The sequence below is a fragment of the Actinoalloteichus fjordicus genome (assembly GCF_001941625.1).
Classification (GTDB): Bacteria; Actinomycetota; Actinomycetes; order Mycobacteriales; family Pseudonocardiaceae; genus Actinoalloteichus_A; species Actinoalloteichus_A fjordicus.
In genome coordinates this window covers 4,033,136-4,090,806 of the sequence record NZ_CP016076.1, presented here as the reverse complement: position 1 = coordinate 4,090,806, position 57,671 = coordinate 4,033,136, and the positions used below count along the sequence as shown (strand labels likewise).

General features: G+C 70.6%; 33 protein-coding genes and 1 pseudogene (2 of these 34 running past the window's edge). 19 read left to right on the top strand and 15 right to left on the bottom strand.

Going from position 1 to position 57,671, the window contains the following annotated elements; all coding sequences use genetic code 11:
* The 4 genes from UA74_RS17540 to UA74_RS17525 all read left to right on the top strand — a co-directional run.
* A protein-coding gene (locus UA74_RS17540; protein ID WP_075741237.1) for a DNA alkylation repair protein crosses the window boundary here: on the top strand, positions 1-431 show its 3' portion. It extends 316 nt beyond the left edge of the window; only the last 431 of its 747 coding nucleotides appear in the window; its start codon lies off the left edge, out of view; the stop codon is at positions 429-431.
* A 1,224-nt stretch (positions 432-1,655) separates the two neighbouring features.
* Positions 1,656-2,429 carry a helix-turn-helix domain-containing protein gene (locus UA74_RS17535; protein ID WP_198042759.1) on the top strand — a complete coding sequence of 258 codons (774 nt, stop codon included), beginning with the start codon at positions 1,656-1,658 and terminating at the stop codon, positions 2,427-2,429.
* A 178-nt stretch (positions 2,430-2,607) separates the two neighbouring features.
* Positions 2,608-3,738: a cytochrome P450 gene (locus UA74_RS17530; RefSeq protein ID WP_198042758.1), complete on the top strand. Its 1,131-nt coding sequence runs from the start codon at positions 2,608-2,610 to the stop codon at positions 3,736-3,738.
* Positions 3,739-3,905: 167 nt separating this feature from the next.
* A complete protein-coding gene (locus UA74_RS17525) occupies positions 3,906-5,282 on the top strand; it encodes an aminotransferase family protein (RefSeq protein ID WP_318533257.1) in 1,377 nt (458 codons plus the stop codon).
* A gap of 336 nt (positions 5,283-5,618) precedes the next feature.
* On the opposite strand, the gene UA74_RS17520 is transcribed toward UA74_RS17525, so the two are convergent.
* Positions 5,619-6,971, bottom strand: coding sequence for a nucleotide sugar dehydrogenase (locus tag UA74_RS17520; protein WP_075741234.1), 1,353 nt, complete (start codon positions 6,969-6,971; stop codon positions 5,619-5,621).
* 383 nt (positions 6,972-7,354) lie between these two features.
* On the opposite strand from UA74_RS17520, the gene UA74_RS17515 reads away from it, so the two are divergent.
* Complete coding sequence (locus tag UA74_RS17515; RefSeq protein ID WP_075741233.1) at positions 7,355-8,518, top strand: DegT/DnrJ/EryC1/StrS aminotransferase family protein; 1,164 nt, start codon at positions 7,355-7,357, stop codon at positions 8,516-8,518.
* Between the two features lie 474 nt (positions 8,519-8,992).
* On the opposite strand, the gene UA74_RS17510 is transcribed toward UA74_RS17515, so the two are convergent.
* Both UA74_RS17510 and htpG read right to left on the bottom strand, forming a co-directional pair.
* Entirely contained in the window at positions 8,993-10,213 is a 1,221-nt protein-coding gene (locus UA74_RS17510; RefSeq protein WP_075741232.1) for a class I SAM-dependent methyltransferase, read from the bottom strand.
* 367 nt (positions 10,214-10,580) lie between these two features.
* Complete coding sequence (gene htpG, locus UA74_RS17505; protein ID WP_075764933.1) at positions 10,581-12,572, bottom strand: molecular chaperone HtpG; 1,992 nt, start codon at positions 12,570-12,572, stop codon at positions 10,581-10,583.
* Positions 12,573-13,035: 463 nt separating this feature from the next.
* Between htpG and UA74_RS17500 the strand changes: the two genes are divergently transcribed.
* A complete protein-coding gene (locus tag UA74_RS17500) occupies positions 13,036-14,265 on the top strand; it encodes a cytochrome P450 (RefSeq protein ID WP_198042757.1) in 1,230 nt (409 codons plus the stop codon).
* 210 nt (positions 14,266-14,475) lie between these two features.
* Here UA74_RS17500 and UA74_RS17490 read toward each other — a convergent pair whose 3' ends face one another.
* Positions 14,476-15,237 carry an SDR family NAD(P)-dependent oxidoreductase gene (locus UA74_RS17490; RefSeq protein ID WP_075741229.1) on the bottom strand — a complete coding sequence of 254 codons (762 nt, stop codon included), beginning with the start codon at positions 15,235-15,237 and terminating at the stop codon, positions 14,476-14,478.
* A gap of 137 nt (positions 15,238-15,374) precedes the next feature.
* On the opposite strand from UA74_RS17490, the gene UA74_RS17485 reads away from it, so the two are divergent.
* A complete protein-coding gene (locus UA74_RS17485; RefSeq protein WP_075741228.1) occupies positions 15,375-16,070 on the top strand; it encodes a TetR/AcrR family transcriptional regulator in 696 nt (231 codons plus the stop codon).
* Positions 16,071-16,404: 334 nt separating this feature from the next.
* On the opposite strand, the gene UA74_RS17480 is transcribed toward UA74_RS17485, so the two are convergent.
* From UA74_RS17480 to UA74_RS17465, 4 genes are all read right to left on the bottom strand, one after another.
* The gene (locus UA74_RS17480) at positions 16,405-17,364 is read right to left on the bottom strand and encodes a helix-turn-helix transcriptional regulator (protein WP_075741227.1); all 960 of its coding nucleotides are present in this window, start codon (positions 17,362-17,364) and stop codon (positions 16,405-16,407) included.
* A 143-nt stretch (positions 17,365-17,507) separates the two neighbouring features.
* Entirely contained in the window at positions 17,508-18,635 is a 1,128-nt protein-coding gene (locus UA74_RS17475; protein ID WP_075741226.1) for a serine hydrolase domain-containing protein, read from the bottom strand.
* A 46-nt stretch (positions 18,636-18,681) separates the two neighbouring features.
* Positions 18,682-18,939: a hypothetical protein gene (locus UA74_RS32055; protein WP_075741225.1), complete on the bottom strand. Its 258-nt coding sequence runs from the start codon at positions 18,937-18,939 to the stop codon at positions 18,682-18,684.
* A 621-nt stretch (positions 18,940-19,560) separates the two neighbouring features.
* Positions 19,561-20,490 (bottom strand): LysR family transcriptional regulator, encoded by a 930-nt coding sequence (locus tag UA74_RS17465; RefSeq protein WP_075741224.1) that lies wholly within the window; start codon positions 20,488-20,490, stop codon positions 19,561-19,563.
* Positions 20,491-20,594: 104 nt separating this feature from the next.
* On the opposite strand from UA74_RS17465, the gene UA74_RS17460 reads away from it, so the two are divergent.
* On the top strand, positions 20,595-21,449 hold the full coding sequence (locus UA74_RS17460) for an alpha/beta fold hydrolase (protein ID WP_075743930.1): 855 nt from the start codon (positions 20,595-20,597) through the stop codon (positions 21,447-21,449).
* A 332-nt stretch (positions 21,450-21,781) separates the two neighbouring features.
* Here the strand turns inward: UA74_RS17460 and UA74_RS17455 are convergent, their stop codons facing one another.
* The gene (locus tag UA74_RS17455; protein ID WP_075741223.1) at positions 21,782-23,254 is read right to left on the bottom strand and encodes an MFS transporter; all 1,473 of its coding nucleotides are present in this window, start codon (positions 23,252-23,254) and stop codon (positions 21,782-21,784) included.
* A 523-nt stretch (positions 23,255-23,777) separates the two neighbouring features.
* Here UA74_RS17455 and UA74_RS17450 point away from each other — a divergent pair.
* The 5 genes and pseudogenes from UA74_RS17450 to UA74_RS17430 all read left to right on the top strand — a co-directional run bounded on the left by UA74_RS17450 (position 23,778) and on the right by UA74_RS17430 (position 27,490).
* The gene (locus UA74_RS17450) at positions 23,778-23,972 is read left to right on the top strand and encodes a hypothetical protein (protein ID WP_075741222.1); all 195 of its coding nucleotides are present in this window, start codon (positions 23,778-23,780) and stop codon (positions 23,970-23,972) included.
* Positions 23,973-23,974: 2 nt separating this feature from the next.
* Entirely contained in the window at positions 23,975-24,628 is a 654-nt protein-coding gene (locus tag UA74_RS17445; protein ID WP_075741221.1) for a TetR/AcrR family transcriptional regulator, read from the top strand.
* Positions 24,629-24,700: 72 nt separating this feature from the next.
* Complete coding sequence (locus UA74_RS17440) at positions 24,701-24,901, top strand: ferredoxin (RefSeq protein WP_075741220.1); 201 nt, start codon at positions 24,701-24,703, stop codon at positions 24,899-24,901.
* Positions 24,898-26,157, top strand: coding sequence for an NAD(P)/FAD-dependent oxidoreductase (locus tag UA74_RS17435; protein WP_083683287.1), 1,260 nt, complete (start codon positions 24,898-24,900; stop codon positions 26,155-26,157). Before UA74_RS17440 ends, UA74_RS17435 begins: the two co-directional genes overlap by 4 nt.
* A gap of 122 nt (positions 26,158-26,279) precedes the next feature.
* A pseudogene (locus tag UA74_RS17430) lies at positions 26,280-27,490 on the top strand (cytochrome P450).
* Positions 27,491-27,613: 123 nt separating this feature from the next.
* Here the strand turns inward: UA74_RS17430 and UA74_RS17425 are convergent.
* A complete protein-coding gene (locus UA74_RS17425) occupies positions 27,614-28,648 on the bottom strand; it encodes a zinc-binding dehydrogenase (protein WP_075764927.1) in 1,035 nt (344 codons plus the stop codon).
* A 211-nt stretch (positions 28,649-28,859) separates the two neighbouring features.
* On the opposite strand from UA74_RS17425, the gene UA74_RS17420 reads away from it, so the two are divergent.
* The 3 genes from UA74_RS17420 to UA74_RS17410 all read left to right on the top strand — a co-directional run bounded on the left by UA74_RS17420 (position 28,860) and on the right by UA74_RS17410 (position 33,779).
* On the top strand, positions 28,860-29,750 hold the full coding sequence (locus UA74_RS17420) for a helix-turn-helix transcriptional regulator (RefSeq protein ID WP_232237853.1): 891 nt from the start codon (positions 28,860-28,862) through the stop codon (positions 29,748-29,750).
* Positions 29,751-30,186: 436 nt separating this feature from the next.
* A complete protein-coding gene (locus tag UA74_RS17415; protein WP_075766201.1) occupies positions 30,187-32,016 on the top strand; it encodes a flavin-containing monooxygenase in 1,830 nt (609 codons plus the stop codon).
* Positions 32,013-33,779: an SMP-30/gluconolactonase/LRE family protein gene (locus tag UA74_RS17410; protein WP_075764925.1), complete on the top strand. Its 1,767-nt coding sequence runs from the start codon at positions 32,013-32,015 to the stop codon at positions 33,777-33,779. Before UA74_RS17415 ends, UA74_RS17410 begins: the two co-directional genes overlap by 4 nt.
* A gap of 430 nt (positions 33,780-34,209) precedes the next feature.
* Here UA74_RS17410 and UA74_RS17405 read toward each other — a convergent pair whose 3' ends face one another.
* From UA74_RS17405 to UA74_RS17380, 5 genes are all read right to left on the bottom strand, one after another.
* On the bottom strand, positions 34,210-34,881 hold the full coding sequence (locus UA74_RS17405) for a TetR/AcrR family transcriptional regulator (protein WP_075741216.1): 672 nt from the start codon (positions 34,879-34,881) through the stop codon (positions 34,210-34,212).
* Positions 34,882-35,019: 138 nt separating this feature from the next.
* A complete protein-coding gene (locus tag UA74_RS17400; protein WP_075764923.1) occupies positions 35,020-35,925 on the bottom strand; it encodes an alpha/beta hydrolase in 906 nt (301 codons plus the stop codon).
* 731 nt (positions 35,926-36,656) lie between these two features.
* Positions 36,657-37,085, bottom strand: coding sequence for a nitroreductase family deazaflavin-dependent oxidoreductase (locus UA74_RS17390; protein ID WP_075764919.1), 429 nt, complete (start codon positions 37,083-37,085; stop codon positions 36,657-36,659).
* 432 nt (positions 37,086-37,517) lie between these two features.
* Positions 37,518-38,933 (bottom strand): amidohydrolase family protein, encoded by a 1,416-nt coding sequence (locus UA74_RS17385; protein ID WP_075741212.1) that lies wholly within the window; start codon positions 38,931-38,933, stop codon positions 37,518-37,520.
* A gap of 38 nt (positions 38,934-38,971) precedes the next feature.
* Complete coding sequence (locus tag UA74_RS17380) at positions 38,972-39,943, bottom strand: Atu4866 domain-containing protein (protein WP_318533256.1); 972 nt, start codon at positions 39,941-39,943, stop codon at positions 38,972-38,974.
* A gap of 138 nt (positions 39,944-40,081) precedes the next feature.
* On the opposite strand from UA74_RS17380, the gene UA74_RS17370 reads away from it, so the two are divergent.
* From UA74_RS17370 to UA74_RS33685, 3 genes are all read left to right on the top strand, one after another.
* Entirely contained in the window at positions 40,082-40,915 is an 834-nt protein-coding gene (locus UA74_RS17370; RefSeq protein WP_075764917.1) for a helix-turn-helix domain-containing protein, read from the top strand.
* 737 nt (positions 40,916-41,652) lie between these two features.
* Complete coding sequence (locus tag UA74_RS17365; RefSeq protein ID WP_083683286.1) at positions 41,653-43,212, top strand: DHA2 family efflux MFS transporter permease subunit; 1,560 nt, start codon at positions 41,653-41,655, stop codon at positions 43,210-43,212.
* A gap of 855 nt (positions 43,213-44,067) precedes the next feature.
* On the top strand, positions 44,068-57,671 hold the 5' portion of the coding sequence (locus UA74_RS33685; RefSeq protein ID WP_232237300.1) for a type I polyketide synthase. The gene runs 2,872 nt beyond the window's last position; 13,604 of the gene's 16,476 nt are visible here — the first part of the coding sequence; it begins with the start codon at positions 44,068-44,070; its stop codon lies beyond the right edge, outside the window.

Genomic DNA, 57,671 nt, shown 5'->3' with positions numbered 1-57,671 from the left:
ACCTGTCCCGGATCGACCGGATCAACAACTGGGATCTGGTCGACCTCGCCGCCCCGCATGTGATCGGCGGCTACCTGTTCGACAAGCCGCGCGACATCCTGTATCGGCTCGCTCGCTCGATGAACATCTGGGAGCGGCGTACCGCGATCGTCAGTACCTTCTACTTCATCAGGCATGACGAAGTGGACGACACGTTCGCGATCGCCGAGATCCTGCTCGGCGACGAGGAGGATCTGATCCACAAGGCGGCAGGCGGCTGGGTGCGCGAGGCGGGGCGCAAGGCGCCGGACCGGCTCATCGCGTTCCTGGACGAGTACGCCGAAGCGATGCCTCGCACCATGCTGCGGTACGCGATCGAACATCTCGATCCGGACCAGCGGGCCTACTATCGGGGACTCAAGAAGAAGGCGGCGGGGGATTCCCGTCGTTGAGCCGTCGGCCGCTCGGCGCTCGGCAGTCGGCCTGCTCGGCAGCCGTCGCCCGCTCCGGGCTACCTGCCGCGAAGCCTGCTCGCCGACGTCGAGGGGCCGATGCGCCGAGCACGCGCCGTCGACTTCGCCCGGCGACCGGTCTCCGCCGCCTGCCGACCGTGCTGTGCAGTGGCCGGACCGCCTGCACTGTCGAGGTCTCGGCTCGCCGAGCAGCGCCCGGTTCGCGGCGCCTCGGGCGCCCGGTACCAGCCGACCGGCGCGCCCGACGGTCATATCGCAGGACGTCCTGGACTCGGGAGTCCCGGTAGCCCGAGGAATGGTCATCGGACGACGGGAGTCGCTTCGGCGCGCCGTCGCGGCGAAAGCAGCGCTGCTGCGGCGTGGGAACTCGTCGCCGACGTCGTTCCGTGCCCGGCTCGCAGGCGGCTCGGTCATGGCTCCCCGTTCTCTCCGGAATCTGTCGGTCGCTCGGTGTGTCGTTTCGCCGTCGGGCCTGACCTGCCTTCCTGTCGGATGGATCATCTCTGGTCCGGAAGCGGCGGACATCTCTCCTCGTGCCTTATCCGACGCCGTGACTCGGGACTGCCGCGCGACTCGCCCCCCTTCTTCTCGGCGGTCCATCGCGTATTCCTGGTTGCCTTCTTCGGTTCCGTCGGCGGCCGTGATCGGTTGCGCCGTGGCTTATTTTCGATCTGTGGATCTAAGTTGTGGATGATTGCCCATAGGTGATCGTGTCTGGTTTCGCACCTTCTGGGTTGCTTTTCCTGCTTCCGAGGTCGTCGTCGGCCTGGTCGCCCTCGGCTTGGTTTGAATGAACCAGTGCATTAGGCTGACTGGCCTAGTGACGTCGCGGCCGCTTTGGCTTATCGGTTCCGTAAAGCGGCGTGCGGTTGATTTCTTCGCGCTTGCCTTACCAGCCGTGATTACGCGTAGTGCGGAACCTTGCGACCGGCTCTGATGTAGTCCAAAGCCATGTACGGACGCACTCTGGCATCGAATCCGGATTGTGTCGGGTGTTGCGTGCCTGAGGTGCGGTTGCTAGCTTGATGAAGGTCGGGGACGGCCGGGAAACACCATGGAATAGGACTGACTTCGGTCGGCGGCTGCACTATTGTTAGATTTTTCTTTGGGGGTGGTTTCTTTACTGTGTGCTGCTCGTCTTCCGTGGGCCGTTTGGCAGACGGGTTGATTTTCTTCTCTCTTGCTTCCTATTGGGGGACTGCTGTGGACGAAGTTGTCGAGGGCGCGGTCAAGCGGGTCATTGATCTGATGCGTGAGAACCTTAGCGAGCGTATCACCATTGACGACATGGCGCGGGCTGCCATGTTCAGTAAGTTCCATTTTTCGAGAGTGTTCCTGCGGGCGACCGGCGTGTCTCCGGGACGTTTCCTGTCGGCTATGCGACTAGAAGCCGCGAAACGACTGCTCCGGTCCACGCAATTAAGTGTCACCGACATCAGTCACCAAGTCGGCTACGCAAGTGTCGGTACCTTCAGTTCGCGTTTTCGGAGCTGCGTGGGAATGGCGCCGAGTGCGTATCGCAGGCTCGGCGGAGTCGTCTCCGCAGGCGTCGACGACATCGTCGACACGGCGGCCCTGCATCACACCGGCCTGGCGACCATCAGCGGACGGGTCTTCTCCTCCCCGAGCCACCTGCCCGAATTCGTCGTGATCGCACTCTTCCCCGGCCCGATCCCCCAAGGCCTGCCGGTCGCCTGCACGGCCATCGAGGGACACGGTCAGTATGAACTGACGGACGTCCCGGCTGGCACGTGGTATGTACTGGCCTGTTCGTTCTCACCTGCGGCTGACGACGTGATCCCGGCGCCGAGGTCTGCCGAAGATCGCGGCCCGTATGTCGGCACCTATGGTCCCGTCGAGATCGCGTCGTCCGCCGATTCGCCGCGCGCCGACATCACACTGCGGCCGATGACCGCGCTCGATCCGCCGATTCTCCTGGCTGTCAATGCCGCGCGGTCGCTCAGCATGAGCGCGTGAGCCGGGCGCATCACCTGCCTGCCCGGTCAGACGGAAGAGGTGGACATTGTCACAGCCGACGGAGACGTCTCCCCCCGGAGGGCCCGAGGAGCCGACGCACTACCCGCGCCCGCGGGCGTGCCCCTACCGGCCATCACCGGAACTGCGCGAACTCGCGAGATCCGGTCCCCTCACGAAGGTGCGGCTGTACGACGGTCGCACCGCGTGGTTGGTGACCGGATACGAGGAGGCCCGCGCCCTGCTGGCGGATGAACGAGTGTCCAGCAGGTCAGATCACCCGAACCATCCGGTGCTCGCCGAGAGTCACCTGCACATGCGGGCCACGCGAGAGATGGCTCAGGAACAGGAGGGCGGGTTCGCGGGCGTGCTCTTCGGTGTCGACCCGCCGGAGCACACTCGGCAGCGTCGAATACTGCTGCCGAGTTTCACCACCCGCCGCATCGGCACGCATCGAGACGAGATCCAGCAGATCGTCGACGAGCACATCGACCTCATGCTGCGGGAGGGACCGCCCGCCGACCTGGTCACCGCGTTCGCCCGCCCGGTGCCGATGATGGTGATCTGCGCATTCCTGGGCGTGCCCTATCAGGAGCGGGCCCGTTTCGAAGAGCACGCGCGGGAGCTGTTCGACCCGACGCGCGCCGAACGGGCCCAGCAGGAGCTGACGGACTATCTGACCGACCTGATCACCGACAAGCTGGCGCGCTCAGCGGAGAGCGGGACGACGGACGGCCTGCTCGGCAAGCTGATCCGCGACCACGTCCGGACCGGTGGGCTGGCCGTCGGCGAGCTGATCGAGTTTACCCTCGCGATCCTGGTCGCAGGCACCGTGACTAGTACGCAGACCATCGCCCTCGGGACACTGGCACTGTTGGAGGAGCCTGGACAGTTCGCCGCGTTGGCAGCCGAACCAGCCTTGATCCCCGGCGCCTTGGACGAGATCATGCGGTACCTCTCCCTCGTCGAGCAGCTCGCCAGGGTCGCCCTGACCGATATCGCGGTCGGCGACGAGGTGATCAGGGCGGGGGACGGCATCCTCATCGGCTTCGCTGCCGCGCACTTCGGTGGTGATCTCACGACCCATCCCGATGAGCTGGACGTCCGACGACCGCCGTCCGGCCATTTCGCTTTCAGCCACGGAATACATCACTGCCTGGGCCACAATCTGGCGCGACTGCAGTTGGAGATCGCGTTCCATGCCCTGGTGACCCGGCTGCCGGGATTGTGCTTGGCCGAGCCGGTCGACCGAATTCCCTGGTACGACGATCTGACCCTGCCGCGACTTCTCACCCTGCCCGTCAGCTGGTAGTCGACTGCGAAGCGAGCAATCCAGGAGGGGAACCGGACTGCCCGGGCCGGTTAGACTCGGAATGCGTGAATCGATGCTTTTCAGTGTCGATGACGAAAGCGGCCAGCGGTCGCCATCGTGCTATTCCTGACTGGTGGCTCGTTCGAACCGGCCCATCGTGGTCACTCGTGATTGGAATCATTGTGACGATCAGTTCATCGAACCAAAGAATGGATCTTTCGGCGACGGAACTGGCTGAGTTGGATCGTCGGCATCTCATTCACCCGATGCAGGCGGACTCGATCGGCGAGCGCGTTGTCATCGTGCGAGGCAGCGGCTCTACGGTGTGGGACGCGGCGGGCAGGGAACTGCTCGACGCCACCGGCGGTGGGCTGTGGCATTCCCATGTCGGCCACGGCCGTCGTGAGCTCGCCGATGCCGCCGCGCGACAGATCGCCGAGTTGGAGTACTTCACCACCTTCCAGGAGTTCAGCACCGATAAGACGATCGCCCTGGCGACCCGGCTCGCGGGGCTGGCACCGGACGACCTCAACAAGGTCTTCTTCACCAGCGGTGGCTCCGACAGCGTCGAGACCGCAGTCAAGGCAGCCCGCCTCTATCACCGCAGACGCGGGGAGCCGGACCGTACCTGGATCATCTCGCGAGACTTCGGCTTCCACGGTGCGGGCTACGGTGCCGGAACCCTGACCGGTTTCGAGCTGATGCAGGCGGGTGTCGGTCCGAACCTGCCGGACGTCGTCAAGGTCTCGCCGCCGTATGCCTACCGCGCGGCCGAGCTGTACGGCGAGCGCGAGCCCACCGATTTCCTGATCGCCGAGCTGGAGGAGACGATCGCTCGGATCGGACCCGGCAGGATCGCGGCGATGGTCGGTGAGCCGGTCATGGGCGGCGGCGGCGTGCTGACTCCCCCCGACGACTACTGGCCGCGCGTGCGCGAGGTGCTCTCTCGGCACGGGATCCTGCTCGTCGCCGACGAGGTCATCACGGCGTTCGGTCGCACCGGCTCCTGGTTCGAATCGGCCGCGCGTGGCATGAAACCCGACATCATCACCACTGCGAAGGGGCTCACCAGCGGTTACTTCTCGCTCGGTGCGGTGCTGATGCGCGATGAGATCGGTGAGGTCATCTGTCGGGAGACCGGCTTCTTCCATGGTTACACCTTCAGCGGCCACCCCGTCGGCAGCGCGGTGGCCTTGGCGAACCTGGACATCATCGAGCGCGAAGACCTGGTGGCAGGCGCGTTCCCGATGGGGGATCGATTCCGCGCAGGCCTCGCCGCACTGGCCGACGTCTCCACCGTCGGAGACGTCAGAGTGGTGGGCGCCGCCGCCGCCGTCGAGATGGTCCGAGACCGGCGGACGCGAGAGCCGATGCCCTTCCCGGAGGTGTTCGCGTTGACAGCCCGCATCCGTGACGAGCACGGGATCATCGTTCGACCTTACGCGCACAACATCATCATGGCCCCGCCCCTGGTCATGACAGGAGACGAGGTCGGCAGGACGACTGCCGCCGTGGTCGAGGTGCTCGCCGGGTCCGGCGCATGAGGTTCGGCCGCACTGGTCTCACCCGGTGCGGGCCGACGATGTTCTCCTAGCGACGACGACGGGACGGGCGCTGGACGGCGTCCGTCCCGTCGGGCATCGCCGACGGAATACCGGGACGTGACTGGGACCCGAAGGACTGCCTGCCGGGAAGTCGTCCCTCTTCGGCGGGCGATGCCGTGGTACACGCCCAGCGGCCCCGACGCCTTCAGCGCGGAGACGGGTACGGCGGTGGGAGGCGGAGCCCGACTCGTGGGGGAACCTGCCGGGCGTGCCTGCCTGCCTACGTCGATCGCGGTGCCGAGCGAAGTACGGGGCGGATCGCGGGCGCCCCGCTGGTCAACGCCCGATCCCCCGGTAGTGCAGCCCGAGGTCGTGGAGCCGACGGATCGTGTCGGCCGGGTAGTAGATCCGCCCGTCGAAGATCAGACACTGGTCGGCGACGACCGTACACAGCGCCGCGAAGTCGATCTCGCGAAACTGGCGGTGCCCGGCGAGGATCGCGACGCAGTGCGCGCCGTCGACCGCGGCCTCGAGCGTCGACTCGGGCCGGATGCCGAACATGTCGTGAACGGCATCGGGATCGGCCAAGGGGTCGAACAACGTCACCGTCGTCCCCGCAGCCAGCAGGGCGTCCACCACTCCCTTGACCGGTGTGTTGCGGAGATCGCCGGTGTCGTTCTTGAACGTCACGCCCAACACGGCGACCTTCGCCGCTGCGGGGCTGACGTTGAGCTTGAGGAGTTCATCGCTGATCACCTGGCGGCTGTGACCTGGCATAGCCTCATTGACCTGGCGGGCCACCGGTATGGTCCGCAGATCGACGCCCCGGTCACGTGCGGCTCGCCACACCATCCACGGGTCCTTGACGAGGCACGACCCGCCGACGCCGATGCTGGGCAGCAGGATGTTGACGTGCCGTTCGCCCTTGGGCAGCTGATTGGCAGCTCCGATCACGTCGAGTACATCGACGTCGAAGGCCGCCGAGAGTCGGGCCACCTCGTTGGCGATGGCGATGTTGGCATCGATCCACCAGTTGGTGGCCAGCTTGACGACCTCGGCTGTCTCCGGTGTCGGCACTGTCTGCGTCGGGACCTCCAGGGCCTGCGCCCAGAACTGCTCGGCGGCCGCGGCGCTGTCGGGTCCACACCCGCCTACCACGATCGGCAGCGTGCGCAGTTGCGCCAGTGCGGACCCCTCGGCAAGCCGCTCCGGAGTGAACGCCAGTCCGAAATCGTGCTCGACGCGGAGCCCGGAGCGCTCGAGCAGGGGTGCGACCAGCGTGCGGGTCGTCCCTGGTGAGACGGTGCTCTTGAGGATCACGAGCTGCTCCCGTCGTAGCCGGGCGGCGAGTTGCCCGCAGACCTGCTCTAGTGCGTCGGTCAGGAGGGTGCCGTGCTCATCCACCGGCGTGCCCACCGTGATGATCACGATGTCCGCGTCTCGTACGGCGTCGTGGTCGGTGGTGAACGTCAGCAGCTCTGAGCCGTGCAGCCTGGCCACCGCCTCGGAAAGACCAGGCTCCGGAATCGGGCACCGCCCCGCTCGGAGTTCGTCGATCAACACGCCGTCCTTGTCGATCGCGACGACGGGCCTGCCGAGTTCGGCCAGCGTGACCCCGAGACACGACCCGACATAACCGAAACCGACGACGGCGATACGGGGGTGACGAAACCGTGGAATGAATCGCATGACTGCTCTTCCCTAGCTGTCGGCAGAGTGCGGCCGATTCCCTGCGAATGGCGTCGGGCCGAGATGCGGCCGAATTCCGGTGACCACTCGGTCGCCTGCCACGTTAGCAGCGCGGTAGACTATGTGAGTTGTCGCAAGGTGCTCACCGTCGGTGCAGCGTGTTCCGCCGTCGTACGACAGTCGCCGATGCGTGCCCGCAAAGGTGGTGCGTCAACGGATTCCCCCGGGCCGCGCTTGCGGAATTCTGTTCCGACCGGTGTCGCATTGATGGATTGAATTTGTCGGATCGTGCGGACCTAGTCAGGGAGCTACCGAATCGCGGCGCCTGCTGGGACCATGATGACGGGATCGTTCGTCCCGGCCAACTCGAATCGGAGTGTGTGATGAGTGAGATGATCAATATATTTCAACCGTCGCTCGGAACGCGCGAGCTGGCCGCTGTGCAGGAGGTCTTCGAGAGCAACTGGATCGGGCGGGGGCCGCGTACTGCGGCATTCGAGGCGGAGTTCGCCCGGCATATCGGGGTCGATCCTGGTCACGTCACCTCGGTGAACTCCTGCACCGAGGCGACTTTTCTGGCGATGGAGCTGGCAGGCGTCGGTCCCGGCACCGAGGTGGTGATGCCGACGGTGAGCTTCGTCGGTGCTGCCAACGCCGTCGCGGCGCGGGGTGCCCGGCCGGTGTTCTGCGATGTGGATCCTCACGGACTCAACCCGACTGCCGATTCGATCCGGGCTGCGATGACGCCGAGGACGAAGGCAGTGCTCGTGCTGCACTACGGCGGGTATCCCGGCGACATCGCGGCCATCGCGCAACTGTGCCGAGAGCGCGGGGTGCTTCTGATCGAGGACGCCGCCATCGCCATCGACTCTCGGGTGGACGGTCGGGCGTGTGGGACGTTCGGCGACCTGGCCGTCTGGAGCTTCGACCACGGCAAGATCGTGGTCACCGTCGACGGCGGGATGCTCTACGTTCGTGATCCGGAACTGGCGGCCAGGGCACCCAGACTCGCCTACTTCGGTCTCGAGCAGGCCAGCGGCTACGACCAGGCACAGCGCAGCCGTACCCGATGGTGGGAGTTCGAGGTGTCGGCCTTCGCCCGGCGGTCGGTGACCAACGACGTGCTCACCGCCGTCGGCAGTGTCCAGCTCAGCAGGCTTCCCGAGTTCATGGCACGCAGGCGTGAGGTCGCGCGTCGTTACGACCAGGAGTTCGCGGGGCTCCAGGGGATGTCCTGTCCTCCTCAGCTGCCTGAGGGACACGAGACCTCCCACTACATGTACTGGGTCAGGTTCGACGGTGGCATCCGGGACGAGGTGGCTCGCGATCTCTACGAACGTGGCATCTACACCACCTTCCGGTACCCCCTCCTGCACAAAGTGGCGGCGTACGGTTCGGACGTCGTCCTCCCGGACGCCGAGGATGCCGCCGAACGGACGCTGTTGCTGCCCATGCACCAGTCGTTGAGCGACGACGACGTGGAACGCGTCGTCACCGCAGTGCGGTCCTCGGTCCGTGCGCGCCGTCGGGCCGACGAAGGTCGCTGACGAGGCTCCGGCGCCCGTCGCGTTCGGATTGGTTCGCCTGCGCGCACGAGGTGTCGACGCCGAGCCTGCGCGGTGATCGTGGATCGCGCTGCTCTGCGTCGACGACTGCCGTCGTGCGCCCGTCGCACGCTTCGATCGAGCGCCCGGCGGGCCGGGACGCGGTTCGCGGTGCGGCGAGAGCCGTTCCTGGTCGACCGGGCCGAGAGCCCGGCGTGGCTGGTCCGCGTACCTCCACACGGTGCGTCCGCCCGGTCTCCGCTGCGCCGCAGCAGGCGGCTGAGCCGAGGGCCGGAACTCGGGCGTGCGTCGCTTCGGAGGAGACGGCGCTGAGCCGCCATTCTGCTGAGGACCTGGGCCGGCTGGAGACACCCATGGTGACCGGGCGACGAACGCCGCACGGCGCGACTCACGTCGAGGCAGCCGCGCCATGGAAAGACGCCCGGATCGTGAGATTCGTGCCGACCCGGGGCACCCTCAGACGATGTGGACCTCCGGTACATAGCGGATCCACTGCCCGCCGCCGGCGCGGAAGTCCTGTTCTTTGGCCATGATCTCGTCCGCGTGATTCCACGCGAACAGCAGGGCGTAATCCGGGTATGGATCGCTGAACGCCGCAGGGGGCCGTACCGGTAGATGCGACCCCGGGACGAGTCGGCCCTGCTTGGCGGGGGTGGAGTCACAGACGAACGGCACGAGGTCGGGGCGGATGTCGCAGTAGTTGGTGACTGTGGCGCACTTGCCGGGTGCGCCGTAGCCGACCACCCGCTTTCCGGCGGCCCGTAATCTGGTGAGTAGCGTGACCAGGTCCTCCCGGATCCGCTCGACGGTACGGCCGAAGCGCTCGAACGTCGCAGGGTCCGTCAGCTTTCGCGTCAGTTCCTCGCCGATCATCCTCGGAACCGACGGCTGCACGGCTCGTGCTCCGACGCGCGCCAGCGTGTAGCGGATCTCCCCACCATGTAGGGGAGTGGGCTCGACGTCGACCAGTTCGAAGCCGAAGTGCGCGGCCATCGCCTGCACCGACGTCACGCTGAAGTACAGGACGTGTTCATCGTAGATCTGGTCGAAGGCGGTGCCCTCGATCACCGTTCCGAGGTAGGGCTCTTCGAACACGAAGACGCCGTGGGGCGCCAACAGCGCGTCGACTCCACGCAGGACGGAGTCGATGTGGGCGATGTGGCAGATCGTGTTCGCTCCGAACACGACGTCGGCCATGCCGTGTCCGGAGCGGATCGCCTCGGCGGTCCGCTCGTCGAAGAATGCCCGCAGCACCTGCACGCCCTTCGACTCCGCCACCTCGGCCACGGTCGCGGACGGCTCCACCCCCAGATGTCTGATCCCTGCCTGGGCTATCGAGGCGAGCAGGACGCCGTCGTTGCTGCCGATCTCCACGATGAACGGGTCTCGGCCGGTGAGTTCCGTAGCCAGGAGCCGACGTGCGTTCTCGGCGAAATGTCGTCGGTGGCCCGCTGATCCGGAGGCGTGATATCGATATTCCGCATGATATCGGAGTTCCTGTGGCATCTCGTCGATGAGCTGCACCATCGTGCACTGCACACAGGAACCGATGGCGAGGCGAAAGAGCGTCTCGCGGTCGGACTCGGCAGGCAGTGGAAAACCGTTCGCTGTCGGATGCCGACCCAGATCGAGGAATTCCTGTACCGGGCCACCGCAGATACGACATCTCCTGTCCATTATCGGATTCTAAAAGCGCGGGCGGTCCGGGTACTTCTTCGTGACTGCGGTGCTGAGTGCCTGCCGCGGGCCTGCGGCGACCGCCACGGTGGCGCCCGAACCCGGACTACGACCCGAGTCCGGACGCCCGTCGCCGTGTCCCCGGTACAGAGCACGCCGGGTGACAGTGCGTCCGAACCCAGGCCGTGGCCCGGTCCGCTGTCTGAGAGCCTGTCTTTGATCCCCACTGTCCTGTTGCGCGGGGCAGGCGCGGCGATCTGCGGCGTTGTCGTCAGTCGACATGACTCCGTCAGGTCTCCTTCCTCCGCCTGGCAGCTCGGCCACGCTGATCCCCGCTCACGACTCCAGGGGGATCAAAGACAGGCTCTTACAGCGACTTCTCCAGCCTGCCCGCCAGCAGCCGGGTGAACCGTGCCGTGTCGGCGAGTTCGCCGCCCTCGGCGAGCAGCGCCATCCCGTACAGCAGCTCGGCGGTCTCGGCGAGTGCGCCGTCACCGTCGCCGTCGGGCTGTTCATCGTGGGCGGCGCGCAGGCGCGTCACCAGCGGGTGCGTCGGGTTCAGCTCCAGGATGCGCTTGATCTGCGGGATGTCCTGGCCCATCGCGCGGTACATCTTCTCCAGAGTCGGGGTGACGTCGTGCGTGTCGCCCACGATGCAGGCGGGGGAGGTCGTCAGCCGGGCGGAGAGCCGGACCTCCTTCACCTCGTCGGCCAGGCTCGCGGACATGCGCGACAGCAGGGTCGCGAAGTCCTTCTCCCGCTGGGCGCGCTCGGACTCGGAGGTCTTCTTCTCCTCCTCGGTGTCGAGGTCGACCTGCCCCTTGGCCACCGACTGGAAGCGCGTCCCGTCGAAGCCGTCGACCGAGTCGATCCACATCTCGTCGATCTGGTCGGTCAGCGCCAGCACCTCGTAGCCCTTGGCCCGGAACGCCTCCAGGTGCGGCGAGTTCTCGATGCTCGCCCGGGAGTCGCCGGTCAGGTAGTAGATGTGCTCCTGACCCTCCTTCATTCGCTCGACGTACTCCCGCAGGCTCGTCGGCTTCTCCTCGTCGTGTGTGGAGGGGAAGGAGCAGATCTCCAGGATCGCCTCGCGGTTGTCGAAGTCCGAGAGCAGGCCCTCCTTGACGGCGCGGCCGAACTCGGACCAGAAGGTCGCGTAGGTCTCCGGGCTGTTCGCCATCATGTCCTTGATCGTCGACAACACCTTCTTGACCAGGCGTCGGCGGATCAACTGGATCTGACGGTCCTGCTGGAGGATCTCCCGCGACACGTTGAGCGAGAGGTCCTGGGCGTCGACGACGCCCTTGACGAAACGGAGGTACTCGGGGACGAGCTCCTCACAGTCGTCCATGATGAAGACGCGCTTGACGTAGAGCTGCACGCCGCGCCTGGTGTCCCGCATGAACAGGTCCAGCGGCGCGCGGGAGGGCAGGAACAGCAGCGCCTGGTACTCGAAGGTCCCCTCGGCTGCGAGCCGGATCGTCTCCAGCGGGTCGGTCCAGTCGTGGCTGACGTGCTTGTAGAACTCGGTGTACTCCGCCTGCGTGACCTCGTCCTTGGGACGGGCCCACAGGGCCTTCATGGAGTTGAGCGTCTCCAGCGCCGGCGTCGCGGCGTCGTCCTTCGCCTGCTCGGCGTCGGCCTGCTCCCCGTCGGCCTCCGGGGTCGCCGCTGCCGTCTCGGGAGCGGCTGGGGCCTCGACGGCCATCCGGATCGGCCAGGTGATGAAGTCGGAGTAGCGCTTGACGACCTCGCGCAGCTTCGCAGGCGAGGTGTAGTCGTAGAGCTGGTCGTCGGCGTCCGCAGGCTTGAGGTGCAGGATCACCGAGGTGCCCTGGGGGGCGTCCTCGGCGGGACCGATCGTGTAAGTGCCGTCGCCGTCGGACTCCCAGCGCACGCCTTCGACCTCGCCTGCCCGGCGGGTCACGAGCGTGACCTTGTCGGCGACCATGAAACTCGAATAGAAGCCGACCCCGAACTGGCCGATGAGGTCCTGGGCGACCGCCGAGTCCTGGGACTGGGAGGCCTTGAGCTTGGTGAGGAACTCTGCAGTGCCCGACTTGGCGATGGTGCCGATGAGGCTCACGACATCGTCACGGTTCATCCCGATTCCGTTGTCGCGCACCGTCAGCGTGCGCTGCTCCTTGTCGACCTCCAGGCGAACGTGCAGGTCGGAGGTGTCCGCCTCGAGGTCCTTGTCGCGGTAGGTCTCCAACCGCAGCTTGTCCAAGGCGTCCGAGGCGTTGGACACCAGCTCTCGCAGGAAGGTGTCCTTGTTCGAATAGATGGAGTGAATCATCAACTGCAGCAGTTGACGGGCCTCGGATTGGAATTCGAGTGTCTCGACCGGCGTGGTCACGGGCGTCCTTTCCGGTTTCTCCGCACGGACGGTCCCGGCTCGGGGCGAGTCCGAACCACCGTGGTGCGGTGTGCATCGACGAACCGCGATTCTATCGAAGCGGGGATGCCGAGTGGAGAAAAGTCCTGGTGATGGACGGCGACTCCGCCTTCGTCCGCGCCTCGGCCCGCCGAGGCCTGGTGCCGACCGGATGACCGGCCGCGCGGTGGCGGCGGGCAGACCTGTCCGAGACCGGCCGCGACGACGTCCAGGTGATCACGATAAGTGACATTTCGGCCCGGAAATCGTTACTGTGCGCACATGTGTCGTGGCGTGGGGCGGTGGCCTCGGGCCGGGTGGCTCGGCGAGCGACCGCCGTTCGCCTGCGGTGTCTGCGAAACAGCCGGACCTGACCCGCGTGCGTACGGGCGATTCGTGCAGCACGAGCCCTCGAGAAGCAGGAGCGATATGAGCCGATCTGACCGTGTCTTCCCCCGTCGCGTCCGCCGTGCCGCCGCTGCCGGTCGCCCCGCCGCCGGGCTGTCCGTTCGAGCTGCCTGCGGGTCTGGACGCGTTGCACGCGGAGGCGCCGCTGAGTCGGGTCTCCCTCGACGACGGGAGTGAGGCCTGGCTGGTCACCGGTCACGCCGAGGCCCGCGCGGTGCTCGGCGACCATCGACGGTTCAGCTCCGTGCCCGCCACACCCGGCTTCCCGACCAGCGGCATGGTCGGCGGCAGCACGACCGACACGAACATCGTCAGTCTCGGCTTCATCCGCATGGACCCGCCCGAGCACACTCGGTTGCGGCGCATGCTGACGGGGGAGTTCATGGTCCGGCGCGTCGAGGCCCTGCGCCCTCGGATCGAGGAGCTGGCCGAGGGACTCTGCGACGCGATGGAACGGGCCGGACGGCCGGTCGACCTGGTCTCGGCGATGGCGCTGCCGCTGCCGTCCTCGGTGATCGGCCTGCTCCTGGGCATCCCGGAGGAGGATCACCCTCGATTTCGGGACATCACCGCCAGGATGAACTCCCGCGAGTGCAGCCCTGCGGAGCTTGCCGGTGTCCTGAACGAACTGGCTGCCTACCTCGACGAGCTGGTGACCGCCAAGGAGCACGATCCCGGTGAGGACCTCCTCAGTCGCCTGGTGGTCGAGCAGGTGCGATCCGGCGAGCTGTCCCGCCACGAGCTGCTGGCCATCGCCGCGGTCCTGTTGATCGGTGGGTTCGAGACGACCGCCAACATGATCGGGTTGAGCGCCCTGACCCTGATGCGCGACCCCGAGACCGCCGAGCGTCTCCGTCAAGACCCGGCACTGATCCGAGGCGCCGTCGAGGAGCTGTTGCGCCTGCACAGCATCATCCGCAACGGACCGCGTCGTGCGGTCACCGAGGATGTCGAGATCGGCGGACGGCGGCTCAGGGCGGGCGAGGGGGTGATCATCGCGATTCCCGCGGTCAACCGCGATCCGCGAGAGTTCGGGAATCCCGATGTGCTGGACATCGGCCGTCCCAACGCTGCGCGCCATGTCGCCTTCGGCTTCGGCGTCCACCAGTGCGTCGGCCAGACCCTGGCCCGCGTCGAACTCCAGATCGCCGTCGCCACGCTGCTGCGTCGGTTCCCGACGATGCGGCCCGCCGTGCCGTTGGAGCAGCTCCCGTTTCGCGTGGACATGACGATCTACGGCCTGCACGCGCTGCCCGTCACCTGGTGATGCGGTCCGATCGGACTGTTCTCCGGTCCCGAGCCCGATCCGCCCGCCTGCCGAGCCGGGCCGCGGGCGGACAGGCCGGTGCCTGCCTCGGCCTGCCGCTCGACGTCGACCAGCTCAGGAGACCTCGTCGGCGACGCTCCGGGGGAGTCGACCGCGCCCGGCATCGGTCGGCGGTCGGGTCGGACTCGCCGCGCCGGAGCCGGTGCGTCCTCAGACCGCCGACCACCCGTTGTCGACGGGGACGACGACGCCGTTGATGTTGGAGGCCGCGGGGGAGGCGAGGAACACGATCGCCGCCGCCTGCTCGTCGGCCTCGGCCACCCGACCCAGGTTCACCATGTACGGCGCCAGGACGGCGGGACCGGTTCCCTCCCCAGGCTGTAGGGCGATGCTGGTCCTCGTCCCGCCCGGTGCGATGGCGTTGGTGCGGATGCCCGCGTCGCGGTACATCACCGCGAGGGACTTCGTCAGTCCGACGACGCCGTGCTTGGAGGCTGTGTAGGCGGCGCCTGCCGCACTGCCCCGCAGGCTCGCCTCCGAGGCGGTGTTGACGATCGCTCCGGAGCCCTTGGCGAGCATGTGCGGGAGGACGGCGCGGCTGAGGAGGAACGGTGCGGTCAAGTTGATCCGGATCACCCGTTCCCACTCCGCGTCCGTGACGTCCGCGAGCGCGGTCATCCCGTCCATGATCCCGGCGTTGTTGACCAGCACGTCCACCCCGCCGAAGGTGTCCACGGCCGTGGCGACGACCCGGTCGACCACGGGTTGTCCGCTCAGGTCGCCGACCGCCGCGACGGCGGTCCCGCCCGCCGCCGAGATCTCGGCGACGACCGCCGCCGCCCGGTCCGCGTCGAGGTCGGCCACCACCACGCGGGCGCCTTCGCCCGCGAACCGCAGGGCCGCCGCGCGGCCGATTCCCGCTCCTGCCCCGGTGACGATCACGCTGCTGCCGTCGAGTCCGCTACTGCTCATCTGGCGCTCCGCTGCTCTCGGTCCTGTCGGTGGCACGGCGTGCCGCCGTACCCCATTGATGGCACGGAGTGCCATCGTGTCCCATCGTGCCAGATAGTAGGGTGACGGCAGTAGTGCAGGAGTGAGGGCAGGGGAACATGCCGGTGCGAGGCGAAGGCGCGGGCGCGGCGGACGTCGACGTCCCGGCCGCCGCGACCAGGGCAGGGCGCCCGCCGCTCAGCGAACGCCGCAAGACCGAGATGCGTCTGGGGATCGCCCGCGAGGCCGTCCGGCTCTTCGCCGAGCGGGGCGTGGACGCCACCTCCGCCGAGGACATCGCCCTGGCCGCAGGCATCTCACTGCGGACCTTCTGGCGGTACGCGGCCACGAAGGAGGGCTGCGTCCGTCCCCTGCTCACCACCGGAGTCGACGTCGTCACCCGCGCGCTGTCCCGCTGGCACCCCGGCGCGGATCCGGCCGTCCTCGTCGACGAGGCGGCGGCTGCGGCGGGTCAGGCCATCACCGATGTGCCGACGGTGCTCGCCCTGATCCGACTCACCCGGACCGAGCCGGGCCTGCGTGCGGTCTGGCTGACGGTGCACGACGACGCCGAGTTGATCTTCGCCACCGCGCTCGGCCGGTCGACCGGATTCCGCCCCGACGGTCTGCGCGCCAGGGTGCGTGCCGCGATGGTCAACGGAGCCCTCCGCGCCGCCGTGGAGCACCACGCCTGGGGCTCGGACGACGCCGAGGAGACGTCGGCGGGCGACCGGGAGGGGCGAATCGAGGGTGCGGGCCTTGTCGAGGCGGTCCGCGAGGCGCTGCGGGTCGCGGTGCACGGCCTGTATCCCTGACTGTCGATCGCCGAGCCGTTCCGCGTCGAGCGTCGCGGAGTCACGGCTGCTTCCGTGAGCCACGCCGTTTCGAGCGCACCCCTCCACGTGATCCGGCAGGCCGTTCTGCGTGCCCGTCGCAGCCAGTGGTGTGTGGACGGGGCGCCGCCAGCCCGTCGTGGCAGGAGAACCTGCGGGCACACGAGAATCTGAAGAGATCAGGTTTTCGAGACACGGTGTGCTCATGGAAGAGCGGGACGCCGTTCGGTATCGGGTTCGCCCAGCCCAGGGGTCACCGCCCGCCGACGTGTCCACCGGGAACCGCAGATCCGGGCATCCGGCGAGCCCGCCTGCATCAGAGCCACCCGCGCCGGGCCGCCTGGACGCCCGCCTGGAACCGGGTGGTGGCGCCGAGGCGTTCGAGCAGCGCCGCGACCCGACGGACGACGGTGCGGCGAGACAGCGTCAGCCTGCGGGCGATGGCGTCGTCGGTGGCGCCGCTGGCCATCAGCGTGAGGATGCGGCGGTCCCGTTCGTCGTCGAGGGTGTCCACGCCGACGGCCGAGATGGGCATCGCGAGCCGCCACAGCGTCTCGAAGGTGTCGGACAGGGCGGTGAGCAGGCCGGATGGGCGGATGAACAACGACACCACCCCGGGGCCGCTCTCCGACTGCACCGTCACCATGGCGAGGTCGTCATCGGCGATGGCCAGTTTCATCGGGGGGTCCTGCAGGGTGCGGGCCTGCTCGCCCGCCGCGACCATCGCCGCCACGTCGGGGATCTGCGTGTCGGCGAAGGCCGACTCGTAATAGATCGTGCGGTAGCTCAGCCCGGCCGCCATCAGCTCGTGCTGAGTCTTCTCCTGTGCGGCGTAGTACGGCGGCTGCGCGAAGTACGGCGGTCGGTCGATCAGTCGCATCTCGCGCCGAGCGCCTGCCTGCATCCGCTGCAGGGTGGCGAGGATGCGGACGGGATCGTCGATCACCTCCAGCGGTCCGTAATGGCCGCTCTCCCGACGGGCGAACCGGAAGACCCGTTCCAGCTCGACGCCGGATCTGCGCAGCTCCGCACGCCGGGCGGCGTCCCGGTCCAGGGCGGACTCGGTGATCTGGGCGGGGGAGTGCGCCTCCCACCGGTCGTCGTCCAGCGGAATCACCACGTGCTCGGCGGCGAGCTGACGCAGCACGCCGTGCAGGACCGCGGGCGTGATGCCGGTCTCGGCGGCGAGTTCGGTGATCCCGGCGCGCGGCCTGCTGATCAGCGTGCGATACACCAGCCCGTGCGTCGTGTCGGGGTCGAGCGCGTCCAGAACCATCCACCCCCGAAGCGTGCCCGTCCCCCGGCACGACGATAGGAGGCACGTGCGGCGATGGTCAACAGAGTCGGTGCTCCCCTCGGACGAGTCGCGGCGGCCGCCGACCTCACGCGGCACGGCGGCCGCCTGCGACCTCTCGTCGGTCAGGGGCAGAGAACGGCGGAGGCGGCCTCGACACGCAGCTGCAGGCCCGCTGCGGAGAGCGGGGTGACGGCGGCCAGGACGACTGCCTGCTCACCACCGGGGACGGCGAGGGCGAGAGTGGTGTATCCGGGCATCAGGCCGTCGTGCCCGTAGACGGTCATCCCGCAGGTCAACTCGGTCTCGTAGAGGCCGAGGCCGTAGGACCCGCCGGGGAACGGCGTCATCATCTCGGTCAGCAGTGCAGGCGGCACCAGTTCGCCGTCGAGCAGCAGATCGAGGAATCGTGCCGTGTCGGCGGCGGTCGAGTACATCGCCGCCGATGTCCAGGCCATCGTCGGGTCCTGTGACCTGGCGTCGATCCGCACCGGAACCAGCGGCACCGCGACGAAGCCGGTCACGTACGGCTCGGGCATGAGCTGCTCGCCTGCGGACTGCAGGCCGGTGTTCGCCAGCCCGTGCGGGACGAGGATGCGGTCGGCGATCTCCTGAGCCGCGGTGTTGCCCGTGACCGCCTCGATCAGCAGGCCGAGGATGACGTAGTTGGTGTTGGAGTAGTGGTGCTCCTCGCCCGGCGCGGATAGCGGGGCCTGGGCCAGCCCGGTCCTGACGTGATCGGTCACGTCGTAGCTCTGCCACCAGTTGGTCGGCAGCGCGGCCAGGCCGGGAAGGTAGTCGGCGATGCCGCTGGTGCTCTGGAGCAGGTGGCGGACGGTGATCGCGGTGTCATCGTGGGCGGTGCCCGTCGTGAGTCCGGGGACATAGGTGCCGAAACCGGTGTCCAGCGAGATCGCGCCCTCGGCGACGAGCTGGAGGACGACCGTGGCGACGAAGGTCTTGGTGACGCTGCCGACCCGGTAGTGGTCCTGGTCGGTGATCGGGCGATCCTCCTGACTGGACACGGTTCCGGCGTGCACGCTCCAGTCGTCGGCACCGCCGACCCGAAACGCGGCGGCGCCCATCGCCCGCTCCTGGGACACGAAGGAGTCGACGGCGGCCTGCGCGGCCTCCCGACCCGAGTCGGCCTGCGCCGAGGCGGGGAGCACGGCGGTGGTCGTCGTGGCCGACACCGCCACGACGGCGGCGATCGCCCAGCGTCGAGAGCGGAATGACAGCGAGGACAGGGACATCAAACGGAATCCTTTCAGTAGGGAACTCCGATCGGTACGGAGTGGATCAATGCGCGTCGGACAGCGCGGTCGTCCCGGCCGCGTCGAGCGGCGTCACACCGCCGGAGAGTGAGAACGGATCGACGACGTCGACCGCGACGAACGCGGCGCGGTCGCCTGCGGTCGCCGCCGGGTTGGACCCGGAGCCGGGGCCGGTGGTCGGACGGCGGGTCCCCGGCGTCGGCCTACGCGAAGGGCGGCGCGCGGGACCGAGCCGTCTCGTCCCGCTGGTGACGCTCCACCTCGGGTCGTGGGCTGAGACCACGGCTGTCGCCCCGGCGCGGCGTGGTCGCTGCGGTGCTGAGCGACGACGGCCCGCGTCGCCTCGGCAGTCCGCTCCGCCGCGACGGCGGCAGGCGCGGCGTACCTGCTCGCCGTGCCGACCAGCACCGTGGCAGCGGCGAGTCGGTCCGGCTCGGCTCTGGCGGGCATGTCTGGTTCCCCCGTGGGTGTTCGGACGCGGTCCGGGACTCTCCCCCCGCGTCTCGATGGACGCAGTCCCGGACCCCGGTGATTCTGCTGGCCGGGCCGGGACCTGCGTAGGGAATCGTCTGTCCCAACTGGGCAACCGGCGCAAGTGAGCCAGCGCGGTGGAGGACCCTCCAGTGGCGACGGCCCGGCTCGATGGAGCCGAGATTCCAGGGCCTGCCTGCGAGCACCGCGCGGCCGCGACCGGTGCGCATCAAACCGGGCGGCCTCGCTGCTCGAACGACGGCCTCGGGGCCCGGTCACCCGCTGGTGTGCCCGCCGTCCGTCGGCGTCGCGGGCCCGGACTCGGCGCGCGGACCAGCACCGCAGTGCGGCGGGAGCGGCGATTCCAGCGCGGCGCCGACGTGCGGTGGGGCGGACCCGATCGACGGAGTGCGCCGCACCGGAGGGGAATCGCTCAGCGCGAACCGAGTCGACGGCCCAGTGCGTCGTCGATGTCCGCGCAGTGGGAGCGGATGGCATCGAGGAACGCCGCCAGCACGGGAGAGTCGTCGGCCGCTCGGAATGCCAGTGTGAGTTCGGGCAGCAGCGTGCGCGGCGCCACCGCACAGACCCAGAGATCGGTCCGGGTGATCAGCCGCATCCGGGACGGACCGAGGCCGACTCCGACGCCGCAGGCGGCCAGCCCCGCGATGGTGTGGACGTCTCGCGCGACGGTGGCACCCTCCAACGCCCTGGAGTCCGCGCCGAAGAGGGTGCGCAGCATGCCGATCACGCCGGGCTCGTCCTCGCCGGAGGAGATGATGAGGTGCTGCTGCCGGAGCTGGTCCAGTCCGATCGTCTGCTGCCCCGCATAGGGGTGTGACCGCGCCACCGCAGCCACCAGGTGGTCGTGGCCGAGCGTGACCTGGACGAGGCCCTCGGCGCCTGCTCCGCGCGGTGCGCCGAGCCCGATCGCGACGTCCAGCTCGCCGCTGACCAGCGCGGCGGTGCTTCGGCTCGTCGCCATCTCGTGCAGGCTCAGCCGCACATCCGGCCGTTCCCTGCCGAACCGGACGAGCACGACGGGCAGCGGTTCGAGCAGCGCCGAGGCGACGAAGCCGATCCGCAGTCGGCCGGTCTCGCCGCGCGCCGCGCGTCCGGAGTCGATCGCGGCGGCGGACATCTCGGCCAGGGCCCGGTGCGCGCGCACGAGGAACGCCTCGCCTGCCGCCGTCGGGAAGACCCCGTGCGACGTCCGGTCGAACAATCGGGCGCCGACCTCCTGTTCCAGGGCGGCGATCTGCTTCGACAACGGCGGCTGCGCGATCCCGATCGCCGCCGCGGCTCGGCCGAAGTGCTGGTGCTCGGCCAGCGCCACCGCGTAGCGCAGGTGACGTGCCTCCATGACGCGGGCCCTCTCGATCAGCGGCGATATCCGACAGGTATCGCGGGGCAGTGTGTCAGACATATCGGTCGATGACGATGCTCGTCGCCGATGAGATGAGGATCATGACCGTATCCCCGATCGACACGATGTTCGTCCTCGTCCACGGCGCCTGGCACAGCTCCCGGCAATGGGTCTCGACCCAGCGTGCCCTTGCCGGACGCGGCGTCGCGAGCATCGCGGTGGACCTGCCCGGCCACGGCTTCGACGCGCCCCTTCCCACCGGATACCTCACCGGTGATCAGAACACGATGAGCACCGAGAAGTCGGAACTGGCCGGACTGACCATGGACGACTGCGCCGACGCCGTGCTGGCCGCCCTGCGCGCCGTCCGCGGCCACGCTCGGGCGGTGGTCCTGGTCGCGCACAGCGCAGGAGGCGGACCCGCCTCGCTGGCCGCCGAGCGGGCCCCGGAACTCGTCGATCGGATCGTCTACCTGTCCTCCTTCGTCCCGGCGGGCCGGCCTCGCTTCCTCGACTACGCGAGCGCGCCGGAGAACACCGTCGATCGCGGCGCGGGCCTGACGATCGGCGATCCGGCGGCGATCGGTGCGATCCGGATCAATCCGATCTCGACGGAGCAGCGCTATGTCGACGAACTGCACCGGACCTATTACGGGGACGTGCCCGCCGATCGGTTGGACCGGTGGCGGTCGGCGCTGACCCCGGACCTGCCGCTGTCGATCCCGAGCAGTCCGGTCGCCCTGACCCCGCAGCGCTGGGGGAGCATCCCGCGCACCTTCCTGCGCTGTGCGGAGGACCAGGCGTTCCTGCCCGCCGCACAGGACCTGATGATCGCCGAGGCCGACGAGGCGATGCCCGGCGAGCCGTTCACGGTGCACACGCTCCCCGGCGACCACAGCCCGTTCGCCAGCCGGCCCGACGAACTGGCGGCCGTGTTGGCTTCGCTGCCTCGGTGACGGCGTCGGTGCCGGTCGACGCGCGGGGAGAAGATCCTCGTCGATGATCGGCACCGGGCGGCTCCCGGCCCTCGACAGCAGGCGTCCTGGCTCGGCGCCGCACCCGTGTTCGTGGTCGGGGCGGACGGCGGCGGCCCGGCCCGCTCACCTACTCGCCGCGCCCCCGACCGGTGTGCCGCCGGGTCCGGCCCGACGGATCGGCCGCGTCCGGAGGGCGCCCCAGGAGTGAGTCGGGGCGGTGACCACGCCGCCTGGACGACCGCCGGCGTCGGATCGGCCCAGGTGGATCGGTCTTGCCTGCGTCCAGGGCGGACCACTCCGCTACGCGGCCGTCAGCTCGCGAGCTCGGCGGGTGCGGCCTTCTCCGTCGCCACCGAGGACGGCACGCTCGGCCGCCGCCTGGGCAGGAAGGCGGCGATGACGGCGGCGGCCAGTGCCGCGCCCGCTCCGATGGCCATGACCACGCGGAAGCCGTTCTGGGACGGGACGGCGGTAGAGCCGAGCGTGATGGTCAACTGCGCGAGGACGACGCCTGCCACCGCGCTGGACAGCGAGGTGCCGATCGACCGCATCAGCGTGTTCAGGCTGTTGGCGGCGGCCGTCTCCGACACGGGCACGGCCGACATGACGAGTGCGGGCATCGCCCCGTAAGCGATGCCGATGCCTGCCCCGATGATGCTGGAGATCAACATCAGCTGCCAGATCGCCGACATCAGCACCATGCTCAGGCCGTAGCCTGCCGCGACCACGACGGCGCCCACCATCAGCGTCGTCCTCGGCCCGCTCAGTCGTGAGATGCGGGCCGACACCGGGGCCATCGCCATCATGACCAGCCCGGACGGCGCCATGACCAGCCCGACGGTCATCATCGGCTGGCCCAGCCCGTACCCGGTGGCGGTGGGCAGCTGCAGCAGCTGCGGCATCACCAGCGACATCGCGAACATCGAGAAGCCGAACACCGCCGAGGCGAGGTTGGTCAGCAGCACCTGGCGACGCATGGTGGTGCGGAGGTCCACCAGCGGCTGCCGGGTCCGCAGCTCCCACCAGCCCCAGGCCGCGAGCACCACGGCGGTGACGGCGAACATCGTGGTGGTGAGCCCGCTGGTCCATCCCCAGTCGGCGCCCTTGGAGACGCCCAGCAGCAGACAGATCAACGCGGTCGACAGCCCGATCGCGCCGACGAGGTCGAAGCGGCCTCCGGTGCGGATGCGGGATTCGGGCACCAGGGCGAACACCAGTCCGGCGGCGGTCGCCCCGAGGACGGCGGACGCCCAGAACAGCACGTGCCAGTCGGTGTACTCGGCCAGCAGCGCCGCGGTGGGCAGCCCGAGCGCGCCGCCCACGCCGAGTGACGCGCTCATCATCGCCGTCGCCGAGCCCAGCCGTTCGGCGGGCAGTTCGTCCCGCATGATGCTGATCCCCAGCGGGATCACGCCTGCGGCGAGGCCCTGCAGCACTCGCCCGACGATCATGGGCGCAAGCGAGTTGCTGAGCGCGCCGATGACCGAACCTGTCACCAGGAGCGCCAGGCTCACCAGCAGCATGCGTCTCTTGCCGTACATGTCGCCCAGTCGGCCGATCGTGGGGGTGGCGACGGCGGCGGACAGCAGCGTCGCGGTGATCACCCAGCTCGCGTCCGCCGTGGTCGCGTTCAGCAGCCGGGGAAGTTCGGGGATCAGCGGGATGACGAGGGTCTGCATCAGCGCCACGACGATGCCTGCCATCGCCAGCACCGAGACGACGACGTTCGTGCGTGGCGGGGCGACCGTCCCGACGTCGGTGGTTCGTGCCGAAGCACTCGACATGGTGAAGCCTTTCGTCCTGACCGGGTGAGGGGAGAAGGAGAGAATTAAATCAGTCGGTTGACTTAGATTAGCCGTAGGTCGGCGCGGGTGATCCGCCCGTCGGGCGGCGGCGGGTCCGTTCGGCGGTATTCGGGTGGTCGGGGTCGCTGTCTTCGACTCTGGCGCGTCCCGTCGTCTCGCGCAGCGTCTTCAGGGGTACGAACCTCGGGCCGTCCTCGGCGTGCTCCCGTGCAACGGCTCGGCGCGTCGGGCGGCCCCCTGCCGGGCGTGTCGGTCTGCGCGCCCGGTCGGCTGACTGCGGGTCCGCGCGGTCTTCCGAGGTGGCGAGCAGGACCGGTCGCAGGGCGGGTGGCGGCCATGCCCTGCCAGGCGGGGGAGCGGGCGGGAGCGACGCCGGCCTCGGGTCCGCCTGCGGCGTCGGGGACCATGTCCGGAGTCAACCGAACGTGTTAAGTCAGTCGCTTGACTCAAATCACGAAGCCCGCTTAGCTTGAGTCGATCGAGATCCACTGGAGGAGGCCTCATGACGCGCAGTGACGCGCAGCAGGCGCTGAACCGCCCGATCACCGCCCTGACGGCGCCTGCGGAGCCGTGCGGTCCGCAGGGGTCGGCGCTTGCGACGCTGCCCGGCGGCGACGAGGCGGCACCCGGTACCGGGCGGCGGCGTGTCCAGGGCCTCATCCCCGCCGGGCGGCGCGGCGGCTCGGTGCGGTGGTGACGATGCCGGGCAGAACGAGAAGAGCCGAGCAGGTCGAGGAGACTCGAGAGCTGATCCTGAGCGCGGCGGAGCGGCTGTTCGCCGAGCACGGGGTGTTCGCGGTGTCCAACCGCCAGGTCGGCGAGGCCGCCGGGCAGGGCAACAACTTCGCTGTCGGCTACCACTTCGGTACCAAGGCGGACCTGGTCCGTGCCATCGTGCGCCGACACGCCGAGCCGGTGGAGCTGATCCGCATTCGGATGCTCGCCGAGATCGGCGACAGCGACGAGGTGCGCGACTGGGTGGCCTGCCTGGTGCGCCCGTTCACCGAACACCTGGCGGAGCTGGGCGGACCCACCTGGTACGCCCGGTTCGGCGCCCAGGTCATGACCGACCCCGGCCTCCGACGGATCATCATCGACGAGGCGCTGAGCACCCAGCCCATCCAGCAGGTGCTCGACGGACTCAACCGCTGTCTGCCGATGCTGCCCTTGCCGGTGCATGTCGAGCGCAGCGCGATGGCCCGCTATCTGATGTCCCACACCTGCGCCGAGCGGGAGCGCGCCCTGGCCGAGGGAACGCTCACGGCCCGGGCCACCTGGGAGGACGCCGCTACCGGCCTGATCGACGCGATCACCGGGATGTGGCTCGCGCCGGTCACGGTGACCGACGTGTGATCGAAGACGGATCGACAGGCGGGCACCACCCTGGGCGAGGCCCGGCACCCGCCGTGATGAGGAGCGCAACCGATGAAGATCTCTGTGGACGAGGACAAATGCTGCGGCGCGGGCTCGTGCGTCCTGGCCGTGCCCGAGGTGTTCGACCAGCGTGACGAGGACGGCGTCGTGGTGCTGCTGGACGCCGAGCCCGCCGAGGAGTTCCACGACAGGGTCCGCGAGGCCGCCGACGTGTGCCCCGCCGCCGTGATCCAGCTCAGCGGGACGGCGTGAGCACACCCGCAGGGGTCCTGGTGGTCGGGGCGTCCGCCGCAGGGCTCGCCACTGCGGAGGCGTTACGCCGCAAGGGTTATGGCGGCGAGCTGACCCTGCTCGGCGACGAGGCTCATCCGCCCTACGACCGACCCCCGCTGTCCAAACAGGTCCTCGGCGGGACGTGGGAGCCCGCGCGCTCCCGGCTGCGGACTCCGGAGGCCCTCGACGCCCTGGACGCCCGGCTCGTCCTCGGCGATGCGGCCGCCGCGTTGGACGTGCCGACGCGGACCGTCCGCACCGCAGCCGGGCTCAGCCTGAGCGCGGACGCCGTCGTGCTGGCGACCGGCGCCCGCCCACGCCTGCTGCCCGACCAGGCAGGCATCCGCGGCGTCCACGTGCTGCGCACCCTGGACGACGCGCTCGCCTTGCGGGCCGACCTGCGGGACTCGGCTCGACTGGTCGTGGTCGGGGACGGGGTGCTCGGTGCGGAGGTCGCCGCCACCGCGCGCGGCATGGGCCTGGACGTCGTCCTGGCCGGGCCGCAGCAGGCCCCGCTGGCCGCCCAGCTCGGTCCGCTGGTGGCGGATGCGCTGGCGGAGCTGCACGCCGAACACGGCGTCCGACTTCGGCTCGGAACCGCCGTGACCGGCCTGACCGCCGCACCCGACGGCCGGGTGACCGGAGTCCGACTGGCCGACGGGGAGGTGCTCCCGGCGGACGTGGTCCTGGTGGCACTCGGCGCCGTGCCCGCGACGGACTGGCTGCGCGGCAGCGGGCTGCGCCTGGCCGACGGAGTGGTGTGCGACGCCCACTGCCGCGCCGAGGCGGGGATCTACGCGGTGGGCGACGTCGCCCGCTGGCACCACGAGCGGCTCGGCGCCTCGCTGCGACTGGAGAACCGCACCAATGCCGCCGAGCAGGCGGGCGTGGTCGCCGACAACCTGCTCGGCGGGCGCTGCTCGTACGTGCCGGTGCCCTATTTCTGGACCGACCAGTTCGGGGCGCGGCTCCAGATCCACGGCCTGCCCGGAGCCGACGCCGAGGTGACGATCGTGGAAGGCGAGGTCGCCGCGCGCCGCTTCGTCGCGCTCTATCGCCGAGGCGGCGAGGCCGTCGGCGTCCTGGGCTGGAACATGCCCAAGCAGGCCCGCGCCCATCGACGGCAGCTGGCCGAACCGAGACCGGAGCGCTCGCCCGCGAATGACGCGGCACCGCAGCAGGTGACACAGCACGTGACGGCGGCGCGAGCCCGCACCGCGACGGCGGATCGCTGAGCCTCGGGCCCCGCCGCCTGCCGCCCGGCCGTTCCGTCGCCGAACGCCCGTCGCCGTACCACCCCTCCCCGTACCGCCCTTCGCCGTCTGCGCGGGCGGGCACCCTCACCGGAAGGATCACGATGACGAGCACGACCGAACCCTCCGCAGAGACCCCCGAATACCCCATGCCCAGGGCGCAGGGCTGTCCCTTCGACCCGCCCCCGGAGCTGCGCACCCTCCAGGAGGAGGCACCGCTGACGCGGGTCCGGCTCTGGGACGGCAGCACGCCCTGGCTGGTCACCCGCTATGCCGAACAGCGCGCGGTGTTGGGTGACGCCAGGGTCAGCGCAGACATGACCCGCCCCGACTTTCGCGCCAGGCCCCCGGCAAGGCCGGGAGCCTCAGCTTCATCGGGATGGACGACCCCGAGCACGCCCGGCTGCGTCGGATGGTCAGCGCCGAGTTCACGGTGAAACGGGTGGCGGCCATGCGGCCTGCCGTGCAGAAGATCATCGACGATGCCATCGACGACATGCTGGCCGGGCCGACGCCGGTGGACCTCGTGGAGGCCTTCGCCCTCCCGGTGCCGTCGCTGGTGATCTGCGACCTGCTCGACGTCCCCTACGCCGATCACGAGTTCTTCCAGAGCAACAGCCGGACCCTCATCAACCGGAACTCGACGCCGGAGCAGCGGGCCGCCGCCATCGAACGGCTGGGTGGCTACCTCCACACCCTGGTGACCGCCAAGATCGACGATCCCGGCGACGACCTGCTGTCCCGGCTGGCCGCGCGGATCACCAAGGGCGAGCTGACCACGCCGGAGGCCACGTCGATGGCGGTGCTCCTGCTGATCGCCGGGCACGAGACCACCGCGAACATGATCGCGCTGAGCACGCTCGCCCTGCTGCGCAACCCCGATCAGCTCGCCCTCGTGCGCGACGCCGACGATCCGAAGGTCGTCGCGGGCGCGGTCGACGAACTGCTGCGCTACCTCAACATCACCCACGGCGGCAGGCGCCGGGTGGCCATGGCCGACATCGAGGTCGGCGGGCAGACCGTGCAGGCGGGCGAAGGCCTGGTGCTGCCCAACGAGATCGCCAACCGGGACGCCGAGGCCTTCCCCGATCCCGATCGGCTCGACGTGCTGCGGGAGGCCCGGCACCACGTGGCCTTCGGCTTCGGCGGACATCAGTGTCTCGGGCAGTCGTTGGCGCGGCTGGAACTCCAGGCCGTCTACAGCACGCTCTACCGACGCATCCCCGGTCTGCGGCTCGCCGTCGACTTCGACGAGGTGCCCTTCAAGCACGACGGCTTCGTCTACGGCGTCTACGAACTGCCGGTCGCCTGGTGATCGGCGTCGGCTGAGCCGAGCCGACGCGCGGCCGCCGCCGCGCCGGAGGTGGCGAGGACACCGGACCCTCGCCACCTCGGCCTGTCCGCTCCGGCAAGTCGCTTAAGGATCGAAACGAGCGGCTCAGGGCTGGACGAGCACCTTCAGCGCGGTGCGGTCGGCCATCGCACGGTAGCCGTCGGCCACCTTGTCCAGGCTCACGGTCCGGTCGAACACCTTGCCGGGCTGGATGACACCGTCGAGCACGGCGGGCAGCAGTTCGTCGATGTAGGCGCGGGCGGGCGCGACCCCGCCGGTGAGGGTGACGTTGCGCAGGAACACGCCGAAGTCCATGGGGACCTCGGAGTACTGCGGCACGCCGACCCTGCTGACCGCGCCGCCGTCGCGGACCACGCCGAAGGCCGTCTCGATCGCGGGCAGGGTGCCCACGCACTCCAGCACGGCGTGCGTGCCGTCGCCGCCGGTCAGCTCGCGGACCCGCTCGACGCCCTCCGCGCCGCGCTCGGCGACGACGTCGGTGGCGCCGAACTCGCGGCCGAGGTCGGTGCGGTCGGCGTGCCTGCCCATCAGCAGGATGCGTTCGGCGCCGAGCCGCTTGGCGGCCAGCACGGCCGAGAGCCCGACGGCGCCGTCGCCGATCACCGTGACGGTGGTGCGGGGTCCGACCCCGGCCGTCACCGCGCAGTGATGGCCGGTCGGCAGGACGTCGGAGAGGGTGAGCAGCGACGGCAGCAGCGCGGAGTCCTCCGCGACGGGCAGTCGGACCAGCGTGCCCTGCGCCTGGGGAACCCGCACGGCCTCGCCCTGGCCGCCGTCGACGTCGGGCGCGCCCCAGTTCCCGCCGTGCCTGCACGAGGTCTGCAGACCCTCGGCGCAGAAGTCACAGGTGTTGTCCGCCCAGACGAACGGGGCGACCACCACGTCACCGGCCGTCAGCCCGGACACCGCCGAGCCGACCTCCTCCACCACGCCGAGGAACTCGTGTCCCATCCGGTCGCCGTGCGCGGAGGCGGGTCGGGAGCCGAAGGGCCACAGGTCGCTGCCGCAGACACACGACCGCAGGACCCGCACCACGGCGTCGGTGGGCTCGTGCAGCCTGGCGTCGGGAACGTCCTCCACCCGCACGTCACCGGCACCGTAGATCAAGGTGGCTCGCATGAGCTTCCTTCTCTCGAATCGTCTTCGTCGATGGGCTGCCCAGGGACGTCTCCGGGGCGGCGAGGCCGTCTTCGATGACGGTCGGATCGTCGTGCTCGCTCTCCGGGTCCCCTGGACCACCGAGGATGAAACCCGCACTGACGCGGCCTCGGGAGGACCTGTCGAGTCAGGTAACGGCAGTACCTCCCTGCACGTCCGGGCCGGTCTTACCCTGGTGGTCGTGGACTACCGGAACGAGATCCGCGAGTTCCTGACCTCCAGGCGGGGCAGGATCACGCCGGACCAGGCCGGGCTGAGCATCTACGGCGGCAATCGGCGTGTTCCCGGCCTGCGTCGGGAGGAGGCGGCGCTGCTCGCCGGGGTGAGCGTCGACTACTACACCCGTCTGGAGCGGGGCAATCTCAGCGGCGTCTCCGAGAGCGTGCTGGGCGCCCTCGCCCGCGCGTTGCAGCTGGACGACGCAGAACGTGCCCACCTGTTCGACCTGGCACGCTCGGCGAACACCACGGCACGTCCGCGACGCAGCCGGCAGCAGCATCGCGTGCGGCCGAGCGTGCAGCGCATCCTCGACGCGATGGACGACGCGCCCGCCTTCGTGCTCAACGGGCGACTCGACATCCTCGCCGCCAACCGGCTCGGTCACGCGCTGTACTCGGAGATGTACACCGATCCGATCCGGCCTGCCAACCACGCCCGCTTCCTGTTCCTCAACCCTCGGGCGAGGGCGTTCTGGCGTGACTGGGAGCGAGCCGCCAGCGACACCGTGGGGCTGCTGCGGGCCGAGGCTGGCCGCGATCCCTACGACCGAGGGCTCTCCGACCTGGTCGGCGAGCTGTCGACCCGCAGCGAGGAGTTCCGGACGCGCTGGGCGGCGCACAACGTGCGATTCCACCACTCCGGCGTCAAGCACATGCAGCATCCGCAGGTCGGCGACCTCGGTCTCGCGTGGGAGGTGCTGACCCTCACCGCCGACCCCGGACTCAACCTCCTCGTCTACACCGCCGAGCCGGGCAGCACCGCCCGTGACGCCCTGCGGCTGCTGGCGAGCTGGGCGGCGACGCTGGATCGCCAGGCGGAGGCCTCGGCAGCCGAGCCGGGCTGAGACGCGGCCGCAGCCGCACCTTCGGTGCCGCCGCGCGTCCCTCGGCGCCCGCCGGTCCTCACGCAGACTTCACAGTCACTTTCTGTGATCAGCATCACCCGGGGCGGTGACCAGCGATGATTAAGTCAGTCGATTGACTCAGCAATCAGGCGACGCTTAGCTGGAGTCGATCGAGCTCGACAACCGGGCCGCCGCACCTGACCGGGCGCCCGGCGCCGGAACACCGATGGTCACTCCTGTGGTGCGCCACGGGATGCCGGGTGCCGACGGTGCGCGGCAGGGGCGAGGGAGCGGGCGGCCGCGCCGTCGCCCTGCCGCTCGCGAGGCCCCGGGTCGAGGTCGATCGATCGGTCTGCTGTGGACGGCGGCGACCTCGCCCGCCCACAGCCGCTCCGCGACCGAGGAACACCGCCGGCGACACGACAGAGAGGCCTGCATGCCCACGCCTGACCAGCCCCCCGCCGCCCACGCCGCGCTTCCCGACCAGCTCGGCTTCGACCCGGAGGCCCTCCGCGCCAGGTATCGGGCCGAGCGAGACCGCCGCATCCGACCCGACGGCAACGCGCAGTACCGACGCGTCGACGGCGACTTCGGCTACTACGCGGACGATCCCTACTCCGACGTCGAGCGCACCCGCGAGCCGCTGCACGACCGGGTCGAGGTGGTGATCGTCGGCGGCGGGTTCGGCGGCCTGCTCACCGGAGCCCGCCTTCGGCAGGCGGGCGTCGAGGACATCCGAGTGATCGAGGAGGCGGGGGACTTCGGCGGGACCTGGTACTGGAACCGCTATCCCGGTATCCACTGCGACATCGAGTCCTACGTCTACATGCCGCTGCTGGAGGAGGTCGGGTACGTCCCGGAGTGGAAGTACGCGCCGGGCGAGGAGATCCGGCAGCACGCCAGAGCGATCGGGCGGCACTTCGACCTCTACCGCGACGTCTGTTTCCAGACCAGGGCCACCGAACTGCGCTGGGACGACGAGAAGTCGGAGTGGATCGTCCGCACCAACCGCGACGACGAGATGCGAGCGCGGCACGTCGTGGTGTCCAGCGGAACACTGAGCAGGCCCAAGCTCCCCGGCATCCCCGGCATCGAGACCTTCGCCGGGCACACCTTCCACACGAGTCGTTGGGACTACGACTACACCGGCGGTAACGCCGACGGCGGCCTGGACCGGCTCGCGGACAAGCGCGTCGCACTGGTGGGGACCGGCGCGACCGCCATTCAGGTCGTGCCGCACCTCGGCCGCGACGCCCAGCACCTGTACGTGTTCCAGCGCACCCCATCCTCGGTCGACGTCCGAGGCAACGGCCGCACGGACCCGAAGTGGGCCGAGTCGCTGACTCCCGGCTGGCAGCGGCGCCGGATGGACAACTTCCTCACGATCGTTCACGGCGGTCAGGCCGAGGAGGACCTGGTAGCCGACGGCTGGACCGGCAGCGCCCGACTGCTGCAGAACCTCATCCCGAGCGATGCCTACCGGGATCTGCCTCCCGAGGAGCGGGAGCACGTGAACGAGATCGCCGACTTCCAGAAGATGAACGAGATCCGTGCCAGGGTCGACGCCGTCGTCAAGGACCCGGCGACCGCCGAGGCCCTCAAGCCCTGGTACCGCTACATGTGCAAGCGCCCGACCTTCAGCGATCACTACCTGGAGGCGTTCAACCGAGACGACGTCACGCTGGTCGACACCGCCGATCACGGGGGAGTCGAGCGCATCACCGAGAACGCCGTGGTGGTCGGCGGGACGGAGTACGAGGTCGACTGCATCGTCTTCGCGACCGGCTTCGAGGTCGGCATCTCGGGCGTGTTGTCCGGCAGTCTGCCGGTATACGGCCGCAACGGGGTGGCGCTCACCGAGTACTGGGGGCGTGGTCCCAAGACACTGCACGGCTTCTACAGCAACGGGTTTCCCAACCTGTTCCATCTGGGCCCGTTGCAGAACGCGGCCTCGGTCAACTTCGTGCACGTCCTCGACGAGCAGGCGAAGCATGTCGCCGAGGTCGTCGCCGAGGCACGCGAGCGCAAGGCCCGTCGCATCGAGCCGAGCGCGGCGGCCGAGGAGGCCTGGGTGACCACCCTCCGGGCGAACGCGCCGGACCAGTACCGGTTCCAGGCCGAGTGCACCCCCGGCTACTACAACAACGAGGGACGACCGCGCCCGCGCGGCGAGACCTACAGCAACGGGCCCGTCGTGTTCCACGAACTGCTCAGACGTTGGCGGGACGGCGGTGGAATGAACGACGTCATGGTCGACGCCGAATGAGCGCCGAGGCGTTCGCGCAGCCGAGCCGGTTCGCCGCTGCGGGACATTCCGGACCGACGAGCACCCGGTGGAAGATTCGGCGGCTCAATCGGCCGAACCGGCTGTGGGGCTCCAACGGCGTCGCCTTCGGACCGGACGGACGGCTGTACGTCGCGCAGTTCCTCGCCGGGCAGATCAGCGCGGTCGACGTCGCTTCCGGGGACGTCGAGGTGATCGTGCCCGCCGACGGAGTCGTGCAGGCACCGGACGACCTCGCCTTCGGAGCGGACGGCTCGATGTACATCACCGATCTCGTGCCCGGCCGGGTGTGGCGTCGTGATCCGCGCGGCGAGTTCAGCCTGGTGTCCGATCAGCTGCGGGTGCCCAACGGCATCACCTGCGTCGGCGATCGGCTCTTCGTCAACGAGATGACGATCGACGGCAGGCTGGTGGAGCTGTTCCCGGACGGCGGTGAGCCGAGGGTGCTCACCGACGGACTGGTCATGGGCAATGCGATGCAGCTCGGTCCGGACGGCTGCCTCTACTACCCGCACATGCTCACCGACCAGGTCTTCCGGATTCCGCTCGAGGGCGGCGAGCCCGAGCTCGTCGCCGACGAGGTGCACGAGCCCGTGGCGGTGCGCTTCGATCGGGGCGGCGTGCTCTTCGTCCTGTCGCGCGGGGCAGCGGGCCTCGTGACCGGCGTCGACCTCGCAGGCACCGGATCGCGCACGGTCGTCGCCAGCGGGGTGACGGGGCTGGACAACGCGGCCTTCGACGACGAGAACCGGATGTTCGTCTCCAGCTATGCCAGCGGCGGCATCGCCGAGCTGCACGTCGACGGCCGGACCAGGGACGTCGTCCCGCAGGGGCTCGACGGCCCGTTCGGCGTGGCGGTCGGCGGCGACGGCACGGTGTATGCGGCCGACCACTACCGGCTGGCGAGTCCGGCGGACGCTGCGAGTCCGGCGGAACCTGCGAGTCCGGTGGACTCGGCGAGCGCGGCGGTTTCGGCGGGGCACGGGGGTTCGGGCAGCGCGGGCGGCCCCGGCGGCCCGGCCGTTCTCGACGGCTCGCGCAGTCGGGCCGGGGAGCCGGGCGGCGTCCGCACCCGCGAGATGATGATCTTCGTCCACGGCGTCGCCGCCGCCGAGGGCCTGCTGCACGTGAGTTCGCAGTACGGCAGGCTGTGCACCTACGACCCGGTCGCCCGAACCGTGCGGGTGCGGGCCGATGGACTGGATCGGCCCGCAGGCCTGGCCGTGCGCGGCGACGGCTCGCTCGTCGTCGCCGAGACGGGAACCGGCCGGGTCCTTGCGGTGGATGAGGACGACGTCGTCACCGTGCTCGCGGACGGGTTGGACCACCCCGTGGACGTGGCCTTCGACGACCGGCAGCGCTGTCACGTGAGCGATGCCGGTCGCGGCGCGGTGTTCCGGCTCGACGACGGCGAGGCGGTACTCGTCGCCGACGACCTCGGCGCGCCACAGGGCCTGGCGATCCGGGGCGACGAGCTGTTCGTCGTGGAGACCGAGCATCGGCGGCTGCGGGCGATCAGCCTCAGCACGGGGGAGCACCGGATCGACGCCGAGGACCTTCCGGTGGGCCTCCCGCCGGGGATCACCCGCGCCGAACCCGCCCTCTTCTGCCACGGCATGCCGGGCCTGCCCCGGCAGTTCACCGGCCTCGCGGTGGATCGGGACGGCGCGCTCTACCTCTCGGCGAACGGCGAAGGCAGCGTGCTGCGCCTGACACCGAGGCCTGCGGCGTCGAGCGAGGGCTGAGGCGGCGGCTCGGCTGAGCGGACGCAGGCGTCCTGCCCCCGTGCCGGACCGGGCAGGACGCCTGCCGTCATGCGGGGGCGATGGCAGGCGGGCGGTGCAGGAACGCCCTCGAGCAGTGCTGGAAGGCCTCGTCGATCGCCACGATCTCCGAGTCTCCGAGATGACGGCATCGCCGACTTCTGTCGACACCGCGAGAGCGGGGTGACGACGTGACGGCGGGCGCGGCGAGTCGGGCAGCGGACGGAGCCGCGAGGAAGCGCGGTTCCGAAGACCGCCGCGTGAGGCCGCCCGGCCGTCGCGGATGGTCGTCTGGCCGCCGGTCTCGCCCCACGACGGGATGTCCACCACGCTGCTCGCGTGCGTCCTGCGGCCTTCGTGGTCCGGTCCCGATCCTGCCGGGAGGTCGAGCCCGGCGATGCGGTCGTCGACCTCAGCCGACGTCGGACGGCGACGATGCTTCGGGCAGCAGCGTGGGGTCGACGGCCGCGTCGCGCAGTCTGGTGATGATGCCCTTGGTCGCCTTGTCGTAGTAGCCGTCGTCGCCGTGCATCACGGACTCGGCGTTCGCCAGCTCCATCAGGGCGATCATCTCGAAGACGAGTTGAGGGCCGTCGACCTCCGCCCGCACCTCGCCGACCCGCTGTGCCTCACGGACCGTCCGCTCGAGGAAGCCGGTCCAGTCGGCGCGGGCTGCGGCGAGGGCCTCGTGCACCGGACCTTCGCGGGCGTCGTACTCCGCCGAGACGGCGTAGAAGAAACAGCCGCCGGGGAACACCCGCCCTCGGGAGTAGCGAAGCCAGGAGGTGCACACCCTCCAGAGCCTGCCGAGACCGGGCGGCAGCTCATGGGGAGGCAGCACGACGTGTTCGACGTAGATCGCGATCGCCGCCCGGACCGTGGCGAGTTGCAGGTCCACCTTGGACCCGAAGAGGGCGAACACCCCGCTCTTACTGAGCTGGAGTTCGGCCGCGAGTCGGCCGAGCGAGAGGCCCTCGAGTCCTTCGACGGACGCCGTGTCCACGCTGCGTTTCAGGATCAGTCTGCGGGTCTGGTTCCCGCGCTCGACTCTTCCGTCTCCGTCGGAACGTGCCCGTGCTGCCATGCCCGTGCCTGCCTGTCTGCTGGGCCGAGACCTCGTGTGCCTGAACGCGGCAGTGTACTGAGGGTGCGCGTGATCGTGCGGCGAGCGAGTGAGCGAGGCCTCGACCGCCCGCAGACAGGCTCCCTGCCCGTCAGGCGATCACTCGGCCGCGAGGGGAGCCGTCGGGTGCTTCTCGGCGGCTTCGGTCCGCTGCGGCTCGCCGCCGTTCACGAAGTCCAGCACGGTGCGGATGACCTCGCCGTCGCCGAGGATGCGTCGATGGCCCAGTCCGTTCGTGGTGACGAGCCGGGCCCGATCGCCCAGGGCGGCGGCGATGCGCAGGCCGTGTCCGTGCTCGACCAGGTCGTCCTGCTCGTCGTGGATGACCAGGACCGGCATCGAGACGATGTCGGCGGCGTGCGTGACAGAGAAGGGCATCCGGTCGGCGGGCAGGTCGGGGAAGAGCCGCGCGCCGACCAGGCGGTACATCTGCTCCTGCACCTGCGCACGCAGCCGCAGGGTCGAGCAGAACTCCTCGACCAGATGGGTGAAGTCGCAGACGCCGCTGATGCTCACGAACCGTCGCGTCTGGACGCCTCGGCTCAGCGGGTCGAACGATCCGAGGACGCCCATCGAGTGGGCCACGATGGCCTCGAAGACGCCGTACCGGTCCTGGAGCCGGGTGATGATCTCGCGGTAGTCCAGGATGGTGACGCTGCGGCCGGTCGAGTCGCCGTGGCCGGGCGCGTCGAAGGTGATGACGCTGTGGCCCTGGTCGAGCAGCCCCGGAACGAGATCGGTGAGCCGCGAACCGCGCGACTGCCAGCCGTGCACGAGCAGCACGGGACGTTCGCCGCTGCCCCAGCGGTAGGTGACCACGGACGCGGCGCCGACGCGCATCCGCTCGATGTGGGCCGTGCCCATCCGCTCGCGTTCGGCCTGCCGAGGGGAGCTGCGGGCGAAGGGCATGTGCATCAGCCGGTAAGCGCCCCTGCCCGCCAGTGCGGCCGAGACGCGGGACAGGCTGTTGAGGGTGACGCTGGCGACTGACTGAACGACGGCCATGCCCGGTACTCCTCCTCGGTACTCCTCGATCAGGACGGCTGGTGCAAATTAGCACGAACGGCCGTGCGGTTAGTTGGGGCCGTGCCCTCGGCCGATCGGGCGTCGTTGATCGGAGCTCTCGTTACGCATCGATCTCGGGGGTGCGGCGCCGGGGTCCGGCGGGCTCCACGGCGCCTGACGCGTCGGTGGTTGCAGTCACCGGCCTCCGTTGTTTCAGTGCTCATCGAAGTTAATCCACAACAACCGACGACGACCGCCGCGACAGACAGCCCATCGGATGCGGGCGAGGCCGCCCCGCCGGTCGTCGGCCGTGGTGTGTCGGGGTCCGCCGACCGCCGTGTCGGCCAGGCCGTCGGCGGCCGCCCGAGGCGGCCGCGCCGCACCGTCGTCGGGGCTCCCGGAGATGCCGGGCCGGGGCGGGCCGTGCTCACCACCGGCCTGCCCCGAAGGGCCGACGGCGGTGTCCGAGAAGAATTCCGACGACTCCGATCGGGAATCGACGGGGGAATCCCGTTCGGCCCCGGCGCCGACGGTGTTCCGCTCTTCCGACACTTTCGGTTGACGCGGGCGCCGGACCCGGCCGGGATCGGGGACGGCACCGGCATTCGACACCCGGACCGACGCCCGGCGTGTCGTCGCCGGGGGATCCGTCGGCACCGATGCTCCGCCGGGCGGTCCGAACCCGTTCGCCCGGCTGGCGCCGCCCGCCCGGCCCCGTCGTCGGTGCGTCCTCAGCCCGAGGTGCGGACCAGCTCCACGACGGGGATGACGCGGGTGGTCTTGTTCTGGTAATCGGTGAACTGCGGGGCCACCGCGCACTGCTTCGCGTAGATCACGTCGCGCTCTTCGCCGGTGATGACCGTGGCGGTCACCTCGATCGTCTCGTTGCCGATCTCCACGGTCGTCCTCGGAGTGGCGACGAGGTTGTGGTACCAGTCGGGGTGCTTCGGGTCGCCGCCCTTGCTCGCGAAGATGAAGATGCGGCCGTCGTCGTCGAGGTAGACGAGGGGCGCGATGCGCTCGGTGCCGGACTTGGCACCGAAGTGGTGCACGAGGGCCAGCGGTGAGCCTGCGAACATGCCGCCGACCTGTCCTTCGTTCTCTCGGAACTCCTTGATGACGCCCTCGTTCATCTTGGCGAAGTCTGCTGCGTTGGTCACGAGAATGCTCTCCAGGAATGCGGTGACGCGACTACGGGGACGCCAGGATGAGACGTTCTGAACTCAGGGGAAATTCCCGATTCGAGACCGACGTGATCTATTCCGCACGGACCGGCCCCGTATTTCCTCGCGGACCGATTGCGCCGAGTTCGTCGGCTCACCGTCGGTGCGGGACGCGGGACGCGGGACGATCGGCGACTCGTCGTCCGTGCGGCGTCCGGACCGGACTCGCCTGCCCGGAGCGGCAGCGGAGCGTGGTCCTCCCGCGCCGTCCGCTCGCCTGCCCGCGCGGTCCCGGCCGAGCACGCCGTCGCCTTCGGAGCGCGGTCTCCCACCGTGCCGTCTCCCGCAGCGCCGTCGGGCCGGTGCCGCCGGGCCTGCGACACCGGCTCCGATGATCGCGTCATCGGATCCCCGCAGCGCCCGGGCGGATCAGCCGCGCCCGGCCTGCCGCTCCGCCGCCGCGCCGATACGCCGCAGGATCGCGTCCCTGGACGCCGTGACCTCGTCCCGCACGGCGTCGACGTCGACCCCGACGAGCGAGCCCGCCCACTTTCGCGGCACGCCGTCGACGAGCACGGCATCGACGTCGGCGGGACTCGCCCCCAGGACCAGGGTCCCGACGGCGTCGTTGAGCGGCATGGTCGCGATCGACTCGGCGTTCACCAGGATCAGGTCCGCCCGCTTGCCCGCCTCGACGGACCCGGTGCGATCGGCGAGCCCCAGCGTGTGGGCACCGTGCAGCGTCGCGAAGTCGAGGACGTCGCGGGTGGTGATGCGCGCCGAGGGGTTCGCGCGGTCGGGGGAGTTCTCGACCGCCCGCATCCGCTGGACGGCCAGCAGCGCCCGCATCTGCGTGAACATGTCGCCCGCCAGCGCCACCTCGACGTCGATGCTGAGGCCGGGACGGACTCCGACGGCGAGGGCCTCGTCGATCGCGGGCACTCCCGATTCGAGGCCGATCTGCGGCTCCGAGGTCGGGGCCAGCGCGACGGTCGCCCCCGTGTCGCCCACCGCCCGCCACGCCTCGTCGGTCAGGCCGGTGGCATGGATGAGCATGACCTTCGAGTGCAGGATGCCCCGCCGTGCCCAGTCGAGGAGGGCCCGCGAGGACGAGGCGCCGAAGACGGCGTCGATGCTGACGCCGATGTCCAGGGACTCGGCGACCGAGGCGAGGTGCGGACCGTAGGCGAGGTGCTCGCCCGCGATCTCGTCGGTGGCCAGCGCGGCGAGCTGCACGGTGATGCGTCCGCTCTCCGCACCCTGGTATCGCGACACGACTCGGCCGAGGTCGGCGGGCCACTGCCGGTCCCAGTCGCCGAAGTGCGGCGCCATCGAGGCGTGCACGCCTCGGATCCCCGTGTCGATCAACGCGGTGACGGCGGCGTCGGTGTGCGCGGCGCTGCGGGCGTTGTGGGAGAAGTCGAGCATCGTGGTGATGCCCGCGTCGATCGCCGCGAGCGCCGCCAGCCGGGTGCCGATCAGCATGTCCTCCGGCGTGTACGCGGGGGCCGCGCCGCCGAGGGTGCTGGTGACGTAGGAGACGAGGTCGCCGACGTCCGGGATGCTGCGTCGCAGCTGTGACTGCCACGCGTGTCGATGGGTGTCGACGAAGCCGGGCGCGAGGATGCGGCCGCGCGTGTCGATGACGACGGCCTCGGCGATCCGGTCGGCGAACTCTGGCGAGCTGCGCAGGTCCGGGCCGACCGCGAGGATCAGGCCGTCGCCGACCAGGACGTCGCCGGACTCGAGGTCGGGGATCGTGGGAGAGCCGGTGACGATGGTGCCGCCGGTGAACAGGAACGTGGTGGGGCCGGGGCTGCCGAGGTCCGGCAGTGGTGTCGGCATGGTGTGGTCGCTCTCTCGTCGGTGGGGAGGAGACGGGGTCAGGGGCGGCGTCGCAGGGTGTAGCCCGCGTGGTGCAGCACGTCGTCGACGAAGTCGCCGTAGGCCCAGAACCCCAGGTCGTCGAGGTAGTCGATCCGGTCGCCGTCGATCCAGTAACGCCCCTGGAACGCGTGCGGCCGTCCGCCACGGGTCTCGTCGTACCGGCCGTCGGAGCCGAGGTGCTGATGCAGGAAGCCGGTCTCGTCGATCCAGGTGCCGACCCGGCGCTCGTCGGTCTGCCCGGCGAGGACCTCGGCAGACACGGACGGACGATCGTCGGGGCGCGGGCGAGAGCCCCAGTGGACGACCTCGCCTCGGCTGACGACCGCGCCGAGGACCGTCGAATCCGCGAACTGCCGGGCCAGCCCCGCCGCGATAGTCGCGACGTCGGATTCCCGGAGGACGAGGAAGCTCGCCTCGGCGCCGGGCACCAGCGTCCCGACCGCGTCGGCTCGCTCCGTGCGCAGCGAGTGCAGCGCGAGGAGGTCGACGACGGCGGGGATGATGACGGTGTCCCGGCAGTCCACGACGATGGCGCCGTCGTCGTCGGCGGCGGTGAGCAGGCCGGGACCGATGCCCGCGATCGTCTGCCCGGCCAGGAGCACGTCGCCGCGCTCGACGTCGCCGATGAGCGGGTCCCCGGTCAGGAGCCGCGCGCCCGTGAACAGCAGCGGCCGGTGCGGTCCCTGCCTGCGGGCCAGCTCGATCTCCTCCCCGGCGGCGGGGGAGAAGTCGGGCCTGCGGTACAGGATCATCCCGGCGTGATGCAGGACGCCGTCGACGAAGTCGCCGTCGGCGCTGAATCCGGTGTCGTCCCGGTAGTCGATGTGATCGCCGTCGATCCGGTAGTCACCCTGGTAGGCGTGCTCGTTCTGGTCCCTGGCCTCGTCGTAGCGACCGGTCGGCAGCAGCCGGTGGCGGATGCGCCCGTCCTCGGTCACCCAGAGCCCGCAGTAATCCGATGCCTGCATCGAAAGTCCTCTTCGTGTCGTCGTCCGCGTGGTACGACCTCGATCGTCAGCTCCGGAGGGGCGGGGAGGAAGGTCGTCTCCTGACCAGGAGTGACACGGCCTGGATAGGTCGAGCGCCTGCGGCCTACCGTGGTGCGCATGACGAAGCGCGGCGACCTGGGCGCCTACCTCAGTGCCCGCCGGGCCGCGGTGACCCCGCAGGACGTCGGCATCGTGGCCGAGACCGGGCGGCGTCGGGTCGCGGGCCTGCGGCGTGAGGAGCTGGCCGCGATGGCCGGGGTCAGCGTGGACTACTACGCGCGGCTCGAACAGGGCCGCGAGCGCAACCCCTCCGCCGGGGTGCTCAACGCGCTGGCCCGCGTGCTGCGGCTCGACGTGCACGGCCGGGAGCACCTGTTCCGGCTCGCCGACGTCCCGTTCCACGCCGCGCCCGCCGGGAGCGTCGCGACGGCGTCGTCGGAACTGCGGGCGCTGCTGGACTCCTGGCCGCACACCCCGGCGATGATCCTGAACGAACGGCTGGACGTCCTGGCCGCCAATCGCCTCGCCGAGGCGCTGTACAGCCCCTTCCGGGCCTTCGACAACCTCGTGCGGATGACCTTCCTCGACCCGGTCGCACCGACCTTCTTCGTGGACTGGCATCGCGCTGCGGAGGCCTGCGCCGCCAACCTGCGCACCGCCGTCGCCGGGAACGGCACGGACTCCGAGATCGGCCGCCTCGTCGAGGAGCTGCACGCGGCCGTCGAGTTCCGTCGTTACTGGCGACGTCACGAGGTGCGCGGGAAGACCGCCGAGGCGAAGGAGTTCCTGCACCCTCAGGTGGGGAGCCTCACCCTCGGCTTCCAGGCTTTCGACGTCCGGTCCGCGCCCGGCGCCCAACTCGTCGTCTACTCGGCCGAGCCCGCCTCGCCGTCGGCCGACGCGCTGCGCCTGCTCGGGGCGATCGCGGCCACCACCGCGACCCTGAGCTGACCACTCGCCGCGTCGGCCCCGCCCCGGTCCGGCATCGCCTCTCGGCGGTGACGGCGTCGGCCCGCCTGCGTCGGTGCGGGTCCGCCGTGAGTGTCCGGGCCCAGGCGCGACCAGCTCGACACGACGTCTCCGCCATAGAGCCGAGCGGCGGAGGGTTCCCCAGGGTCGTGACAGCCTGGCGTTCGACTCTTGCGTCGAACATCGGCGTCGAAGACCGCCGCCGCCCGGCCCGCCGAGCCTGCGGCGTGCGCGGTGTGCCGACCGCCACACCGGTTCGCCGCCGCTGCTCGGCAGGCACCCCGCGACCTGGGATGACGTTCTTCCCGAGGTCGGCATGAGACCGCAGGCTCGTCCGTCCGGGATGCGACGGGCGGCCCGGCCTTCCGGTCAACCGAATTTCGATCGAAATCGTCGGGGGTCGGGGTTACCGTGTTGTTCTGGGGCTCGGACGATGATCCTGTCGTCCGAGAAACGGCCGCCCCCCGACATCGTCGTCAGGCGGGTCGAGCCGTCTGCAGGAGGGAGACGAGCGTCTCGTACGCCGTCTGCCGTGTCACCGTGCCCATCGAACGTGTGCAGCGTCGCGTCGACCTGCGCGGGCAGGCGATCGTCCGGCAGCCGAGGCGCGGAACATCGCGGAGGCCTGTCGCACGTCGTGACGATGACGACTCCCGGACGGGTGCTGCGACGACCCTGCCCACCCCAGCCGCTCCCGACTCTGTGAGGAATGCCTCGACATGATCGACTCCGTGGGCGCAGCCACTGCGGACTCCGACCGCGACGCCCCGCCGCCGCCGCGCGCCAACGTCCTGATCGGCGTGTTGGTCGCATCCGCCTTCGTGATGATCCTGAACGAGACGATCCTGAGCGTCGCCCTGCGTGACCTCGGTGTCGACCTCGACGTGTCCACGACCACCGCCCAATGGCTGACCAGCGGGTTCCTGCTGACGATGGCCGTGGTCATCCCTACCACCGGATTCCTGCTGGAGCGGTTCACGCCACGCCAGATCTTCCTTGCCTCGCTGACCTTGTTCAGTCTGGGCACGCTGCTGAGCGCGCTCGCTCCCGGCTTCGCGGTCCTGCTGCTCGGCCGGGTGGTGCAGGCCTGTGGCACGGCGGTCATGCTCCCGCTGCTGATGACCTCGGCGATGCGTCTGGTACCCGCTGAGAAGCGCGGTGCCACGATGGGCACGATCATGATCGTCATCGCCGTCGCGCCCGCGCTGGGTCCGACGATCGGCGGCGCGGTGCTGTCCTCGCTGGGCTGGCGCTGGATGTTCTGGATCGTGCTGCCGCTCGCGGTGGCCGCGCTCCTGATCGGCGCGAACCTGATGCGGCTGCACAGCGAGACCCGTCGGGTGCCGCTCGACGTGCTCTCGGTGCTGCTGTCCGCCCTCGGGTTCGGCGGGGTGCTCTACGGACTGTCCTCGATCGGCGAGTCCGCAGGCGGAGAGCACCCGGTGCCGCCGTGGGCGGCGATCGTTCTCGGCCTGGCCTCCCTCGGCGTGTTCACCTGGCGCCAGCTCAGACTCCAGCGTGACGGTCGGGCGCTGCTGAACCTCGGGCCGTTCGGTCACCGCACCTTCGTGGTCGCCATGGTCCTGGCCGCGCTGCTGTTCATGTGTCTGCTGGGAATCTCGGCGATCCTGCTGCCGCTGTACCTGCAGACGGTCCTGAACACGAGCACGTTCGTCAGCGGACTGGCGGTGCTGCCCGGCGGGCTGGCGCTCGGCCTGCTCGGTCGGCCGGTGGGGCGGATGTTCGACCGATTCGGCGCGCGTCCGCTGGTGATTCCCGGCGCCCTGGCCATGACCGTGGCGCTGTGGCTGTTCGTCACGTTGGGGGCGAACTCGCCGATTCAGGCGGTCGTCGCCATCCACGTTCTGCTGATGGTCGGGCTCGGACTGATGATGACCCCGTTGATGACCTCGGCCCTGAGCGTCCTGCCGGATCACCTCTACTCCCACGGCAGCGCGATCCTCTCGACGCTCCAGCAGGTCGCGGGTGCTCTCGGTACGGCGGTGTTCATCACCGTCGCCTCCCTGTCCAGCGCGGCTCCGTCCGGTGTTCCCGACGCGGGCGGACTGCGGACCGCATTCCTGGTCGCCGGGGGCGTCGGCGTGCTCGCCTTCATCACCTCGTTGTTCATCGGCGGGAAGTCGACGCCTGACAAGCCGGAGTCGGAGTCGGAACCGGAGTCGGACGACCGTTCGATCGGATCGACGGGCGCGGACGGCGCCGCGAGCGAGATCGACAACGGGTACGAGGATCAGGAGCCCGCGACCGCCCGACGGTGACGGTGCCTGCCTGCGGGGGCTCCAGGCGACGCCTCCGCGATTCACCACCGGATCGCGGAGGCGGGCTCCCGCAGGTCGTCGGGCCGGGAGTGCGGCCGGCCAGTCCGTTTTTCCAGACCTTCGACGTCCGGTCCGCTCCCGGCACACAGCTCGTCGTCTACTCGGCCTAGCCGGCCTAGCCGGCCTCGCCGTCGGCCGTGCGCTGCGTCTGTTCGGCACCATCGCCGCTCCTCGACGAGGTGACGCGGGGGCGGCTCGCGGCGGCGCGGCGGGCAGCGGGCCCGGCCTGCCGCCCTGGCTCGCCTGCGCGAGCCCGACCGGAAGCCTTCGGTGTCGCGCGGCCGAGTGGTCCCGCTCCTCGACAGCGTTCGTCGCGCGGTTCGCCGACCGCCTTCCCGTCGTGTCCCTATGCCCCGGCTCCTCCGTCGCGGCCTTCTGACGCGGCTTTCCGACTGACGCGGCTTTTCCGACCCATCCGGGCGACGAGCGGCCCGGTGATCGTCTGTGGCAGGGCCGCCGCGCGGCGCCGGGCGGGGCAGCTGTCCTCTTCGGACTGGACCTTCCTCCCTCGTTTGCAGTCCGACTTCGCAGTCGTCATCGCGGATCTCGCAGGTCGGGCGACCTCGCACCGAGGCGACTGCGCGTGGAATTCATCCCGTTCTCACGAGGTGGAGGGCCCGCCAGGAAAGCGCTGGTGAGACGCCTAGGGGTTTCGGACAGGGGTTACTCGGCCCGGTTCTTCCATGCAACTCTGGCGTGACTGAGCGCGACCATTGCCGTTCGTGCTGTCCGCAGTCGAATGGTCTCACTCTTTGTTCGCGGTGACCGGTGCGGGGAGAAGGAGCGCGGTACACAATGGTGCGTAGTTCCGGGGTGGATCGGCTGCCGTGGATCTTGTCCGGCGGCGGCGTGCAGTCGGTACGCGGCCAGGCAGGCCGACTGCTCGCCCACCTGGACTCGACGCCGGACTGGCACCCGGTCGACGTCGGCTGGACCCTCGCCCAGCGTCGTCCCGCAGGCGGGTGGCGGGCCGCACTCGTCGCAGGCGAGCGCACCGACTTCCTGACCGGTCTGCGCGGGCTGGCTGCAGGACACAGCGCCGCCGGTCTGGTGGAGGGACCCCACGTCGGGGACTCCGTGGCCTTCGTCTTCTCGGGACAGGGCTCGCAGTGGCCGGGCATGGCCCGCGCACTGCTGGAGACCTCCGCCGTGTTCCGCGCCCGGATCGACGACTGCGCGCAGGCACTGGAGCCGTTCCTGGACTGGTCCCTGCTCGATCTGCTGCGCGGGGCGTCGCCGGAGCTGTTGTTGGACCGCGCCGACATCGCGCAGCCCGCGCTGTTCGCGGTCGGCCTGGCTCAGGCCTCGGTGTGGCGCGCACACGGCGTGGAGCCCTCGGCCGTCGCGGGGCACAGTCTGGGCGAGGTCCTCGCGGCCGAGTTGTCCGGTGCGCTGGGCCTCGACGACGCGGCCCGAGTCGCGGCCCGGTGGAGCCAGGCGCAGGTGACGCTGGCGGGCCGAGGCGAGATGGTGTCGGTCCGCGCGACCCGAGCGGAGGTGACGGAGTTCCTACGGCCCTGGGGCGACGCGCTCGGCGTCGCCGCGGTGAACGGACCCGCCGCAGTGATCGTCTCGGGGGACGCCGACGCCGCCGACGAGCTCGTGACCGCCCTGCACGCCGACGGCAGGACCGCGCGCAAGGTCGCCGTCGGACTCGCGGCGCACTCCGCCCACATCGACCTGATCATGCCCCGCCTGCGCCGGGAGCTGGCCCCGCTGCGGCCGGTGGCGCCGCAGCTGCCCTTCTACTCGGCGCTGCACGGATCTCGGCTGCCCGACGGTGAGCTGCTCGATGCCGACTACTGGTGCCGCAATCTCCGCAACACCGTGCGGTTCGACGACGTGACCAGGGCGGTGCTCGCCGACGGCCACCACGTGTTGCTGGAGATGAGCCCGCATCCGGTGCTGACTGCGGCGATGCTGGAAACCGTCGAGGACGCCGGGGCTGCGGCGTCGGTGCGCGGGGCGCTGCGCCGCGATCAGGCCGATCTCGCGCGCGTGACGCACTCGCTCGCCGAACTGCACGTCGACGGCGTCGAGTTCGACGCCTCGGTGGTGTTCGCGGGCCACGGTGCGGCCTTGGACCTGCCTGCGGCGGACGAGGACGGTCCGGTCGCCGAGTTCGTGCCGCTCGCCGAGGCGCTGGCGCCCCGGTCCGCCGTCGAGCAGCTGGCGGCGCTGCAGGAACTGGTGTGTCACGAGGTGGCGGTGACGCTGGGCCGGACGGACGGTCGTCTCGTCGATCCCCGACGGCCCTTTCGCGACCTCGGTTTCGACTCGGTCACCGCCGTGGAGATCCGCAACCGGGTGGGCGCCGCAACCGGGCTGCGGCTGCCGCACACCCTCGCCTTCGACTACCCGACCCCCGCTCGGCTCGCCGAATTCCTGCACGCCGAGCTCTTCGGCGCCGCCGAGGTCGATGCCGTCGTCCCGGTTCCGGCCGCTGCCGAGGACCCGGTGGTCATCGTCGGCCTGGCCTGCCGTTACCCCGGCGGCGTCGCCTCGCCGGAGGAGCTGTGGCGGGTCGTCGCCGAGGGCGTCGACGTGGTGTCCGGTTTCCCTGCCGACCGGGGCTGGGACGTGACCGGCGCCTATTCGCCGGTGATCGACAAGCCCGGTCAGTACTACCAGAGCGAGGCGGGCTTCCTGCCCGACGCGGACCTCTTCGACGCGGAGTTCTTCGGGATCTCGCCTCGGGAGGCATTGGCGATGGACCCGCAGCAGCGACTGCTGCTCGAGACGTCCTGGGAGGTGCTGGAACGTACGGGCATCGACCCGCTGTCATTGCGGGGCAGCAGGACCGGGGTCTTCGTCGGCGCGATGACGATGGACTACGGGCCCCGCCTGGACGCCGCGTCCGGGCACGAGGGTCACGTCCTGACCGGTAACACCGGCAGCGTCCTCTCCGGGCGGATCGCCTACACGCTGGGCCTGGAAGGCCCTGCGGTGACCGTGGACACGGCGTGCTCGTCCTCCCTGGTCGCGCTGCACCTGGCGGCGCAGGCCGTACGGGCCGGGGAGTGCACCTCGGCGCTGGCGGGCGGGGTGACCGTCCTACCGAACCTGGGCATGTTCGTCGAGTTCTCCCGCCATGGAGGGCTCGCACCGGACGGCCGGTGCAAGCCCTTCTCCAGCACCGCAGACGGATTCGGCCTCGCCGAGGGTGTGGGTCTGGTGTTGGTGGAGCGGTTGTCGGATGCCCGTCGTCTCGGTCATTCGGTGTTGGCGGTGGTGCGGGGTTCGGCGGTGAATCAGGATGGTGCGTCGAATGGGTTGACGGCGCCGAATGGTCCGTCGCAGCAGCGGGTGATCCGGCAGGCGTTGGCCTCGGCGGGTCTGTCCGCGGCGGATGTCGACGTGGTGGAGGCGCATGGCACCGGTACCCGGCTCGGCGACCCCATCGAGGCGCAGGCAGTCATCGCGACCTACGGGCAGGGTCGTTCGCGGCCGGTGCTGCTGGGTTCGGTCAAGTCGAATCTCGGGCATACGCAGGCGGCGGCGGGGATCGCCGGGGTGCTGAAGATGGTGTTGGCGATGCGGCACGGGATTGTGCCCGCGACGCTGCATCTCGACGAGCCCAGTCCGCAGGTGGACTGGTCGGCGGGCGCGGTGTCGCTGGTGCCCGAGGCCGTCGAGTGGGCGTCGGCGGGCGTGCGCCGGGCGGGTGTCTCGTCGTTCGGGATCTCTGGCACGAACGCACACGTGATCCTGGAGGAACCGCCGTCCGTGCCGGGCCGCTCACCGGTTCCGGTGTCCTCGGACCCCGGCGACCGTCTCGGCGGGCGGCCCGCCGCCGACGCGGCGTCTCCTGATTCCGCCGTCGTGCCGGACGAGTCCGAGACAGCGGCCTCGGGCCGGGCCGAGGTGACGTCCTGGGTCCTCACCGCGAAGTCGGAGTCCGCGCTGCGCGCACAGGCCGAGCGGCTGCTGGAGTTCGTCCGACGGCCGGACGTCGATCCCGCCGACGTGGCGCACTCGCTGGTGACGACGCGATCCGCGTTCGATTACCGCGCGGTCGTGATCGGCCGGGACCGTGCCGAGCTGATCGACGGCCTGGCGGCGGTCGCCGCCGCACGATCCTCGACGTTCGCGGTCACCGGCTCCGCCGCCGTGTCCGGGCGGCTGGCCGTGCTCTTCACCGGTCAGGGCGCTCAGCGGGCAGGCATGGGCTCTGAGCTCTACGCGAGCCACCCGGCCTTCGCCGCCGCGTTCGACGAGGTCTGCGCCGAGCTGGATCCGAAGCTGGACCGGCCGCTGCGCGAGGTCGTCTTCGCCGAGGACCACGAGCTGCTCGCACAGACCGGCTGGACGCAGGCGGCGCTGTTCGCCGTCGAGGTCGCGCTCTTCCGCCTGGTCGAGTCGTGGGGCGTGCGCCCCGATGTCGTCGGCGGCCATTCGATCGGGGAGATCGTCGCGGCACATGTCGCAGGCGTGCTGACCCTCGCGGACGCCTGCACCCTGGTGGCCGCCCGTGGATCACTGATGCAGGCGCTGCCTGCGGGCGGCGCGATGGCGTCGGTGCGGGCGAGCGAGGAGGAGGTCCGGCCGCTGCTGACGTCGGGCGTGTCGATCGCCGCGATCAACGGCCCGCATTCGGTGGTGGTCTCCGGCGTCGAGGACGAGGTGGCCGCCCTGGCCACCCACTTCGAGAAGTCTCGGCGGCTGCGCGTGAGCCACGCCTTCCACTCGCCGCTCATGGACCCGATGCTGGCGGAGTTCGCCGAGGTCGTGCGGGGTCTGGAGTTTCACGCGCCCCGTCTCGTCGTGCTGTCCAACGTCACGGGCGGCCCGGCGGATGCCGAGGAGCTCCGCGACGGGGAGTACTGGGTGCGTCATGTGCGCGAGCCGGTCAGGTTCGCCGACGGCGTGCGCGGGCTGGAGGACGCAGGCGTCTCGGCGCTGCTGGAGCTGGGGCCGGGCGGGGTGTTGTCGGCGATGGCGGCGGAGTCACTGCGCGGATCGGCGGTCGCCGTGCCGTCGCTGCTGACGGACCGACCCGAGTCGCTCGCCCTGCGGACGGCGGCCGCGCGGCTCTTCACCCTCGGCGTCCCGATCGAGCGGGACACGCTGGGGACGGCGGGCAGCCGGATCACGCTGCCGACGTACGTCTTCGACCGCACGCGTTTCTGGCTGGAGCCCCGGATCACCAGCGGTTCCGGGGCCGACGTCGAGTTCTGGGCCGCCGTCGGCCGAGGCGACCTCGACGCCCTCGCCCGCTCGCTCGACCTCGGCGCCGACGAACGGGCGCCGCTGGCCGAGCTGCTGCCGTGGCTGTCCTCCTGGTGGGAACGCAGGCAGCGTCGCTCCCTGGTGGACGGCCTTCGCCACGAGGTGGTGTGGCGACCGACGACACCGTCGGCGGCGGCCTGGCTGTCCGGCGACTGGGCGCTGATCTCCGAGGACGCCGCCGACGACCTCGCCGCGGCGCTGTCGGCCGCCGGGGCGGCGGTCGTCCGGCTCACCCCGACCGCACTGGCCGAGGGCCTACCCGCCGACTGTGCGGGAGTGGTGAGCACCGTCGGACTGCACGCCACGCTCTCGATGATCCAGACCCTCGGCGACCGCACCATCCCCTTGTGGTGCGTGACGCGCAACGGCGTGGCCGCCGCAGGCTCCGACGGACCCGTGGACCCGTGGCAGGCGGCGGTGTGGGGACTGGGCAGGGTGGCCGCGCTCGAATCGCCCCGCCTGTGGGCCGGGCTGATCGACCTGCCCGCCCGCCCGGACGCGGCGACGCTGACCCGGTTCACCGCCGTGCTGGCCGATCCCGCAGGGGAGGACCAGGTGGCGGTCCGGCAGTCGGGGACCTTCGTCCGACGGCTGGCCAGGGCCCGCTCCGGCGCAAGCGGCGGCTGGCGGCCCTCGGGCACCGTCCTGGTCACCGGTGGCACCGGGGCGCTGGGCGGTGCGGTGGCGCGCCTGCTCGCGAGCGGGGGAGCCGACCGTCTCATCCTGACCAGCCGCCGGGGCGCCGACGCACCGGGCGCCGCCGACCTCGCCGCCGAGCTGCGGGCGCTGGGCGCCGACGTCGACGTGGTGGCCTGCGACGTCGCCGACCGCGCCGCCGTCGCCGCGCTGCTGGCCGCCCACCCGGTCGACGCGGTGTTCCACACGGCAGGTGTGCTCGAGGACGGCGTGCTCGCCTCCCTCACCCCCGAGCAGCTGGATCGGACGCTGGCCCCGAAGGCCTGGGGCGCGACCCACCTCGACGAGCTGACGCGGGACCGTGAGCTGTCGGCCTTCGTGCTGTTCTCCTCGGTGACCGGGGTGCTCGGCACGGCAGGGCAGGGCAACTACGCGGCGGCGAACGCCTTCCTCGACGCGCTCGCCGAGCGCCGCCGCGCCGAAGGCCTGCCCGCGACGGCGATCTCCTGGGGGCCGTGGGCGGGTGAGGGCATGGCGGCGGGCCCCGTCGGCACTCGACTGGCCGAGGACGGCCTGCGCGCGCTGCCGGTGCCGACCGCCCTGGCGGCCCTACAGCTCTCCCTCGACCGTGGCGAGACGGGGGTGACCGTCGCCGACGTCGACTGGGCGAGGTTCGCCCCGCAGTTCACGGCGGCGCGATGGAGTCCGCTGCTGGCGGACCTGCCCGAGGTCGGCGCGCGGACCGACGACCGCAGCCCCTCGACCGAGCTGGCGGCCCTCGATGATGCCGAACGCGGCCGCGTCCTGCTGGAGCTGGTGCGCACCGAGAGTGCCGCCGTGCTGGGCCACCGATCCGGTGCCGACATCGACGCGCATCGGGTGTTCAAGGACCTGGGCTTCGACTCGTTGACCGCCGTCGCGCTGCGCAACCGGATGAGCGCCGCGACGGGCGTGCTCCTGTCCGCCGCAGTGGTGTTCGACCACCCGACGCCCGCCGCACTCGCGGCGTACCTCTCCCAGGAGACGACCGGCGGCCGCCGCGAGGACGCCCCCGTCGCGCCGGTCACGGCCGCCGTGGCGGACGACCCGATCGTGATCGTCGGCACGGCCTGCCGGTTCCCGGGTGGCGTGCGCTCACCCGAGGACCTGTGGCGACTGTTGTCCCACGGCGAGGACGCGATCGGCGGATTCCCGTCCGACCGGGGCTGGGACCTCGACGCCCTCTACGACCCGACCGCCGCCCGTTCGGGAACGAGCTACACACGCGCGGGCGGCTTCCTGCCCGACGCCGCCGAGTTCGACGCCGCCTTCTTCGGGATCTCCCCGCGCGAGGCGCTGGCGATGGATCCGCAGCAGCGGCTGCTGTTGGAGACCGCCTGGGAGCTCTTCGAACACGCGGGCATCCGTCCGGCAGCCGTGCGCGGCGAGCGGATCGGAGTGTTCGTCGGCACCAACGGACAGGACTACGTCACCGACCTCGGCGACATCCCCCGCGACGTCGAGGGCCAGGTCCTGACCGGCAACGCCGCCAGCGTCGTGTCCGGCCGCATCGCCTACACGTTCGGGCTGGAGGGCCCGGCGGTCACCGTGGACACGGCGTGCTCGTCGTCCCTGGTCGCGCTGCATCTGGCCGTGCAGGCCCTGCGCAGCGGCGAGTGCACGGCGGCCGTCGCGGGCGGGGTCACCGTGATGTCGCGCCCCGGGGTGTTCGTGGAGTTCTCGCGGCAGCGCGGGCTTTCCGCCGATGGTCGGTGCAGGTCGTTCTCGGCCTCGGCGGATGGGACGGGGTGGTCTGAGGGTGTGGGTCTGGTGTTGGTGGAGCGGTTGTCGGATGCGCGTCGTCTCGGTCATTCGGTGTTGGCGGTGGTGCGGGGTTCGGCGGTGAATCAGGATGGTGCGTCGAATGGGTTGACGGCGCCGAATGGTCCGTCGCAGCAGCGGGTGATTCGGCAGGCGTTGGCCTCGGCGGGTCTGTCCACCGGGGACGTGGACGTGGTGGAGGCGCACGGCACCGGTACCCGGCTTGGCGACCCCATCGAGGCCCATGCCCTGCTGACCACCTACGGACAGGGTCGGTCTCGGCCGTTGTTGTTGGGCTCGGTGAAGTCGAATCTCGGGCATACGCAGGCGGCGGCGGGGATCGCCGGTGTGCTGAAGATGGTGTTGGCGATGCAGCACGGGGTGGTGCCCGAGACGTTGCACGTCGACGAGCCCACGCCGCAGGTGGACTGGTCGGTGGGCGCGGTGGAGCTGGCCGCCGAGTCCGTCCCGTGGCCGGACACGGGCCGACCCCGCCGCGCCGGGGTGTCGTCCTTCGGCGTCAGCGGCACGAACGCGCACGTGATCCTGGAGGCGGCCCCCGCGCCGGAACCGGCGGCGGACCAGCCCGAGCCGCCGCCTGCTGCCATCGAGTTCACAGCCGAGCCCGCGACGTCCCCGGTCGTCCCATGGGTGCTCTCCGGGAAGTCGGACGCGGCCCTGCGCGGCCAGGCGGCTCGCCTGGCGGAGTTCCTCCGGGATCGACCCGATCTCCCGCCGACGGACGTGGGAGCGGCACTGGCATCGCGGTCGCTGTTCGACCGGCGCGTGTTGCTCGCCGGTGCGAATCGGGCGGACCTGCTGGCGAGCCTCGACGAGGTGGCCGCCGGTCGGCTGACTGCGGGGCGGCGCGCCGCCGGTGGGGTGGTGCTGGTGTTCCCCGGTCAGGGCTCGCAGTGGGTCGGCCTGGCCGTGGAGCTGCTGGCGTCCTCGTCGGTGTTCGCCGAGCGGATGGGTGAGTGTGCGGCGGCGCTGTCGGAGTTCGTCGAGTGGTCGCTGTTCGACGTGCTGAGTGACGAGGCGGCGTTGTCGCGGGTCGACATCGTGCAGCCGGTGTTGTTCGCGGTGATGGTCTCTTTGGCGGAGTTGTGGCGCTCGGTGGGCGTCGTCCCCTCGGCCGTGGTGGGTCATTCGCAGGGCGAGATCGCCGCCGCGTGCGTCGCGGGCGGCCTGAGTCTGCGGGACGCGGCGCGAGTGGTGGCCCGGCGGAGTCGGCTGATCGCGGCCCTCGGCGGCGGCGGAGGCATGGTGTCGGTGGCACTGCCGCTGCCCGAGGTGGCCGACCTGCTCTCCGGAAGCGTCACCGTGGCGGCGGTGAACGGTCCGTCCTCGGTGGTGGTCTCGGGTGCGCGGGCGGGTCTGACCCGGGTGGTGGCCGAGTGCGAGTCACGGGGCGTCCGGGCCCGCTGGATCCCGGTGGACTACGCCTCGCACTCGGTGCTGATCGAGGAGATCCGCGATCAGCTGCTCGAACTCCTCTCGGAGATCGAGCCGCGCTCCTCAGCCGTGCCGTTCTACTCGTCGGTGACGGGCACGGTGGTCGACACCGCGTCCTTGGACGCGCGGTACTGGTTCCGGAACCTGCGCGAGACGGTGCGGTTCGACCGCGCCGTGGCGGCGTTGCTGACCGACGGTCTCGGCGTGTTCGTGGAGTCCAGTGCGCATCCGGTGCTGACCTACGGCATTCAGGAGGTCGTCGACGAACGCGACGGCGATCGGGATGCCGCCGACGCGCTGGTGGTCGGCACCCTGCGCCGTGCCGACGGCGGCATGGACCGCTTCCTCGCCTCGGCGGGCGAGCTGTTCGCCCACGGCGTCGATGTCGACGTCACGCCCCTGCTGACCGGTGGCCGACGGGTCGACCTGCCCGCCTACGCCTTCCAACGCGACCGCTTCTGGCTGGCGACGCCCGCCTCGGCGGGCGACGTCGCCTCCGTCGGCCTCGACGCCGCCGATCACCCGCTGCTCGGTGCGACGGTCCCGGTCGCGGGCTCGGACGAGGTCGTCTGCACCGGCCGGATCTCGGTCACCGAACAGCCGTGGCTGGCCGATCACGTCGTCGACGGGGCCGTGATCTTCCCCGGCACGGGTCTCGTGGAGCTGGCGACGAAGGCCGGTGCGGCCGTCGGCTGCACGCGGCTGCATGAGCTGACCCTCCAGACGCCGCTGGTGGTCCCCGAGTCCGGCGCGGTGCGTATTCAGGTCGTCGTCGGTCCGCAGGCAGACGACGGCGCTCGTCAGGTCGGCGTCCATGCGCGCGGTACCGACGACGACGCCGTCCACTGGACCCGCCACGCGACCGGTCTGCTGTTGCCCACCCTGCCGCAGGCCGACTTCGACCTGACCCAGTGGCCGCCGACCGGAGCCGAGACCGTCGACGTCGATCACGTCTACGGCAGGTTCGCCCAGATCGGCATGCTCTACGGCCCGGCCTTCCAAGGACTGCGGCGGGCGTGGCGACGCGCCGACGAGATCTTCGTCGAGGTGGCGCTCGCCGAGGAGGAGGGCGCTGCGGCGCAATGGTTCGGCGTGCACCCCGCGTTGCTGGACGCGGCACTGCACAGCTTCGCGCTCGACGGAAGCGGGCCGCAGGAACCGCTCCTGCCGTTCGTCTGGTCCGACGTGCGGTCCTACGCGGCGGGCGCCACGGAGCTGAGGGTGCGCGTGCGACGGCTGGCGGCCGACACGATGTCGATCCAGGCAGCCGATGCGTCCGGTGCACCCGTGCTGTCGGCCGAGTCGCTGGTCGTGCGTCCCGCGACGCGGGTCCGGGCCGGCTCTTCGAACCGCGACTCGCTGTTCCGGGTGGAGTGGGTCCCGACGGAGGCCGCAGGCAGGCGGACGGCCGTCTCGGTGCTCGATCACCAGGAGCGGGAGAGCACCCCGCGCACCGCCGTCGGCCGTGTGCTGACCGAGCTGCAGTCCTGGCTGGCGAGAGAGCCGGAAGAGCGACTCGTCGTGCTGACCCGAGGCGCCGTCGCGGTCACTCCGGAGGAGTCGCCCGATCTCGCGGGCGCGGCCGTGTGGGGGCTCGTGCGGTCGGCACAGTCCGAGCATCCCGGCCGGATCGTGCTGGTGGACACCGACGGCACCGTCGACCTCGAACTGTTGGCCGCGCTCGACGAACCGCAGTTGGCGGTGCGTGGTGATCGGGTGTTCGCCGCGCGGCTGCGGCGAATGTCCGCCGTGGCCGAACCCGCCTGGGACGCCTCCGGCACGACCTTGATCACCGGCGGCACCGGGACGCTGGGCGCCGCCGTCGCCCGACACCTCGTGACGAGACACGGTGTCCGAGACCTGGTCCTCACCAGTCGGCGGGGCCTGACGGCGCCGGATGCCGTGGAGCTGCGGGACGAGCTCGTCGGGCTCGGCGCGGCCGTCGTCGTCGTGGCCTGTGACGTGGCCGATCGCGAGCAGGTCGCCGGGCTGTTGGCGGAGCACCCGGTCGACGCCGTGGTGCACACGGCGGGGGTGCTCGACGACGGAGTCGTGACGTCGTTGACACCGGAGCGCCTCGACACGGTGTTCGCCCCGAAGGCGGACGCCGCCTGGCATCTCCACGAGCTCGCGGGCGAACTGTCCGCCTTCGTGTCCTTCTCGTCGGCGGCCGGGCTCATCGGGAACGCCGGGCAGGGCAACTACGCGGCGGCGAACGCCTTCCTGGACGCGTTGGCCCACCATCGCCGAGCACGGGGACTGCCCGCGCAGTCGCTGGCGTGGGGCCTGTGGTCGCAGGCGAGCGAGCTGACCGGGGCACTGGACGGCGCGGACGTGACGCGGCTCGGCAGGGCCGGGGTCGTCCCGATGTCCACCGAGGACGGGCTGGCCCGGTTCGACGCGGCACTCGGCGTCGACGAGGCCTCGGTGGTGCCGCTGCGGCTCGACCTGACGGCGTTCCAGGGCGAGGTGCCGCGCCTGTTCGCCGACCTCGTGCCCGCCCGCAGGCGGGCAGTGGCAGCCGCAGGCACCCTGCGGGAACGCATCGCAGACCTGGACGACCCCCGACAGAAGTCCCTGCTCGGGGACCTGGTGCGCGCCCAGGCGGCCAGAGTGCTCGGCCACTCCTCCCCCGAGGCCGTCGACACCGCCCAGACGTTCCAGCTGCTCGGTTTCGACTCGCTGACGGCCGTCGAACTCCGCAACCGCCTCAACGTCGAGACCGGCCTGCGCCTGCCCGCGACGATGGTGTTCGACTACCCGACGCCCGGCGCGCTCGCCGACTTCCTGCATCAGCGGCTGTTCGGCCAGACCGTCGCGACGGCGGAGCCCCTCGCCGTGGAGCCCGGCACGACGGGCTCGGTCTCGGACGACCCGATCGTCATCGTCGGTATGGCCTGCCGTTTCCCTGGTGGTGTGAACGACCCGGACAGCCTGTGGCGGCTCCTCGCCGACGGCGGCGAGGTCGTCTCCGACTTCCCGACCGATCGAGGCTGGAACCTCCACGAGCTCTACGACCCGGAACCCGGCGTGCCCGGCAAGAGCTACACCCGCGCTGGCGGCTTCCTGCGCGACGTCGCCGACTTCGACGCGGGATTCTTCGAGATCTCGCCGCGCGAGGCGCTGGCGATGGACCCGCAGCAGCGACTCCTGCTGGAGACCTCCTGGGAGGTCTTCGAGCGGGCGGGCATCGACCCGGTGTCGATGCGGGGAAGCCGGACCAGCGTCTACGCGGGCCTGATGTACCACGACTACGCGGCTCGGCTGCCCAGAGTGCCGGAGGACGTCGAGGGATACGCGGGCAACGGCAACGCGGGCAGCGTCGCCTCCGGTCGCGTGGCTTATGCCCTGGGCCTGGAGGGCCCTGCGGTCACCGTCGACACCGCCTGTTCGTCCTCGTTGGTCGCGCTGCACCTGGCGGCGCAGGCCCTGCGCTCCGGCGAGTGCGACCTCGCCCTCGCAGGCGGCGTCACCGCACTCGCGACGCCCGGCGTCTTCGTGGAGTTCTCCCGGCAGCGCGGGCTGTCCGCCGACGGCCGCTGCAAGTCCTTCGCCGGGGCGGCGGACGGCACGGGCTGGTCCGAGGGTGTCGGTCTGGTGTTGGTGGAGCGGTTGTCGGATGCGCGGCGCAACGGGCATTCGGTGTTGGCGGTGGTGCGGGGTTCTGCGGTGAATCAGGATGGTGCGTCGAACGGCCTCACCGCGCCGAACGGCCCTGCGCAGCAACGGGTGATCCGGCAGGCCCTTGCCTCGGCCGGGGTGTCCGCCGCCGACGTGGATGTGGTGGAGGCGCACGGCACGGGTACTCGGCTGGGTGATCCGATCGAGGCGCAGGCGTTGATCGCGACGTACGGGCAGGACCGTGCCCGGCCGCTGCTGCTCGGTTCGGTGAAGTCGAACCTCGGGCACACCCAGGCGGCGGCGGGCATCGCGGGCGTCATGAAGATGGTGTTGGCGATGCGCCACGGGGTGGTGCCCAAGACCTTGCACGTCGACGAGCCGACGCCGCACGTGGACTGGTCGGCCGGTGCGGTGGAGCTGGTCACCGAGGCGCAGCCGTGGCCCGTCGCCGACCGGCCGCGTCGGGCGGGAGTGTCCTCCTTCGGCGTCAGCGGGACGAACGCGCACGTGATCGTGGAGGCGCCGCCCGAGCCCCCGGCGGACCCCGTGGCGTCCGCAGCGGCGGCCCCGGACCACTCGATCGTTCCCTGGATTCTCTCGGGCAAGTCGGACGCCGCGCTGCGTGCGCAGGCAGACCGGTTGGTGGACTTCCTACGGGCGCGGCCGGCGGTGCGTCCAGCGGATGTCGGAATGTCCCTGGCCACGGCGCGAGCGCGGTTCGATCGCCGGGTGCTGATCTCGGGGTCTCGCACCGACGAGTTCATGGCGGGCCTGTCGGCGGTCGCCTCCGGTGCGGTGGTTCCCGGTGGTCGTGTTGCCGGTGGTGTGGTGTTGGTGTTTCCGGGTCAGGGTTCGCAGTGGGTGGGGATGGCGGCGGGTTTGTTGGGGTCGTCTCCTGTTTTCGCGGGTCGGATGGGCGAGTGTGCGGCGGCGTTGTCGGAGTTCGTCGGGTGGTCGTTGTTTGACGTTCTGGGTGATGAGCAGGCGTTGGGGCGGGTTGATGTTGTTCAGCCGGTGTTGTTTGCGGTGATGGTGTCGTTGGCGGAGTTGTGGTGTTCGGTGGGTGTGGTTCCGTCGGCGGTGGTGGGTCATTCGCAGGGTGAGATTGCGGCGGCGGTGGTGTCGGGTGGGTTGAGTCTGCGTGATGGTGTGCGGGTGGTGGTTCAGCGGAGCCGTTTGATCGCTGGTCTTGGTGGTGGCGGGGGAATGGTGTCGGTGGCGTTGCCTGCGTCCGAGGTGACGGAGCTGCTTCCTGACGGTGTGTCGTTGGCGGCGGTGAACGGTCCGTCGTCGGTGGTGGTGTCGGGTTCGGTCTCGGGTCTTGAGCGAGTGGTGGCCGATTGTGAGTCGCGGGGTGTTCGGGCGCGGTGGGTTCCGGTGGATTACGCCTCGCATTCGGTGTTGATGGATGCGCTGCGGGACGAGCTGGTCGAGAGCCTGGCGGATGTCGAGCCTCGGTCGTCGGAGATCCCGTTTTATTCGTCGGTGACGGGTGCGCCGTCGGACACGGCGTCGTTGGATGCGGGGTATTGGTTTCGGAATCTGCGGGAGACGGTGCGGTTCGATCGTGCGGTGGAATCGTTGCTGGTCGGTGGTTTCGGTGTGTTCGTGGAGTCCAGTGCGCATCCGGTGACGACCTATGGCATTCAGGAGGTCAT

What these genes read in the sequence shown, in the direction of transcription:
- UA74_RS17520 (WP_075741234.1), bottom strand. Translation starts at nt 6,971, where the DNA reads ATGCGATTCATTCCACGGTTTCGTCACCCCCGTATCGCCGTCGTCGGT.
- UA74_RS17515 (WP_075741233.1), top strand. Translation starts at nt 7,355, where the DNA reads ATGAGTGAGATGATCAATATATTTCAACCGTCGCTCGGAACGCGCGAG.
- UA74_RS17510 (WP_075741232.1), bottom strand. Translation starts at nt 10,213, where the DNA reads ATGGACAGGAGATGTCGTATCTGCGGTGGCCCGGTACAGGAATTCCTC.
- UA74_RS17490 (WP_075741229.1), bottom strand. Translation starts at nt 15,237, where the DNA reads ATGAGCAGTAGCGGACTCGACGGCAGCAGCGTGATCGTCACCGGGGCA.
- UA74_RS17485 (WP_075741228.1), top strand. Translation starts at nt 15,375, where the DNA reads ATGCCGGTGCGAGGCGAAGGCGCGGGCGCGGCGGACGTCGACGTCCCG.
- UA74_RS17480 (WP_075741227.1), bottom strand. Translation starts at nt 17,364, where the DNA reads ATGGTTCTGGACGCGCTCGACCCCGACACGACGCACGGGCTGGTGTAT.
- UA74_RS17475 (WP_075741226.1), bottom strand. Translation starts at nt 18,635, where the DNA reads ATGTCCCTGTCCTCGCTGTCATTCCGCTCTCGACGCTGGGCGATCGCC.
- UA74_RS17465 (WP_075741224.1), bottom strand. Translation starts at nt 20,490, where the DNA reads ATGGAGGCACGTCACCTGCGCTACGCGGTGGCGCTGGCCGAGCACCAG.
- UA74_RS17460 (WP_075743930.1), top strand. Translation starts at nt 20,595, where the DNA reads ATGACCGTATCCCCGATCGACACGATGTTCGTCCTCGTCCACGGCGCC.
- UA74_RS17455 (WP_075741223.1), bottom strand. Translation starts at nt 23,254, where the DNA reads ATGTCGAGTGCTTCGGCACGAACCACCGACGTCGGGACGGTCGCCCCG.
- UA74_RS17450 (WP_075741222.1), top strand. Translation starts at nt 23,778, where the DNA reads ATGACGCGCAGTGACGCGCAGCAGGCGCTGAACCGCCCGATCACCGCC.
- UA74_RS17445 (WP_075741221.1), top strand. Translation starts at nt 23,975, where the DNA reads ATGCCGGGCAGAACGAGAAGAGCCGAGCAGGTCGAGGAGACTCGAGAG.
- UA74_RS17440 (WP_075741220.1), top strand. Translation starts at nt 24,701, where the DNA reads ATGAAGATCTCTGTGGACGAGGACAAATGCTGCGGCGCGGGCTCGTGC.
- UA74_RS17425 (WP_075764927.1), bottom strand. Translation starts at nt 28,648, where the DNA reads ATGCGAGCCACCTTGATCTACGGTGCCGGTGACGTGCGGGTGGAGGAC.
- UA74_RS17415 (WP_075766201.1), top strand. Translation starts at nt 30,187, where the DNA reads ATGCCCACGCCTGACCAGCCCCCCGCCGCCCACGCCGCGCTTCCCGAC.
- UA74_RS17410 (WP_075764925.1), top strand. Translation starts at nt 32,013, where the DNA reads ATGAGCGCCGAGGCGTTCGCGCAGCCGAGCCGGTTCGCCGCTGCGGGA.
- UA74_RS17405 (WP_075741216.1), bottom strand. Translation starts at nt 34,881, where the DNA reads ATGGCAGCACGGGCACGTTCCGACGGAGACGGAAGAGTCGAGCGCGGG.
- UA74_RS17400 (WP_075764923.1), bottom strand. Translation starts at nt 35,925, where the DNA reads ATGGCCGTCGTTCAGTCAGTCGCCAGCGTCACCCTCAACAGCCTGTCC.
- UA74_RS17385 (WP_075741212.1), bottom strand. Translation starts at nt 38,933, where the DNA reads ATGCCGACACCACTGCCGGACCTCGGCAGCCCCGGCCCCACCACGTTC.
- UA74_RS17380 (WP_318533256.1), bottom strand. Translation starts at nt 39,943, where the DNA reads ATGCAGGCATCGGATTACTGCGGGCTCTGGGTGACCGAGGACGGGCGC.
- UA74_RS17370 (WP_075764917.1), top strand. Translation starts at nt 40,082, where the DNA reads ATGACGAAGCGCGGCGACCTGGGCGCCTACCTCAGTGCCCGCCGGGCC.
- UA74_RS17365 (WP_083683286.1), top strand. Translation starts at nt 41,653, where the DNA reads ATGATCGACTCCGTGGGCGCAGCCACTGCGGACTCCGACCGCGACGCC.